The organism is Streptomyces sp. NPDC046866 (assembly GCF_040704625.1).
Classification (GTDB): domain Bacteria; phylum Actinomycetota; class Actinomycetes; order Streptomycetales; family Streptomycetaceae; genus Streptomyces.
The window spans coordinates 57,672-114,982 of the sequence record NZ_JBEYXN010000023.1 but is presented as its reverse complement, the minus strand read 5'-3'; the positions used below and the strand labels follow the sequence as shown (position 1 = coordinate 114,982).

The 57,311-nt window shown below is 69.7% G+C and carries 46 protein-coding genes, 5 pseudogenes and 3 CRISPR repeat arrays (1 of these 54 only partly in view); of the genes and pseudogenes, 25 read left to right on the top strand and 26 right to left on the bottom strand.

Features of this window, described 5'->3' with window-relative positions; translation table 11 throughout:
• Nucleotides 1-145 carry the 5' portion of a hypothetical protein gene (locus tag AB0953_RS28025; RefSeq protein ID WP_366862348.1) on the bottom strand. Its footprint begins 68 nt before the window's first position, so the window shows 145 of its 213 coding nt (coding positions 1-145); it begins with the start codon at nt 143-145; the stop codon falls past the left edge of the window.
• A 131-nt stretch (nt 146-276) separates the two neighbouring features.
• Between AB0953_RS28025 and AB0953_RS28020 the strand changes: the two genes are divergently transcribed.
• Nucleotides 277-735: an NUDIX domain-containing protein gene (locus tag AB0953_RS28020; RefSeq protein WP_366862347.1), complete on the top strand. Its 459-nt coding sequence runs from the start codon at nt 277-279 to the stop codon at nt 733-735.
• Between the two features lie 6 nt (nt 736-741).
• Here AB0953_RS28020 and AB0953_RS28015 read toward each other — a convergent pair whose 3' ends face one another.
• On the bottom strand, nt 742-1,710 hold the full coding sequence (locus AB0953_RS28015; protein ID WP_366862346.1) for an inositol monophosphatase family protein: 969 nt from the start codon (nt 1,708-1,710) through the stop codon (nt 742-744).
• A 352-nt stretch (nt 1,711-2,062) separates the two neighbouring features.
• Between AB0953_RS28015 and AB0953_RS28010 the strand changes: the two genes are divergently transcribed.
• Nucleotides 2,063-2,608 (top strand): hypothetical protein, encoded by a 546-nt coding sequence (locus AB0953_RS28010; RefSeq protein ID WP_366862345.1) that lies wholly within the window; start codon nt 2,063-2,065, stop codon nt 2,606-2,608.
• Nucleotides 2,609-2,786: 178 nt separating this feature from the next.
• Here the strand turns inward: AB0953_RS28010 and AB0953_RS28005 are convergent, their stop codons facing one another.
• A complete protein-coding gene (locus AB0953_RS28005) occupies nt 2,787-3,368 on the bottom strand; it encodes a hypothetical protein (protein ID WP_366862344.1) in 582 nt (193 codons plus the stop codon).
• 265 nt (nt 3,369-3,633) lie between these two features.
• Nucleotides 3,634-4,517: direct repeats of the CRISPR family, unit length 29 nt; unit sequence GGGGTCATCCCCGCGGGTGCGGGGAGCAG.
• A 257-nt stretch (nt 4,518-4,774) separates the two neighbouring features.
• Between AB0953_RS28005 and AB0953_RS28000 the strand changes: the two genes are divergently transcribed.
• The 11 genes and pseudogenes from AB0953_RS28000 to AB0953_RS27950 all read left to right on the top strand — a co-directional run bounded on the left by AB0953_RS28000 (nt 4,775) and on the right by AB0953_RS27950 (nt 18,762).
• Nucleotides 4,775-8,104, top strand: coding sequence for a DEAD/DEAH box helicase (locus AB0953_RS28000; protein ID WP_366862343.1), 3,330 nt, complete (start codon nt 4,775-4,777; stop codon nt 8,102-8,104).
• Nucleotides 8,105-8,672: 568 nt separating this feature from the next.
• Nucleotides 8,673-9,908 (top strand): helix-turn-helix transcriptional regulator, encoded by a 1,236-nt coding sequence (locus tag AB0953_RS27995; RefSeq protein ID WP_366862342.1) that lies wholly within the window; start codon nt 8,673-8,675, stop codon nt 9,906-9,908.
• Between the two features lie 58 nt (nt 9,909-9,966).
• On the top strand, nt 9,967-10,374 hold the full coding sequence (locus AB0953_RS27990; RefSeq protein ID WP_366862341.1) for a hypothetical protein: 408 nt from the start codon (nt 9,967-9,969) through the stop codon (nt 10,372-10,374).
• Nucleotides 10,371-10,580 carry a hypothetical protein gene (locus tag AB0953_RS27985; RefSeq protein WP_366862340.1) on the top strand — a complete coding sequence of 70 codons (210 nt, stop codon included), beginning with the start codon at nt 10,371-10,373 and terminating at the stop codon, nt 10,578-10,580. Before AB0953_RS27990 ends, AB0953_RS27985 begins: the two co-directional genes overlap by 4 nt.
• An 86-nt stretch (nt 10,581-10,666) precedes the next feature.
• Nucleotides 10,667-11,785: a cyclophane-forming radical SAM peptide maturase AmcB gene (amcB, locus tag AB0953_RS27980; protein ID WP_366862339.1), complete on the top strand. Its 1,119-nt coding sequence runs from the start codon at nt 10,667-10,669 to the stop codon at nt 11,783-11,785.
• On the top strand, nt 11,763-12,020 hold the full coding sequence (gene amcA, locus AB0953_RS27975) for a multiple cyclophane-containing RiPP AmcA (protein ID WP_366862338.1): 258 nt from the start codon (nt 11,763-11,765) through the stop codon (nt 12,018-12,020). The genes amcB and amcA overlap by 23 nt, the downstream gene beginning before the upstream one ends.
• 65 nt (nt 12,021-12,085) lie before the next feature.
• Nucleotides 12,086-12,760, top strand: coding sequence for a pentapeptide repeat-containing protein (locus AB0953_RS27970; RefSeq protein ID WP_366862337.1), 675 nt, complete (start codon nt 12,086-12,088; stop codon nt 12,758-12,760).
• Nucleotides 12,761-12,773: 13 nt separating this feature from the next.
• A complete protein-coding gene (locus AB0953_RS27965; RefSeq protein ID WP_366862336.1) occupies nt 12,774-13,493 on the top strand; it encodes a hypothetical protein in 720 nt (239 codons plus the stop codon).
• Nucleotides 13,494-14,036: 543 nt separating this feature from the next.
• Nucleotides 14,037-14,458: pseudogene (locus tag AB0953_RS27960) on the top strand (glycosyltransferase); the annotation flags it as partial.
• An 86-nt stretch (nt 14,459-14,544) separates the two neighbouring features.
• Nucleotides 14,545-15,609, top strand: a complete 1,065-nt coding sequence (locus AB0953_RS27955) for a serine hydrolase domain-containing protein (RefSeq protein ID WP_366862335.1) — start codon at nt 14,545-14,547, stop codon at nt 15,607-15,609.
• Between the two features lie 108 nt (nt 15,610-15,717).
• Entirely contained in the window at nt 15,718-18,762 is a 3,045-nt protein-coding gene (locus AB0953_RS27950; RefSeq protein WP_366862334.1) for a Tn3 family transposase, read from the top strand.
• A 32-nt stretch (nt 18,763-18,794) separates the two neighbouring features.
• Here AB0953_RS27950 and AB0953_RS27945 read toward each other — a convergent pair whose 3' ends face one another.
• From AB0953_RS27945 to AB0953_RS27930, 4 genes are all read right to left on the bottom strand, one after another.
• Nucleotides 18,795-19,811 carry a zinc-dependent alcohol dehydrogenase family protein gene (locus AB0953_RS27945; protein ID WP_366862333.1) on the bottom strand — a complete coding sequence of 339 codons (1,017 nt, stop codon included), beginning with the start codon at nt 19,809-19,811 and terminating at the stop codon, nt 18,795-18,797.
• Nucleotides 19,812-19,847: 36 nt separating this feature from the next.
• Nucleotides 19,848-20,246: a cupin domain-containing protein gene (locus AB0953_RS27940; protein ID WP_366862332.1), complete on the bottom strand. Its 399-nt coding sequence runs from the start codon at nt 20,244-20,246 to the stop codon at nt 19,848-19,850.
• A 32-nt stretch (nt 20,247-20,278) separates the two neighbouring features.
• A complete protein-coding gene (locus tag AB0953_RS27935; RefSeq protein WP_366862331.1) occupies nt 20,279-20,599 on the bottom strand; it encodes a carboxymuconolactone decarboxylase family protein in 321 nt (106 codons plus the stop codon).
• A 78-nt stretch (nt 20,600-20,677) separates the two neighbouring features.
• Complete coding sequence (locus tag AB0953_RS27930) at nt 20,678-22,072, bottom strand: MFS transporter (protein WP_366862330.1); 1,395 nt, start codon at nt 22,070-22,072, stop codon at nt 20,678-20,680.
• A 151-nt stretch (nt 22,073-22,223) separates the two neighbouring features.
• Here AB0953_RS27930 and AB0953_RS27925 point away from each other — a divergent pair, with 151 nt between their 5' ends.
• On the top strand, nt 22,224-23,075 hold the full coding sequence (locus AB0953_RS27925) for a helix-turn-helix transcriptional regulator (protein WP_366862329.1): 852 nt from the start codon (nt 22,224-22,226) through the stop codon (nt 23,073-23,075).
• A gap of 145 nt (nt 23,076-23,220) precedes the next feature.
• Complete coding sequence (locus AB0953_RS27920; protein WP_366862328.1) at nt 23,221-23,886, top strand: recombinase family protein; 666 nt, start codon at nt 23,221-23,223, stop codon at nt 23,884-23,886.
• Nucleotides 23,887-24,604: 718 nt separating this feature from the next.
• On the opposite strand, the pseudogene AB0953_RS27915 reads toward AB0953_RS27920, so the two are convergent.
• A pseudogene (locus tag AB0953_RS27915) lies at nt 24,605-25,085 on the bottom strand (IS5 family transposase); the annotation flags it as partial.
• Nucleotides 25,086-25,304: 219 nt separating this feature from the next.
• Between AB0953_RS27915 and AB0953_RS27910 the strand changes: the two are divergent.
• The 4 genes and pseudogenes from AB0953_RS27910 to AB0953_RS27895 form a co-directional block, all read left to right on the top strand.
• Nucleotides 25,305-26,197: pseudogene (locus tag AB0953_RS27910) on the top strand (IS110 family transposase); the annotation flags it as partial.
• A 116-nt stretch (nt 26,198-26,313) separates the two neighbouring features.
• A complete protein-coding gene (locus tag AB0953_RS27905; protein ID WP_366862327.1) occupies nt 26,314-27,237 on the top strand; it encodes a hypothetical protein in 924 nt (307 codons plus the stop codon).
• A 745-nt stretch (nt 27,238-27,982) separates the two neighbouring features.
• Complete coding sequence (locus tag AB0953_RS27900) at nt 27,983-28,312, top strand: hypothetical protein (protein WP_366862326.1); 330 nt, start codon at nt 27,983-27,985, stop codon at nt 28,310-28,312.
• 90 nt (nt 28,313-28,402) lie between these two features.
• Nucleotides 28,403-28,702 (top strand): hypothetical protein, encoded by a 300-nt coding sequence (locus AB0953_RS27895; protein ID WP_366862325.1) that lies wholly within the window; start codon nt 28,403-28,405, stop codon nt 28,700-28,702.
• Between the two features lie 1,127 nt (nt 28,703-29,829).
• On the opposite strand, the gene AB0953_RS27890 is transcribed toward AB0953_RS27895, so the two are convergent.
• The gene (locus AB0953_RS27890) at nt 29,830-30,336 is read right to left on the bottom strand and encodes a hypothetical protein (RefSeq protein ID WP_366862324.1); all 507 of its coding nucleotides are present in this window, start codon (nt 30,334-30,336) and stop codon (nt 29,830-29,832) included.
• A 443-nt stretch (nt 30,337-30,779) separates the two neighbouring features.
• Complete coding sequence (locus AB0953_RS27885) at nt 30,780-31,334, bottom strand: hypothetical protein (protein ID WP_366862323.1); 555 nt, start codon at nt 31,332-31,334, stop codon at nt 30,780-30,782.
• Nucleotides 31,335-31,754: 420 nt separating this feature from the next.
• On the opposite strand from AB0953_RS27885, the gene AB0953_RS27880 reads away from it, so the two are divergent.
• Together AB0953_RS27880 and AB0953_RS27875 are read left to right on the top strand one after the other, a co-directional pair.
• Entirely contained in the window at nt 31,755-32,120 is a 366-nt protein-coding gene (locus AB0953_RS27880; RefSeq protein WP_366862322.1) for a hypothetical protein, read from the top strand.
• Between the two features lie 321 nt (nt 32,121-32,441).
• The gene (locus AB0953_RS27875) at nt 32,442-33,872 is read left to right on the top strand and encodes a hypothetical protein (RefSeq protein ID WP_366862321.1); all 1,431 of its coding nucleotides are present in this window, start codon (nt 32,442-32,444) and stop codon (nt 33,870-33,872) included.
• 112 nt (nt 33,873-33,984) lie between these two features.
• Here the strand turns inward: AB0953_RS27875 and AB0953_RS27870 are convergent.
• Both AB0953_RS27870 and AB0953_RS27865 read right to left on the bottom strand, forming a co-directional pair.
• A pseudogene (locus AB0953_RS27870) lies at nt 33,985-34,200 on the bottom strand (Tn3 family transposase); the annotation flags it as partial.
• A gap of 1,017 nt (nt 34,201-35,217) precedes the next feature.
• A complete protein-coding gene (locus AB0953_RS27865) occupies nt 35,218-35,607 on the bottom strand; it encodes a hypothetical protein (protein ID WP_366862320.1) in 390 nt (129 codons plus the stop codon).
• Nucleotides 35,608-35,763: 156 nt separating this feature from the next.
• Here AB0953_RS27865 and AB0953_RS27860 point away from each other — a divergent pair.
• Nucleotides 35,764-36,114: pseudogene (locus tag AB0953_RS27860) on the top strand (glycosyltransferase family 2 protein); the annotation flags it as partial.
• Between the two features lie 226 nt (nt 36,115-36,340).
• Here the strand turns inward: AB0953_RS27860 and AB0953_RS27855 are convergent.
• Genes AB0953_RS27855 through AB0953_RS27820 form a run of 8 tightly spaced genes read right to left on the bottom strand, consistent with a single transcriptional unit; the run spans nt 36,341 to nt 44,782 of the window.
• A complete protein-coding gene (locus AB0953_RS27855) occupies nt 36,341-36,916 on the bottom strand; it encodes a DUF4913 domain-containing protein (protein WP_366862319.1) in 576 nt (191 codons plus the stop codon).
• Entirely contained in the window at nt 36,909-38,648 is a 1,740-nt protein-coding gene (locus tag AB0953_RS27850) for a TraM recognition domain-containing protein (protein ID WP_366862318.1), read from the bottom strand. The genes AB0953_RS27855 and AB0953_RS27850 overlap by 8 nt, the downstream gene beginning before the upstream one ends.
• Nucleotides 38,648-40,249, bottom strand: a complete 1,602-nt coding sequence (locus AB0953_RS27845) for an ATP-binding protein (RefSeq protein WP_366862317.1) — start codon at nt 40,247-40,249, stop codon at nt 38,648-38,650. Before AB0953_RS27845 ends, AB0953_RS27850 begins: the two co-directional genes overlap by 1 nt.
• Before the next feature lie 5 nt (nt 40,250-40,254).
• Nucleotides 40,255-41,706 (bottom strand): SCO6880 family protein, encoded by a 1,452-nt coding sequence (locus AB0953_RS27840; protein WP_366862316.1) that lies wholly within the window; start codon nt 41,704-41,706, stop codon nt 40,255-40,257.
• On the bottom strand, nt 41,703-43,235 hold the full coding sequence (locus tag AB0953_RS27835; protein ID WP_366862315.1) for a hypothetical protein: 1,533 nt from the start codon (nt 43,233-43,235) through the stop codon (nt 41,703-41,705). The genes AB0953_RS27840 and AB0953_RS27835 overlap by 4 nt, the downstream gene beginning before the upstream one ends.
• Nucleotides 43,232-44,029, bottom strand: a complete 798-nt coding sequence (locus AB0953_RS27830; protein WP_366862314.1) for a hypothetical protein — start codon at nt 44,027-44,029, stop codon at nt 43,232-43,234. Before AB0953_RS27830 ends, AB0953_RS27835 begins: the two co-directional genes overlap by 4 nt.
• 1 nt (nt 44,030) lies before the next feature.
• Nucleotides 44,031-44,324, bottom strand: a complete 294-nt coding sequence (locus AB0953_RS27825; protein WP_366862313.1) for a hypothetical protein — start codon at nt 44,322-44,324, stop codon at nt 44,031-44,033.
• Complete coding sequence (locus AB0953_RS27820; RefSeq protein ID WP_366862312.1) at nt 44,321-44,782, bottom strand: hypothetical protein; 462 nt, start codon at nt 44,780-44,782, stop codon at nt 44,321-44,323. Before AB0953_RS27820 ends, AB0953_RS27825 begins: the two co-directional genes overlap by 4 nt.
• A 403-nt stretch (nt 44,783-45,185) precedes the next feature.
• Between AB0953_RS27820 and AB0953_RS27815 the strand changes: the two genes are divergently transcribed.
• On the top strand, nt 45,186-46,241 hold the full coding sequence (locus AB0953_RS27815; protein ID WP_366862311.1) for a bifunctional lytic transglycosylase/C40 family peptidase: 1,056 nt from the start codon (nt 45,186-45,188) through the stop codon (nt 46,239-46,241).
• Nucleotides 46,242-46,320: 79 nt separating this feature from the next.
• Here AB0953_RS27815 and AB0953_RS27810 read toward each other — a convergent pair whose 3' ends face one another.
• From AB0953_RS27810 to AB0953_RS27800, 3 genes are read right to left on the bottom strand one after another with little or no spacing between them, the layout of a single operon-like run.
• Nucleotides 46,321-47,460, bottom strand: a complete 1,140-nt coding sequence (locus AB0953_RS27810) for a hypothetical protein (RefSeq protein ID WP_366862310.1) — start codon at nt 47,458-47,460, stop codon at nt 46,321-46,323.
• 15 nt (nt 47,461-47,475) lie between these two features.
• Nucleotides 47,476-49,236, bottom strand: coding sequence for a mobilization protein (locus AB0953_RS27805; protein WP_366862309.1), 1,761 nt, complete (start codon nt 49,234-49,236; stop codon nt 47,476-47,478).
• Nucleotides 49,233-49,574, bottom strand: coding sequence for a hypothetical protein (locus AB0953_RS27800; protein WP_366862308.1), 342 nt, complete (start codon nt 49,572-49,574; stop codon nt 49,233-49,235). The genes AB0953_RS27805 and AB0953_RS27800 overlap by 4 nt, the downstream gene beginning before the upstream one ends.
• Before the next feature lie 334 nt (nt 49,575-49,908).
• Here AB0953_RS27800 and AB0953_RS27795 point away from each other — a divergent pair, with 334 nt between their 5' ends.
• Entirely contained in the window at nt 49,909-50,286 is a 378-nt protein-coding gene (locus AB0953_RS27795; protein ID WP_366862307.1) for a hypothetical protein, read from the top strand.
• Between the two features lie 251 nt (nt 50,287-50,537).
• A CRISPR array of direct repeats spans nt 50,538-51,726; the repeat unit is 29 nt; unit sequence GGGGTCATCCCCGCGGGTGCGGGGAGCAG.
• 67 nt (nt 51,727-51,793) lie between these two features.
• Here AB0953_RS27795 and AB0953_RS27790 read toward each other — a convergent pair.
• Nucleotides 51,794-52,417, bottom strand: a complete 624-nt coding sequence (locus AB0953_RS27790) for a hypothetical protein (protein WP_366862306.1) — start codon at nt 52,415-52,417, stop codon at nt 51,794-51,796.
• A 654-nt stretch (nt 52,418-53,071) separates the two neighbouring features.
• Between AB0953_RS27790 and AB0953_RS27785 the strand changes: the two genes are divergently transcribed.
• On the top strand, nt 53,072-53,245 hold the full coding sequence (locus AB0953_RS27785) for a hypothetical protein (RefSeq protein WP_366862305.1): 174 nt from the start codon (nt 53,072-53,074) through the stop codon (nt 53,243-53,245).
• 299 nt (nt 53,246-53,544) lie between these two features.
• A CRISPR array of direct repeats spans nt 53,545-54,682; the repeat unit is 29 nt; unit sequence GGGGTCATCCCCGCGGGTGCGGGGAGCAG.
• An 883-nt stretch (nt 54,683-55,565) separates the two neighbouring features.
• On the opposite strand, the gene AB0953_RS27780 is transcribed toward AB0953_RS27785, so the two are convergent.
• Together AB0953_RS27780 and AB0953_RS27775 are read right to left on the bottom strand one after the other, a co-directional pair.
• On the bottom strand, nt 55,566-55,970 hold the full coding sequence (locus tag AB0953_RS27780) for a hypothetical protein (protein ID WP_366862304.1): 405 nt from the start codon (nt 55,968-55,970) through the stop codon (nt 55,566-55,568).
• Between the two features lie 69 nt (nt 55,971-56,039).
• Entirely contained in the window at nt 56,040-56,621 is a 582-nt protein-coding gene (locus AB0953_RS27775; RefSeq protein ID WP_366862303.1) for a hypothetical protein, read from the bottom strand.
• Between the last annotated feature and the right edge of the window lie 690 nt (nt 56,622-57,311).

Genomic DNA, 57,311 nt, shown 5'->3' with positions numbered 1-57,311 from the left:
AGTCGGCGTCCCGCGGGTCGAGCGTGTTCAGCAGGGCAGCCCAGCGGTCGCGCTTCTCGGCCCATTCCCGGTCGGCGTCCACCTCACCGGCGCCCACCTGGCCGGCGGCGTGACCGATTAGCTGCAGGAGAACGTCACGTGCCACTTCGTAAGCCGCGCCGCCTTGCAGGGGAAGCTGCCCCGCGATTCTTTCCGTCATCGTTTCCGTACCTTTCTATACCCTTGCCCGAGAGTGGCTATAATCCATAAGTCAATTGACAAGGAGGCGGGTTCTTTATGTCGAACTATATCGGTTGGATTCGGTCCCGTGTCGGGAATTCTTTGATTCAGCTCAACTTCGCCGCTGCATGTGTGGTTACCGACGAAGGGGTCTTGTTGCAGCGCCGCGGAGACGACGGTGCATGGGGTTTCCCGGGCGGGGCGATCGAGCTCGGCGAGTCGGCTGCCGAGGCCGCGGTACGGGAGACTGCGGAGGAGACCGGACTGCACGTGTGCGTGGACACGTTGCTGGGTGTGTACACCAAATACCGGCACACCTATCCCAACGGCGATACGGTCCAACCGATCACCACATTCTTCTGCTGCTCGGTTGTCGGCGGACAGTTGGGTGGCCAAGACGGGGAGACTCTGGAGCTTCGGTACTTCCCCCTGTCGCAGGTGCCACCGCTGACGAACGCTCAGCACCACGATGCACTGTCCGACCTGCGGCTGGGCCGACACGGCGTCTTCCGCTGAGGTCCACTATCGGCGAGGTCCCTTACGGGGCGGCTCGACGCTGGGCTGCGCATGAGCGCCGGGGGCCGCGGTGGGGGGTGCCTCGCTGCGGCCGCCGGCGACCGTGGTGGAACGGGAGGTCGCTGCCTTTGTGCCCACCACGGGATGGACCGCCCCCCGTAGCCGTGTCCGGTTCTGGGTGGCCGTGAATACGGCGGCGTGCTCCTCGACGAGAGCGGCAGCGCGTTCGGCGACGGCGGGCGTGCCCAGAACATAGGCGGTCTGTCCGTCCGCCACAGGAAACTGCAGGCACCGCCCGCCGGCAGCCTGGACGGCCGCCCAACCCGCAGCTACGTCCCACGGCTTCGTGCCGATCCCGACATAGGCGTCCAGCGCCCCGGTTGCGATGTCGAAGAGGTCGCAGGAGGTGGATCCCGTGCGTCGGAAGTCCTGTACCTCGGGGATTAACCGGATGAGGGTCGAAAGCGTCAAGGGGCGGCGTTCCTCGCTGATGGACACACTCACCGATACCAGGGCGGCGCTCAGTTCGTCGGTGGCAGACACTGCTGGTGTGCCGTTTCCGGACACGATCGTCCCGGTCTCGTCGCAGGCGATCCATCGGCCGGTTGCGGGCCGGATGATCGAGCTGGCCGCGGGTACGCCATTCACCTCGGCAGCAACGGCCACGGCGAAGTCGCTGCGTCCATGAGCAAAGTTGGCGGTGCCGTCAATGGGATCGATGATCCATCGGACGTTCCCGCTGCCTTCCTGCTGGCCGCCCTCCTCGCCGAGGATGGCATCGTGCGGCCGGTGCTGTCGCAGAAAGTCCGTCACCGCTCGCTCCGCCGCGGTGTCCACGTCAGTCACCAAGTCGCGGTGCGAAGACTTGGTGCGGACAGCGAAACCGCCCTCACTCTGCGCGGCTGCAATGACATCACGGCCGCGCTGGGCCGCCTCAAAGGCCAGCTGCCCGAGTTCCGATAATTCCTTGCCCACGGCGCTCCCCCTGCTTCTTCAACGGTATCCGTCATTCTGCCGCCATGCCCGGGCGTCAGCCAACTGTGATCATTCTCGCCGTTCCTGACTCGGCCTCGGACCGATGGGCTCCATGTCGTGGGGTAACGTATGCGCGCGGCCGAATGCCCCCACGGGGATCACGCTGAGGGGTCGGCACGAGCTCAGCAGGCTTCGATCACCGCTCCACTCTCTGCACGAGGGGACCGCTGGAGCCCTCGGCCCGTCTCCACACTCCCCCGCCGAGCCAATACAAGCAGTGAACCGAGCCAAGATGCATCACGGCTTGGAGACTCGCCGCTCAGCTCGTTCGATCGGCACGTAGGGTTCGGAGATGGACATAGTCAGCGGTGTCGTGGGTGTCGCATACTCGCACTTCTGCATTGCCGAGCACGTCGAGGAGAAAGTCGAGGGTGTCGACGAAGTACCGGGCTTTCACACCCACGAGCCCGTGATCGTCACACCCGGCAAGCTCACCATCGTCAGTTGCCTCCAGGAACACGATGCTTGGGTGACTCTCATGGTCGCCGAGGCCGAGCCGGTGCAGCAGACGGAGCAATGGCAATCGCTTGGTTCCTGGCTGTACCGGCCCGTCTCCACAGGCCGAATGGGAATCTCCGGCCCCACCACCGGCCCTGCCGTGCCTGCGATGGGCTGGCTTCCAGGTAGCCAGGGGTACGCCCCAACCCTCACGCTTCAACCGTCGACGGTCTACACGGTTCATGTCTACGCCAAGGGCCGAGAGGACTCCCGAGCCCGGTACGAGGCAGCGATGGGCCGCGAGGAATGGGGTATCCACGAGGGATTCGAGGACTACGTAGCCGTCTTCGTCCCCGTCGGAGAGCATTCCTCCCGGACGGCAAGTCAAACGGCCAGCTGAGCGACAGGCGCGGGCGTCCTCGGGCTCTCCCGGCCGTCACGGCCATTGCTGTGTGGCGATCGGGGGCCCTCGCAGACCCAAGGACCCTGAAGCAGCGCGACACTGGTGGGCCTTGATGGCCCTATTGCTGGACCTCAAGGCCTGAGCCGACCGGCCAACGCCAAGGCGCGGCCCTCGGCTACTGGGCCGTACTTCGGCTCTGCTCTGAGCTCTGCGGCGGGCTGTACCGGTCGATGCCGGCAAGGACCTTCCGGTCCAGCTCCAGCGCGGCGTCGATGTCCTTGCGCGTGAACCGTGACGGATCCTTCGCGTACATCTCCCGCCCCCGTTCGGAGGTGAAGCGGTCCTCCGGAATCCGGTCGGCGCCCTCCGGCAGGAACTTGGCGACCTCCTCGAGCGCGGCGGTCCCGTACGCGGCTGCCGAACGGATCTCGCGGTGTTCGGCGGCCGGGGTGCTCAGCAGCCTCAGCCCCGACTCGGTCGACATTCGGTCACTGACCCACAGGAACTCGCCGGGGTCGATGATCTGCGAAGGCTCGGGACCGCCGAACGCCGGGGGCGCCGGAGGCCGGTCGTCGGAGATCGTGAACGCGTAGGAGCGTGTACGACCGCACTGGGGGCAGACACCCTCGTACATGCTGACAAGGACCCCCTCGCGGTCCTCCAACCGGTGCTCCCGGTCGAACTGCGTGGCGCCGCACACACAGACGTGAAGATCTATGTAGAGGTGCGCTTCCTGCGCCGAACGAGCGATCAACATGTCATGATCCTACTGGAATCGGCATGTCGAACGGGGAAATGGCAGTGGATCTGCGCACCGGCGAAGGACGGCTGTTCGCCGCCCACAGCCGGGGACCCGTCATGACGCTCAGTCCGGCCAGATAACCCGCCGGTCTGCGGCCCCTCAAGCGCAATGCGGACGTCGTAGTTCGACTCCGCCGGAATGCAGCAGGGGAGCGACTGCCTAAAAACTCACCTCTTACAACGGCTAACGCAATGAGGTGGATCGCTTCTGGTTGCCGTGAGGGGTCATCCCCGCGGGTGCGGGGAGCAGGAGCTGCTGGCCCGAGAGGCGGCCGGAACCGCCGGGGTCATCCCCGCGGGTGCGGGGAGCAGACCGCTGCTGACGTGCGTGCCATCAGCGACCTGGGGTCATCCCCGCGGGTGCGGGGAGCAGGAGCGACGTCCCCTTCGGGTGGGTCAGGGCGTGGGGTCATCCCCGCGGGTGCGGGGAGCAGCGGGAACGCCCCGCGCGAGTCCTCATCAGTTCGGGGTCATCCCCGCGGGTGCGGGGAGCAGTGTTCTTCCAGGGCCCCGTAAACCTTGTGGCAGGGGTCATCCCCGCGGGTGCGGGGAGCAGCGGTCGGAAGCGTGATCGTGAACGCCCCGGACGGGGTCATCCCCGCGGGTGCGGGGAGCAGGGCGATGGGCTCCAGCGTCACGCGAACCTCGTGGGGTCATCCCCGCGGGTGCGGGGAGCAGCACCTCGGGCGCCGGACGAAGCAGGAGACCAAGGGGTCATCCCCGCGGGTGCGGGGAGCAGTCCTACGGGGTGGGCGGGGTCGAGGCCCCGCGGGGGTCATCCCCGCGGGTGCGGGGAGCAGGCGACGAGACCCTCGATTTTCCGGATCAGGTAGGGGTCATCCCCGCGGGTGCGGGGAGCAGCACCTGCTCGCCAGGTCGCGGCAGGTCGTTCCGGGGTCATCCCCGCGGGTGCGGGGAGCAGTCGACCTCGGCGCACGCGGCGGACGACGTCCAGGGGTCATCCCCGCGGGTGCGGGGAGCAGCGATGCGGCCGCCGCCAGGGACGTTGATGCGAGGGGTCATCCCCGCGGGTGCGGGGAGCAGTACTCGTCGTGGTAGCGCTTCTTGGCGAGCCAGGGGTCATCCCCGCGGGTGCGGGGAGCAGGCTTCTTGACCTGGGACTCTAAGCGGGGAGCGCGCCATTTTCGAGCACTTTCGCTGGATCCGGCAAACAGGTTATAGGACCCACAAACAGGCGAACCCTCACGTCCGGGATACGCACGCCCAGGCGGGCTCGGCAGGATCCATCCCTCCCGGTCGGCATGTCGGCGCCCAGGCCGATGCCCGGGCGGTATGGCGAGGGCATCGAATCGCCTGACCCGCAGTCATCACCCGCCGTAAGGTGCACGGTAGTGATCACCGATGACGGGGGCGGGCGTGATGGAGGCCGAGCGTCGGCGGCGTAGCGGCGTCGTCGGGTACTGGCGGGCGGTCGAGCTGTTCAGTCCGCAGAAGATCCCCGCGCTGTCGGCCCGGGAGCGGGTGTATCGGGTCGAGCCGGGCAGGCCCGTGCCCTGGGAGGCCGGGCATCCGCTGCGGTCGATCCCCCTCGAGCCCGGCTACGGCTGGCAGCACGTCGTCTACGGCGGGGCGTACGCCCTCAGCGCCGTACGCGACACCCTGCTCGACGTCTTCGGGGAGAGCGGCGAGGACCATGACGGCCGGATGGACGGTGACACCGCCCTGTTCGCGCTGACCGTCACCGACGAGGGCCGGCTGCTGCTGGACTCCCCCGTCTTCTCCTCCTGCGCCTGGGCCACCGGCCGCGCTGTCTCCCCCGGCCCGGGCAGCCGCGGCTGGCTCGACGGGTTCGAGGAGGAGGTCGACACCTGGAGCAGCCGGGCCGCCGACCTCGGCGAACCCGTCAAGGCCGCCAATCCTGCCGAGACCGGGGAGTCCGTCGGAGCGAGCTCCGCCGAAGACGAGGAGGACCAGGACGAGGAGGAGTCCGCCGTCGGCGCCGGCGTCGTCACGGCCGCGCACCTGCTGCAGTTCACGGGCGAGTTGGCCCGTGCCTGGGGTGTCACCGTCGCGCTGCGGCCCGAAGAGGTGCGCGTCCGCAGCGTGGCCGTACGCCTCGACCACGCCGCAGCGAACAGCGCCGACCAGCAGGACTTCCTCAACAGCTTCATCGCCGCCGACCTCGACCAGGTCGCCCGCGCCCTCTCCCGGCAGGACCCCGGCGCGGGCCTCGCTGCCTATCTCACCCCCGAGGCCGCCTTCGACGCCTGTCGCCGCATCGACCTGCGGGCCCACCCCGAAGCCGCGCTCGCCGGTGCGGCTCCCCACCGGACGCCGGTCGGGCGGTGGCCGGCCGATGCCGAGCACCCGCTCGCGCTGAGCCAGCAGTTCGCCGTCAACGCCGTGCACGCCGAGCTGGCCCCCGCCGCCGGAGTCTTCGCCGTCAACGGCCCGCCGGGCACCGGCAAGACCACCATGCTGCGCGACTGCTTCGCCGCCGCCGTCGTCGAACGCGCCCGGCGCCTGGCCGCGCTGCGCCTGCCGTCCGAAGCCTTCGCGCAGCAGGCCCCGTACGTATGGAAGAGCGGCGACTACACCCGTACGGTCACCCCGCTGCGACCGGAGTTCACCGGCTTCGAGATGGTCGTCGCCTCCGCCAACAACGGGGCGGTCGAGAACATCTCCACCGAGATCCCCGCCCGCGAGGCGCTCGCCGAGCCGTGGCGGGAGGAGGCCGACTATTTCGCCGAGCAGGCCACCCGCCTGCTCAAGGGCGAGGACGCCTGGGGCGCGGTCGCCGCGCGCCTGGGCAGCAAGAAGAACCGGCTGGAGTTCGTCAACCGCTTCTGGCACGGCAAGTACCGCCAGACCGACGCAGGCGCCCCTCCCCCGCCCCCCGTCCCGGCGCAGCAAGCGGGCGGCAGCCGTCGGCGCCCCCGCAACGCCTGGATCGACAGCGGCGCCGGCCTGGCCCACCTGCTGCGCCAGTGGCGCGACACCCCGCAGAGCGGAGTGTGGCGTGAGGCCAAGCAGCGGTTCGTGGCCGCCCTCGCGGAAGCGGAGCGGCTGCGCGACGAGCGGGCCCTCGCCGCGGAGGCGTACGCCGGCCGCGGGGCGGCGTACGAGTCCCTGCGCCGGACGGAGCTCGCCGTGGCGCAGGATGCGGCGGAGCTCGCCCGCGTGCGGGAGCTGCTGCCGCCCGCCGAGGCCTCGCTGGCCCGCGCCGAGCAGGCCCTGGCGGAGGCGGAGCGTACACATCAGGCGCATCTCGCGCGTCGACCCGGTTTCACGGTCAGCCTGTTCACGCTGGGGCGTGCCGCGCGCGACTGGCACGCGGACGAGGCCGACGCGGCCGGCCTGGTCGCTGCCGCCCGCGCGGCGCGCGATACGGCGCAGGCCGGACGGGACGGCGTCCGGGGAGCCGTCGGCGCAGCGGCAGCCCGCCTACGGGATCGGCAGGAGGCTCAGCGCGCGGCGCACGCCCACGCGGAGCGGACCGAGCAGGCCCTCGCGGCGGCGCGGAGCCGCTGGGAGGGCTTCGTGCCGGAGGACTCCTGGCTCACCGACGACTCGGCGCGCGAGCTCGCCGCGCCCTGGTCGGACCCGGAGATCACGAGGGCGCGCACCGAGGTGTTCCTCGCCGCTCTCGAACTCCACCGGGCCTTCCTGCGGTGCACGGCCCGCACGATGTACGCCAACCTGATGGCAGCCATGGACGCGGTTGCCGGGGCGGTTCCGAAGACCGTGCCCGAGGCGCATCTGCGGGCGGCCTGGCAGAGCCTGTTCGTCGTCGTCCCGGTCATGTCGACCACCTTCGCCTCACTCGATCGGGTCTTCGGGCGGCTGGGGCCGGAGGCGCTGGGCTGGCTGTTCGTCGACGAGGCCGGGCAGGCGACGCCGCAGATGGCGGTGGGCGGCATGTGGCGGGCCCGCCGTACGGTCGTCGTCGGCGACCCGCTGCAGCTGGAACCTGTGGTGGTGCTGCCGTGGACGGCGCAACGGGCGCTGCGCGACGACTTCGGCGTCGCGGAGGAGTGGGCGCCGGGACGTACGTCGGTACAGCAGCTCGCCGACCGCGCCAACCGCTACGGAACGCTCCTGCCCGCGGAACTCCCCGACGGGCGCCACGAGGTGTGGGTCGGCTCGCCGCTGCGGGTGCACCGGCGGTGCGACGAACCGATGTTCTCCATCAGCAATGCGGTGGCGTACGACGGCTTGATGGTCCAGGGGACGAAGCGGCGCGATCCGTACGTCTACCGGCCGACGAGCAGCTGGGTGAACGTGACCGGGGCGGAGGCCGACGGCCACTGGATCCCGGAGGAGGGCCGCGCGCTGCGGCGCATCCTGGAACGGCTGGGCAAGGAAGGCGTGGACCTCGCGCGGGACGTGTTCGTGATCAGCCCGTTCCGGCAGGTGGTGGCAGGCGCGCGGCGGGCTGCCCGGGACCTGGTGCCGGCGGAGCGGGTGGGTACGGTGCACACGACGCAGGGCAAGGAGGCCGACGTGGTCATCCTGGTCCTGGGCACGGACCCGCGCCGCCCGGGCGCCCGCGCGTGGGCGGCTTCCCGTCCGAACCTGCTCAACGTGGCAGTAAGCCGTGCCAAGCGCCGCCTGTTCGTGATCGGCAACCTCGAGTCGTGGCGCGACCAGCGCTTCTTCAACACCCTGGCGGAGGCCCTGCCGTCCCACACCTGGCACCCGTCACAGCAGGAGGACCACCACCGCCTATAGAGACCTGGGGCGGGACCACCTGTCCGGAGACCGCCGCAGGGCCTGGCTCGTATGGACTCGGGCAACAGCATCAACGACCCCGACCACATGATGCTGCACGGTCCCGGAGCAGCGGGGGCCGCGACCTGCCCGGCAGCGCCGATAGGTCACCTCGCCTGGCGTGGGGGCCCCCGCGGAACATCCCCGGCGCAGCCCCGGATCATCCCCACGCATGTGGGGAGCAGACAGCGGCGGAGACGCGGGCTTCCTTGTCGCGCTCATCCCCGCGGGTGCGGGGAGTAGAAGTCGTTGTGGCGGTTCTTCACCAGCTTCTCGGGGTCATCCCCGCGGGTGCGGGGGAGCAGGCTTACTGAGCTGCCACTTCAGGTGAGCCGGAAGGCGTGCTCGAGCGGAAGCCTGACCCGACGCCGTCCAGAAGGGCCAGCACACCGACCCCGCCTCGAACCTCGACCCGGCCCAGCGAAGGCTCCCCTGTTCCTGCATTCGAGATCCTTGGCCAAAGGCCGCCGCTCCCTACGCCCCGGCGGTACCGTCCCGTCAGAAGCGGTCGCAGATCGGGGTGGTGGATGTGAGCGGGTACATCGAGGAGCAGGAGCGGATCGGTCAGCGGGTCAAGCGTCAGCGGCTCTCCGTCGGCATGACTCAAGCCGACCTCGCGGCCGCGCTGGGCCGTACTCAGAGCTGGGTGTCCAAGCTGGAGAAGGGGCAGATCGAGCTGGATCGGGCAGGGCTGATCAACGTCGTGGCCGCCGCCCTGCACTGCCACCCGAACATCCTGATCGAGCGCCCATACACCGGCACTCCTGCCGAGACGAAGTGGCAGGTGTCCGCCGCCTCCATCCTGCGGGAGCTGCGCCGCTACGACCTGGCCCCCGTCTTCGACGGCACCCCGCGCCCGTCCGAGGTGCTATGGCATGACATGAAGCGCCTGGTCCGCCTGAGGGACGCCGCGGCCAACGCCTCCGTGCTCTCCGAGCTGCCGGACATGCTCCGCGAGGCCCGCGCCCTCGCCGAGGTCTCCACCGGCCACGAACGCGAAGAGGCGTTCTCCATCTACGCCGTCTGCTGCAAGTTCGCCCACACCGCCGCCCACGCCCTCGGGCACCCCGAACTCGTCGCCATGGCCTGCGAGCGGGCCTCCTGGTCGGCGCAGCTCTCCGGCGACCCGATGATGCCCGCGATGGCCCTTTGGATGCGGATGTGGGACACCTGGGCCTCCGCAGACTGGGACGACGCCCTCGCCCTCGGGAACAAGGCCCTCGCCAGCATCGAAGCCGAGTACGAGGCCGGTGACCCGCTCGCCCTGCGGATGTGGGGCGCCCTGCACCTGCGGTCTGCGATCTCCTGCGCCCGCGGTGGCAACGCTGCCGGTTCGGACGAGCGCCTCGCCCTCGCTCGCACGGCCGGCGAGCGCGTCAACGCCTACGTGGGCCCCGAGATCCATGACCGGCACTCGGTCACCTTCTCTCTCGGCAACGTCATCATCCACAGCGTCAGCGCGGCCCTGGAGATGAGTGACCAAACCAAGGCACTGCGCCTCAACCGCGGCGCAGACCCGTCCCACATCGCGGTCCTGCCGAAGTCTCGCCTCGGGCACCACCACATGGACCTCGCCCGCGCGTGGCTGTGGGACGGCAACCGGGACCGAGCCCTGACGGAGCTGGAAACGGCCGAGCGCATCGCCCCGCAGCTCGTCCGCAATCACCCCGTCGCCCGCGCCACCCTGCGGAAGATCGTCTATGCCGAGCGCGTCGCTACCCGGCAGCGCCTGCGCGGCATGACCGGACGATTTTCGCTCGACTGACCAGGGGACATTCCGCGGATTCATATTGGCCTGTAGCGGGGCGCATACGTTCCGCTACATGACTTCGACGCGTCGCACTGACCCGGCCCGCGTACGACAGCAGCCGGACGACCCCGATCCGCGCTGGCCCCTGCGCGGCGATCTCGCGTACGACACCGCCACCTCCCGCACGGGCGTGGTCATAGGCGTCCCCGAGGACACCGGGATCGCGTTCTACCGCCTTGTCCCCGAAGGCGGCGGTGAAGAGGGCTGGAACGCCTCCCTCGACACCCTAGCGCCCCCGGAGGACGCCCCCGCCCCGCTTCCCCAGCGGATGCCGGGCGCCACGGTTCAGCATGAGCCCGAGTACCCCCCATGGGCTGACCCGTTCGGTGACAGCCCCGACCCCAGCCCTTCTCTGAAGGTGCGAGCCGAGCGCGGCATGGCGCGTTTCCTGAAGTCGGCCGTCCCGGACGGTGTGGCATGAGCAAGCGCCCCTCCTGGCTGCACGAAGGTGCCCGCGTCCTGGACCCCCGCGAGGACCGCGAGGGAATCGTGCAGTTCGTCGGCGAGTGGGTGGACCCCCAGACCTGCCGCGTCATTCCCGAAGCCATCTTCCTGCGGCCCGAGGGCGGCGGACGCGAGTGGGTGGTGGCCGACCACCAGGCGCTCCGCCAGGCCGACGCCCGCTGACTTCAGGGCTTCCCGCCCCGGCACCTCCTACAGCACCATCGCCCCGGGGCGGGATGCACCACTCGAACCCGATCGAGAGGAGCACGATGCACAGCGCCTTACGGCTCGCGACCAGGCCCGGCTCGGTCATCATGCAGCCGACAACCCAGTGCCTTCCCATGGACTGCACGTACTGCTACCTGCCGTTCCGCAAGATCAAGAACCTCATGACCGTGGACATCGCGGAGGCGGTGGCCAAGCCCGTCAACGTCTGGGCCGCCGACAACCCGCGGTTCGAGGTCGTGTGGCACGGCGGGGAGCCGCTGGCCACCGGCCGCGAGCACCTGGGCGCCCTGATGGCCCCGTTCGAGGGCGTCACGCACAGCGTGCAGACGAACGCCGCCCTGATCGACGACGCGTGGTGCGGCTTCTTCCAGGAGCACGAGATGCATGTGGGCGTCAGCATCGACGGCCCCGAGGACATGAACACCCATCGCGTCACCCTCGCCGGCCACCCCGGCTTCCGCGTCACCATGCGCGGCATCGAGCGCCTGCAACGGCACGGCATTCCCTTCTCCGCCATCGCGGTCGTCTCCGACCCGAACCCGGCCGACGCCGCCCGCTTCTACGAGTTCTTCGCCGAGCTCGGTGTGACCACCCTCGGCGTCAACGTCGAAGAGGAAGAGGGCGTGAACGTCGGTGCCAAAGAAGCGGACGCCGTACGGGCTGCGGAGTTCTGGACCGCCCTCGCCGACGCCTGGCGGGCCAACCCCGTCACCCGCCTGCGCGAGGTACAGCGCGTCCTCAACTTCGCCGGGGCCGTCCTCGGGGGCCACAACACAGCCCCCACCCCGACCTCCGCCCCCTGGGATCCGATGCCCACCATCGCCTACGACGGCGGCGTGATCATGCTGTCCCCCGAGCTGGCCGGGTTCACCGACGCCCGGTTCGGCGACTTCACCACCGGCAACGTGCTCAAGGACGGGCTGGACGTCCTCGTCGCCGAGGCCGAGAAGCGCACCCCCTGGATCCCCGAGTTCTGGACGGGCGTGGACACGTGCCGCGCCACCTGCCCCGCCTTCGCGTTCTGCGGGGGCGCCCACGCCGCGAACCGGTACTTCGAGCACAACGGCCGACTCGACGGCACCCGTACCCGGTACTGCACCACCGCCAAGATCGCCCTACTCGAAGGAGTGACCCAACATGCTCGCGCACACCCCCACTGACGCCACCACGCTCGTGATGGACTCGGCGCGGGGCTTCGAGTCCCTCCTGGAGGCCGCCGGCACCGCCCCCGTCGCTCACTGGGAGAACTTCCCCACCTTCGACAACACCGAGTTCGACAACAAGCCCACCTACAGCGCGCAGCCGCTCGCCGCGTTCGACAACCGCCCCACGTGGGACAACCCCACCTCCAAGTTCGACAACCGGCCCACTTGGGACAACTGGAAGAACAAGTAGCCGCGGCATCTCTCGGGGCGGTCCGTCACAGGGGGCCGCCCCCCGCCCCGACGACAAGGAGCACCATGGCCACCCGCACGTTCGGACGCATCTCCGTCACCCTGCCCGAGCTCGACGAGCCGGGCCTTTACCTGGGGAACGTCGACACGCTCGACAGCCCGCGCGGCACCGTCCGGGACTTCGCCTACGGGGATGCCGACCTCCGCGCCCTCGATCTCGCGGACACCCAGCTCGTCACCGGCCGCATCACCGGCCTGCGCGCGAAGCGGACCGAATTCGAAAGCCTGAACCTGCACGGCGTGGAGATCACGGGAAGCGACCTCGGCTCGGCCCGCTGGAGCGACAGCAAGCTGACCCGGGTCCACGTCCGGGACACCAAGCTGATGGGTGCTGCCCTCGACGGCCTGGTGCTCGATGACGTCCTGTTCGAGGGCTGCAAGTTCGACTACGCCACCTTCGAGAAGGTCCGCGCCACCGGCCCCGTCGCTTTCATCGGCTGCGTGCTGTCCGAGGCCACCTTCGCCGACTGCGACCTGTCCGACGTCGTATTCACCGACTGCCAGTTCCGGCTCACCGCATTCGGCGCCGGCCGCTACCGGGACACCGACCTGCGCGAGAACGACCTCTCCCAGATCCGCGGCGTCGCCAACCTCACCAAGGTCCGCATCGACCACGCCCAGCAGGACCAGCTCGCCGAGGCCCTCGTCAACGAACTCGACATCACCTTCGGAGACGACTGAACCAGGAGACCACGTGCCCCTCCACATCGCCTACGCCGACCAGGCCGCCCTTCGCGCCCGCTGCGAGGTCGCCACCGTCCGCACCAGCCGCCCCGAGGAGAACGCCTACGAGCCCGGCTCCGTCGTCCCCGCCGGACATTGGCGTCCCATGACCGAAGCAGACGTCAAGGCGGTCACCGCGCCGCGCAGGCCCCTGGACAGCACGCTCGTGGAGATCGTCCGGCCCCCCTTCCAGGACGGTCTCCTGCTCGACGACCTCGCCCGGGCCCTGGGCGACCCGGACGCCATCTACCTCGGTCAGGCCCTTGCCAAGCCCGGCATGACCACCACGACCGACAACTACGAAGACCGCCTGCTGATCGGGCTGCACCTCGACAACTGGGACAAGCTCGCGTACGCCGACAAGCACACTGGGCGCCGCAGACTCTGCCTCAACCTCGGCCCCGGCACCCGGTACATCATCCTCGGCGCCATCGACGCCCAAGCGGTCTGCCGGGCCATACACCCAGACGACCACGCCCAGCGATACCCCCACACCCAGGACTACCGCGCCTACGTGGCCGGTGGCCGCCCCATCCGCATCGTCCGAATACGCCTCTCGCCCGGCGACGGCTACGTCGCACCCACCGAGTACCTGCTGCACGACGGCTCCACCGAGGGTGAGGACGAGCCTTCGGCCGCCGCGTTCTGGCTCGGCCGCTGGCCCCGCGGCATCCTGCCCTCGCTGGTCTGACCGCCCACTACACCGCGCCCCGCCTCCAGCAGCACCGGACAGCAGGGCGTGGTCGCGCGTGCCTACTCGTCCCACTGCGGAGCCTCGACCATGTCGATCTCCGGTGGCTTCACCCTCCAGACCGGGCGGGGGCATCCAGCTCCCGTTCTTCGCCCGCACCATATTCATCCTGTGGTCGTCATCGACCCATGAGCGGCTCGTGCAAGGTCGATCGAGGATCCCAGCCTCTCGTCGCTGCTGCACCGTCCAAACCTGGGAGGGGTGGTTCAGCTTCTCCAGCGGGGTGCGCGGTCCCTTCGGCCGGTATCCCGCTCACATGCGATCACGACGCCGGCTCCCGGGCGGGCGCGGACGGCGGCACGGCGGTGCGAAGGTGTGAGCCGCAGAGGGTGACCGCGTACGCCTGATCGGCCGTGAGGAGCTCGTACGTGCGAGCGAAGGCGGGGAACGCCTCGCGCACGTTTTGAAGGACCAGAAAGCCGCATGGCCCCGCTCATCAGCCCCTGCTGGGGTTCACGCTCCTCGAAGTGCTGGCAGGGGCTTCTTCACGCTCCAGGTCAGTTCCAGGACCTCGTACCGGTCATCCGCCAGCACGGCGTCCACGTCCGCTGCCTCGGCTGGTTCCGCCGACAGCAGCTGTGGAAGGCCTTCGCCGACCACGACGTCCTGGCCGTGCCCTGCCCTCCACCACCCTGGAGGCCATGGGCCTCGTCGCCCCCGAAGCCCAGGCCTGCGGCCTCCCCGTCCTCTACCAACCCGTCCCCGGCCTCACCGAGGCCCTCGCCGGCACCGGCATGGCCACCGACTTCACCACCCCGGCCACCGCGGCCCACGACCTCAACCGCCTCCGCACCACACCGGGCCTGCGCGAACTGCTCCGCGGGGCCGGCCGCACCAACGCCGCCCGCTTTCCCCTCAGCGCCACCGCCTCGGCCATCACCGAACTCGGCCGACGGCTCACCTGACACCCCCGTGGCGCAGTCAGTCCGGCCCCGGCACGTCACTAGGCTGGCCAGCGGACCACCCGCGGCTGTACGACGATCGGGAGACCATGACCACGCCCTCCACCGCCCATGTCGAAGACCTTCTCAAGACCGGCGTGCGCGAGGAGGTCTACCCCGGCGCGGTGTGGGCGGTCGGGGACGCCGACGGCACCCGCGCGAGCGGAGCCGTCGGCCTCCTCGACCCCGACCGGCCCGACGAGCCCATGCGGCTGGACACCGTCTTCGACGTGGCCAGCCTCACCAAGATCCTCGCCGTGTGGTCCACGGTCGGCACGCTCGTCGAAGAGGGCAAACTCGACCTCCGCGCCCCACTGGGCGCGTTCTGGGACGAGGTCGCCGGCCACCCCCTGGCCGGGGCTACGGCCCACCACCTCCTGACCCACACCGCGGGCCTACCCCTGCGCGCCAACCTGAAGAACCTCTACGGCACCGACCCCCAGGACATCCGCGACGGCGTCCTCCACGAAGCCCTCCACCGCCCGCCGGGCGAGGCCGTCGAGTACACAGACCGGGCCGCCCTGATCCTCGGCTACCTCGCCGAACACCTTTCGGGCCAGCCTCTGGAGCAGCTCGCCACCGACCGTGTCTGGCATCCCCTGGGCATGACCCACACCCGCTTCGGTCCCCTCCCCACCATCGAGGCGGCCCGCTGCGCCCCCACCGAGTACGACGAGACCACCGGCACCCACCTCAAGGGCACCGCCCACGACTTCTCCGCCCGCCTCCTCGGCGGCGTCTGCGGCATCGCCGGCGTCTTCTCCGTCCTCGACGACCTCTCCCTCTTCCTCCGCCACATGCTCGCCCCAACCCGGGCCGCCTTCGGCCACGCCTGGACCGCGGACTCCCTCCGCATCCAGACCGGCACCCTCACCCCCGCCCGCGGCCTCTTCTGGCACCCCGCCCCCCGCACCGACCCCGCCGAGGACGTCTGGGTCCACTACGGGTTCACCGGCACGGGAATGTGGATCAGCCCAGCCCAGGACCGCTGGGCCGTCCTCCTCACCAACAAGCTCCGGTTCAACCGCGACCGCGAACCCCTGACGGAGATCCGCGACGCCTTCCGTGCCACCGCGCTCACCACGCCGCTTCACATGAATGCATGCGGCATGTAACGGCCTCCGGGGAGGATCGGTCCGGGTTTTGGCGGTAGACCGGTGATCTCGGTACCGGTTCGGTGACTCAGGCCGTTTGGGCTGATCAGCGGCCCTACGTTCCGGCTCATGCCAGTTGATTTCCTCTCCGATGACCAGGTCTCCCGCTACGGCCGGTTCGCCGCCGAGCCCACCCCGGGCGAGCTGGAGCAGTTCTTCCGTCTGGACGCCCGGGCCCGGGAGCTCGCGGCCGGCAAGCGGCGTGATGGGACCAGGTTGGGCTGGGCGGTGCAGTGGGGGACGGTGCGGATGCTCGGCACGTTCCTGCTGGACGACCCGGCCGGGGTACCCGCCGCGGTCGTGGCCTTCGTCGCCGAGCAGCTCGGGGTGGCGCCGGAGGTGTTGGCGGAGTACGGGGGCCGGCCGAAGACGGCGTACGAGCACAGCTGGGAGATCCGCGAGGAGTACGGCTACCGGGAGTTCTCCGCCGCCGAGCTGGAGGTGCGGGCGTTCGTGGCGGCGCGGGTGTGGGCGTCGGTGGAGGGTCCGCGGGCGCTGTTCGACCGGGCGGTGGTGTGGCTGGTGGAGAACCGGGTGCTGCTGCCGGGGATCACGACGCTGACCCGACTGGTGGCCGAGACCCGTGCGAAGGAGATGACCGAGCTGTACCGGACGCTGGACGAGGCGGTGCCAGAGGAGCTGCGGCAGGCGATGCGCGAGCTGCTGAAGGTCCCGGACGGGAAGCGGGTCTCGGAGCTGGAGCGGCTGCGGACCGGGCCGGTGCGTGTGTCGGGCACGGCGATGCGCGAGGCGCTGGACCGGGCGCGGGAGGTGCGCGCGCTCGGGGCGGGCCTGGTGGACACCGGCGGGGTGCCGGCGGCGCGGATGGCGGCGCTGGCCCGGTACGGGATGGGCTCGAAGGCACCGACCTTGCGGGACCTGGAGGAGACGCGGAAGACCGCGACGGTGCTGGCCACGGTGCGGCATCTGGAGACCGCGTCGGTGGACGACGCCTTGGACCTGCTCGACGTGCTGATGGGCAGCCGGCTGCTGGGGCGGGCGGAGCGGATCGGCCGGGAGGAGAAGCTCAAGTCCCTGCCGAAGCTGAAGAAGGCGGCCGGGCGGGTGGCCAAGGCGGTGGAGGTGCTGCTGGACACCGCCCCGGCGACGGTGGACGGCGAGGCGGTGTCGGTGCTGGACGCCTGGGAGGCGATCGAGAAGGTGGTGCCGCGTGCCAAGCTCGCCGAGGCGCTGGCCACGATCGCGGAGTGCGTGCCTGACGGCGACGGGGACGAGGACGCCGAGTGGCGGGCCGCGCTCGCCTCCCGGTACAGCACGGTGCGCGGCTTCATCCGGCTGCTGGTGGACACCGTGGACTTCGGCGCGGTGGCAGCCGGGGCGCCGGTGGTGAAGGCGCTCAAGCAGTTGCCGCACCTGGTCGGCCGGCGCAAGGTCGCCGCGTCCGAGGTGGACCAGCAGCTGGTGACTGGCTCGTGGCGGCGCCTGGTGTTCGCCAACCCGGACACCGAGCCGGGGTGCGTGGAGAAGGCGGCGTACTCGTTCTGCGTGCTGGAGCACCTGCACCGCGCGCTGCGGCGCCGGGACGTGTTCGCCCGGGACGGGGACCGGTGGGGCGACCCGCGCGCCAAGCTGCTGGCCGGCGACCGCTGGGAGAGCGCCGAGGCGACCGTGCTGACCGCGCTCGGGCTGGAGGCGGAACCGGCCGCGCACCTCGCAGAGCTCGCCTCCGCCCTGCACGGCGCCTACCACCAGGTCGTCGCCGGGCTGCCGACCAACAGCGCGGTGAGCGTGAAGGACGGCAAGCTGCAGCTGGACCGCCTCGGCCCCGCGCCGGAACCGAACCTGATGCCAGCCTTCCGCCAGCTGGCCAACAGCATGCTGCCGAAGGTCGACTTCCCCGAGCTGCTGCTGGAGGTCGCCGAGCTGACCGGCATGACGACCGCGTTCACCCACATCTCCGGCGCCGACCCGCACATGGACGACTTCGAGGTCAGCGTCTGCGCACTGCTGCTCGCGGAGGCCTGCAACGTCGGCCTGGTCCCCGTCGCCAAGCCCAACGTGCCCGCGCTCACCCGCGCCCGCCTGGTCCAGGTCGACCAGGGGTACGTGCGGGCCGAGACGATCAGTGCCGCGAACGGGATGCTGATCGAAGCGCAGGCGAAGGTGGACATCGTCCGGGCCTGGGGCGGCGGGCTGGTCGCCTCCGCCGACGGGGTGCGCTTCACCGTGCCCGTCCAGACCCTGCACGCGGGCTACAGCCCGCTGTACTTCGGGCTGCGCAAGAAGGGCGCAACCTGGTTGAACGTGGTCAACGACCAGGTCATGGGCCTAGGCGGGGTGGTGGTGCCCGGCACGCTGCGCGACTCGCTGTTCATCCTGGACGCGCTGCTGGGCCGCGACGGCGGGCCGAAGCCGGAGACTGTGGTCACCGACACCGCCTCCTACAGCGACATCGTGTTCGGGCTGTTCGCGATCTGCGGCTACCAGTTCTCCCCGCGGATCGCCGACATCTCCGATGCCCGTCTGTGGCGCACACACGCCAGCGCCGACTACGGGCCGCTGCAAGACGCCTCCCGCCACACCGTGCGCCTGGACCGCATCCGCGCCCACTGGGGCGACATGCTCCGCGTGGCCGGCTCCCTGACCCTCGGGGAGGTCCGCGGCTACGACCTGATCCGTATGCTCTCCCGCGACGGCCGCCCCACCGGCCTGGGCGACGCCTTCGCCCACTACGGCCGGATCTTCAAGACCCTGCACCTGCTGCAGTTCATCTCCGACGACGGCTACCGCCGCATGATCGGCAAGCAGCTCAACATCACCGAGGCCCGCCACCGCCTCGCCCGGCGGATCTTCTTCGGCCAGCGCGGCGAACTGCGCCAGCACTACCGCGAAGGGATGGAGGATCAGCTCGGTGCCCTTGGCCTGGCGCTGAACGCCGTGGTGCTGTGGAACAGCCTCTATCTCGACCGGGCCGCCAAGCAGCTCGCCGCGGACGGCTTCCCCGTCACCGACGACCTGCTGGCCCGCCTGTCTCCGCTCCAGTTCGACCACATCAACTTCCTCGGCCGCTACGCCTTCTTCCGTCCGGCCGAAGCCGGGCGGCGCCCGCTGCGCGAACCGTCGGTCGAAGACGCGGAGACCGGCGGGCGCTAGCCGAGAAGGACGACTCTTGGCTGTGAGGTCGGTCAGGGGCGGAGGAGGGCCTTGATGGCGCGCCGTTCGTCCATGGCCTGGTAGCCCTCGGCGGCCTGGTCGAGGGGCAGGGTGAGGTCGAAGACGCGGCCGGGGTTGATGCGGTCGGTCATGACGCGGTCGACCAGGTCGGGCAGGAAGCGGCGCACAGGGGCGGGGCCGCCCTGGACGGCGACGTGGGAGTAGAACAGGGCGGTGCCGTCGATCTGGACGCCGTGGGGGACGCCGGCGATGCCGACGCCGCCGCCGGGCCGGGTGGAGTTCAGGGCCTGCCGGGTGGACTCGTCGGTGCCGACGCATTCCAGGACGCGGTCGGCGCCGACGCCGCCGGTGAGGTCCTTGATGCGGGCCACGCCCTCGTCACCGCGTTCGGCGACGACGTCGGTTGCGCCGAACTCGGCGGCGAGCTTCTGGCGTGCCTCGTGGCGGGACATGGCGATGATGCGTTCGGCGCCGAGTTCGCGGGCGGCCAGGACGGCGGACAGGCCGACGGCGCCGTCGCCGACGACGGCGACGGTGTCACCTCGCTGTACGCCGGCGGCGACGGCGGCCCACCAGCCGGTGCCCATGACGTCGGAGCAGGCCAGCAGGTCGGGCACTTGGGCGTCGGTGGGCAGGTCGGGGGTGGCGACCAGGGTGCCGTCGGCCCAGGGGATGCGGATGTACTCGGCCTGGCAGCCGCCGACGAACTCGCGGTTCAGGCAGTTGCTGGGGTAGCCGTTTCGGCAGTTGGCGCAAGTGCCGTCGCTGGCGAAGAAGGAGCCGACGACGAACTGGCCCGGCCGCACGGTGGTGACGTCGTCGCCGGTCTCTTCGACGATGCCGACGTACTCGTGGCCGATGGGGCCGGGGTCCTTGGCGGGGTTGATGCCGCGGTAGTCCCACAGGTCGGAGCCGCACACGCAGGTGGCGAACGTGCGGATGACCGCGTCGGTGGGCTTGAGGATCTGAGGGGTGTCGCGTTCCTCGACGCGGACGTCCCTGGGGCCGTACAGGACGGTGGCACGCATGGCGGGGTGCTCCTGGTGGTCGGTGCGGAGGGGAGGTCAGAGTTCGCGGGTGCGGGGGCCGGTGTATTCGGCGTCGGTGACGTGGTCGAGCCAGTCGACGTCGTCGCCCTCCCACAGCGCGATGTGGGTCATGAAGTGGTTAGGGGCGGCGCCGTGCCAGTGCTCCTCGCCCGGCGGGGTCCAGATCACCTGGCCCGGGTGGGCTTCGAGGATCTGGCCGCCGCGAGACTGGATCAGGGCAATGCCCTCGACGATGTAGAGGGTCTGGCCGATGCCGTGGGAGTGCCAGGCGGTGCGGGCGCCCGGTGCGAAGTGCACCGCATTGGCCCGCATCCTGGACGGCTCCTCACCGCGGTGGATGACGTCGGCCCAGGCGTCGCCGGTGAACATCTTCTCCGGCAGCTTGGCGGTGGCGGGACGCGTGCGCAGTTCCATCAGGTGACTCCTTGAACGAGATAGAGGGCGTGTCAGCTGGCGAAGAGGTCCTTGGCGACGGCCATGGCGGACATGGCGCGCGGCCAGCCGGTGTAGAAGGCGAGGTGGGTGATGGCCTCGATCAGCTGGGCCTCGGTGACGCCGTTGTCCTTGGCACGGCCTAGGTGGTGGCGCAGCTGCTCGGTGCTGCCGCCGGTGACCAGGCTGGCGACGGTGATCAGCGAGCGGTCGCGGGGAGTGAGGCCGGGGCGCTGCCAGACCTCGCCGAACAGGACGTCGTCGGTGAAGTGCACCAGTTGCGGGGCGAAGTCGCCGAACATCTTCGCCGCGCCCGAGGGCTCAGTGCTGGGCATGAGGGTTTCCTTTCGTCGGGCCCCGCAGCGGCGGGGCGGTGGTGGTGCCTGACGGTGCCGTTGCCTGTGTGGGCGGGCTCAGTTGCCGCGCCGGGCGGCGGCCATGCGGGTGGCGGCCAGCGCCGCGCCCAGAGCGACGGCGGCGGCCAGGGCGAGGCTGAGGCGCAGGCCGTGCTGGAAGCCGGCCGTGCCGGAGATCAGGGCGCCGAAGACCGCGACGGCCAGTGCCCCGCCGATCTGGCGGCTGGTGTTGAACACCCCGCTGGCGGTGCCGGTCTGCTCGGCCGGGACGTGCTCTAGCAGCAGTGCGGTGGCCGGTGGCATCACCAGAGGGCCGGCCAGCCCGACGGGGACCAGTAGCAGGGCGCTCACCCACACCGGTGCCGACCCGGGCACGAGGGCCAGGGCGACGGATCCGGCCGCGATCAGTGCCAGCCCGGCGATGACCGGCAGGCGGGGGCCGGTGCGCTCCACGATGCGTGCAGAGAACGGGGTCAGGCAGGCGCTGAGCAGCATCATCGGCAGGAACGCGATCCCGGCCCCGAGCGCGGACAGGCCGTGCTGCTGCTGGAAGTCGAGGCTGAAGACGAACGGCAGCCCGTAGAAGCCGACCATGAACGCGAAGCCGATCCCGGTGACGATCACCACCGTCTTGGACCGGAACAGGGACAGCGGCACCATCGGGTGCGCCCCCTTGGCCTGCGCCAGCACGAACGCGGCCAGGGCCACGACGGCGACGGCGAGCGAGAGCAGTACCTTCGGGGCGGTGAACCCGGCTTCGCCGGCCTCGATCGCGCCGAACGTCAGACCGCCCATCGCGAGGATGCCGGTGACCTGCCCGATCCAGTCGAACGGCGCCGGACGGGTCGGCGACTTCGGGCTACGGGCGAGCAGTGCCAGGGTGAGCAGGCCGACCGGCAGGTTGATGAAGAAGATCATCCGCCAGGAGGCCAGGCTCAGCACACCGCCGAGCACCGGGCCCGCTGCGGCGGCTATGGCGCCGCCCATCGCCCACACCCCCACCGCGCGGGCCCGGCGGGCCGGGTCGGGGAAGGCGTGCCGGACCAGCGCCATCGAGGTCGGCATGGTCACGGCTGCGCCGATGCCCTGCACCACGCGGGCGGCGACGAGGGCCGGCAGCGACGGGGCCAGCCCGCACGCCAAAGAGGCGACCACGAACAGGACCAGGCCGCCGGCGAACGCCTTGCGCGCGCCGATCCGGTCCGACAGGGCGCCGGCGGAGAGCAGCAGGGCGGCGAACATCAGCGTGTAGCCGTCGACCACCCATTGCAGGCCGGTGATCCCGCCGCCGAGCGCACTGCGGATCGAGGGCAGGGCGACGTTCACGATCGTCGCGTCCAGGGTGATCACGAAGAAGCCCAGGACGGCGGCGGCCAGCGTCGCCGCGGCGTGCCGGTCGGTGCCGGCCGTGGCCACCGGCGCCGAGCTGGGCGAGGAAGCGGTGACGGTCATGGCGGGCGGGATCCTTCCCTTGGAGGTTCGGGCCGACCTGCTGGCCCGCTCACCCCTCCACGGAACCACGCACCGCCTCTGACCTGGGAGTCCTTGCTGGGAGGGGTACTGGCAGGGACCCCCGCCCGCAGCACCGGCCTACGCTGGAGCGGTGCCAGCCGACACCGTCCGCGAAGACATCCGCACCTTCCTCACCAGCCGCCGCGCCCGCCTCACCCCCCAGGAAGCCGGCCTGCCCGACTTCGGCGGCCGACGGCAGGTTTCCGGGCTACGGCGCTCGGAGGTCGCCCAGCTCGCCGCCATCAGCGTCGAGTACTACACCCGCATCGAGCGCGGCAACGTCGGCGGCGTCTCCGAAGACATCCTCGACGCCCTCGCCCGCGCCCTGCGCCTGGACGACGTCGAGCGTGCCCACCTGGCCGCCCTCGTCCGCGCCGCCAACAACCCCCACCGCGTCCCCGACCGCGACGGCGGCACCAGCCACGTCCGGCCCAGCCTCCAGCAGATCCTCGACGCCATGACCGGGGCCGCCGCCTTCGTCCGCAACGCCCACCTGGACGTCCTGGCCACCAACGCCCTCGCCCGCGCCCTGTACGCGGAGGCCCTCGACAGCAACGAGCAGCCCCCCAACCTGGCCCGCTTCGTCTTCCGCGACCCCCGCGCACGACGGTTCTACCGCGACTGGGAGCGCATCGCCCACGACGCCGTCGGCAGCCTGCGCACCGAAGCCGCCCGCACCCCCGCCGACACCGACCTCGCCGACCTCATCGACGAACTCACCACCCACAGCGAAGAATTCGCCCAGCGCTGGGACGACCACGACGTCGAGTACTACCGCAGCGGCCAGCAGCGCTTCCACCACCCCGACGTCGGCGACCTCGACCTCGACTACGACGCCCTCGAAATCCCCGCCGACCCCGGCCTCACCATCGTCACCTACACCCTCGCCGCCACCGCGCCCCACGCCACCGCGTTCCAGCGCCTTTCCCACCCACGCCTCTAGGCTTCCCCAGATCTTCAGAAAACCATCGTTTGTTGAAGCCCAGCGGCCGGACAGCCCAACGACCCCTCAGGGCCTTCAAAAACTCCTTCAAAAACCAGGGCTGTTCAAGAACTCCGGGGCACCGTTTTCTGACAGAATCCCGGGCGTGAGCACCCCCTCCGAGCCCGACGCGCTCGACCTCCTGGTCGCCGAACCCGTCCACCGCACCGAGATCCTCATCGGCTACGCCCGGGTCTCCACCGGCGGGCAGAAGCTCGACCGCCAGATCGACGCCCTCACCGCCGCCGGGTGCCGCCGCATCTTCGCCGACAAGAGGTCCGGCAAGGACGACCTGCGACCCGAGCTCAAGGCCTGCCACGCCTTCCTCGCCGCCGGCGACACCCTGGTCGTCCCCGCGCTCGACCGCTACGGACGATCCCTCAAGGACTTGGTGAACATGGTCGGCGAGCTCCGGCGCCGGGAGATCGGCTTCTGCTCGCTGCACGAGCGCCTGGACACCACCACCCCTGGCGGCCGCCTGGTCTTCCACGTCTTCGCCGCGCTCGCGGAGTTCATTCGCGAGTTGATCGTCTCCGGCACCCGCGAGGGTCTGGACGCCGCCCGCGCCCGCGGCCGGGTCGGCGGGCGACCCAGCGTCGCCACCCCCGAGATCATTCGGGCGGCCCGCGACATGCTCCCCAACCCGGAGAACTCGATCACCTCGATCGCCAAAATCCTCGGCGTCAGCCCCGGCACCCTCTACAACCACATCCCCGACCTGCAGGAACTCCGCGCCTCCGGCCGCATCCCGAACCAGCTCAGCGCCAGCTGACCACTACCGCCAAAAATCGGACCGATCCTCCCCACGGGCCGTAACCCTGCCCCTTAAAACCATGCCGCCAGCTGACCGGTACCGACGCCTGAGGCCTGCCCTACGGACTGGCGTCACGGCCTCATCTGGCGCGGTTACACCGGCGCTCCGGACCAGCGTTCCTGCTGGGTGCCGCTGGCCGATGGCTACTCGCACCCTCGGCTGGCTCTCCTTGCCTTGGCGAATGCGCGGGTAGTTGTGCTGCGTGCCCTGGCAGCATAAGCGTCAACTCGCGTGGGATGGACGGCTGAGGCGCTCTGCGCCGGTGCCAGCACCGGGCAAAAAGGCGTTCCGGCGCGTCCACCCCGATGAGCGCCTCCAGTCCGCCGGGCGCAAAGCCGTTCTTCCAAGCGGACCAGCCCGGCCCCAAGCTGAAGTGGCTGCGCGCAAGAGTCATCCCCGCGAGTGCGTGGAGCAGTCCAGGCTGCCGGTCGTCCTGCGGCTGCGGGAGGGGTCAAGTCCGGTGATGGCTTCCGCAAGTCCGGGCCGAGGTGTGACGCCCGTGTCGAGCACGACTTCGTTCCGCCAGGACCAGATGTCCCAGAGCTGTTACGCAGAAGCCGTTTGGTTCAAGAAGACCTTGAAGTCCGCGCCTGCCTTCAACTCGGCCAGAGCTGCGCGTGCAGAGATGCAGCCATCCTGGGACAGTGCGGATTGCAGGGCGTCTCGGTTCATGCGATCAGTTTGCCGGGCCGGCCAAGGACAGCACCTGGCGGTGGGTGATCAGGCAGCACGCGCGCTTGAGGAAGGCTTCGTGGATGTCGGCTCGGCGTTCCCAGCGGACGCGGAGTCGTCTGAAACCGTGGAGCCAGGCGAAGGTGCGCTCGACCACCCACCGGTAGGTGCCCAAGCCGCTGCCATGGGCTGTGCCGCGCCGGGCAATGACGGGGAGGATCCGACGGGCCCGGACCTGGTCGCGGTAGATGTCGTGGTCGTAGCCGTGGTCGGCGAAGACCGACTGAGGCTTGCGGCGAGACCGCCCGGGCCTGCCTCGGACGGGCGGGACGGCATCAAGCAGGGGCACGAGCTGGGTGACGTCGTTGCGGTTGCCGCCCGTGAGATGACCCGAGCGGGGTGCCGTGTCCGTCGGTGATCAGGCGGTGCTTGCAGCCGGCCCGCCCCCGGTCGACTGGCGACGGGCCTGGCTGGGCCCCGTTACCGTTTTCGTGGCCTCGCAATGGGGCTCCCGGCCTTCGGCCCCGGTATGACTTGAGCCCCCAGTCGAGATGATCGAAAAGGTGGTGTCGCCGGTGCCGGAGGCATTGGCAAACCGCTGATTAGAGGCACGAGCGCCTTCGGGCAGTCTCTTCGTAACGTGGATGCTGGCACGCTGATGCCGCAGGTGGGCCGGGAACAGGCGAGGGGCGGGAGCGAAGGGCATGTCGGACGAGACAGGCATTGACGTCTATCTGGGCCTGGACGTCGGCAAGGGTGACCACCACGCCACCGCCGTGAACCGGGCGGGGAAGAAGGTGTTCGACAAGCCGCTGCCCAACAGCGAGCCGAGACTGCGGGAGGTGTTCGACAAGCTCCAGGCCCAAGCACGGAACGGTACTGGAGGTCGTTGACCAGCCGGCTTCCATCGGGGCCCTGCCGCTGGCGGTCGCCCGGGACGCGGGCTGCCAGGTCGCCTACCTCCCCGGACTCACGATGCGGCGGATCGCCGACCTCTACCCCGGCGAGGCGAAAACCGACGCCCGCGACGCGTTCGTCATCGCGGACGCCGCCAGAGCGATGCCCCACACCCTGCGGACGATCAATCCCGCGGACGAGACGGTCGCCGAGCTCGCGATGATCGCCGGGTTCGACGACGACCTCGCGGGCGAGTCCACTCGCATCGCCAACCGTCTCCGCGGTCTCCTCACCCAGATCCACCCGTCCCTCGAGCGGGTCCTGGGTCCGCGCATTCAGCACCCGGCCGTGCGCAAACTGCTCGACCAGTTCGGATCCCCTGCACAGATCCGCAAAGCCGGACGCCGTCGCCTGGCGACCTTGATACGTCCCAAAGCACCGCGGATGGCCGAGCGGCTGGTCGAGGACATCTTCACCGCACTCGACGAACAGACCGTCGTAGTTCCCGGAACCGATGCTGCCGCGCTGATCGTTCCCAGCCTCGCCAGCTCGCTCCAGGCCGTGCTTGACCAGCGCAAAGCCCTTGCCGCCCGGATCGAGGAACTCTTGGAGGCCCACCCTCTTTCCCAGGTCCTGACCTCGATGCCCGGCATCGGGTCAGACCGCGGCCCGCATCCTCATCGACGTCGGCGACGGAGCCGGGTGCCGTACTCCCGCCGTCGCGCATGGCGGGCGCGTGACCTGGCCAGGACCACAGCGCACAACGTCATCACGGCCGGTGGGAGCCCACCGACCCTGCCGGATTACGTTGATCCCATGGATCATGACGTCGTCACGCTGGTCGAGGAGTGGCTGGCGGGCCCGAACTCCGAGGCCAACGGCTTCTTCGGCTACCAAGCCGTCGAGCACTATCGCCCGGCCGTCCTGCACTGGCTGACCGTCGGCTGCGGCACCGCCGGCCACCCAGACCCGGACCTGTACCTGCACCCCACGCCCACGGCGCTCCAGAACTGGGCGATCGACTACGCGGCCGCGGCTCGCTCCCGCGACGCCGCCTGCGGAGCCGTCCGCAGCTTCTACCGCTGGGCCGAAACCGCCGCGGCCTCCGGCGGGCCCGAGCTCGTGCCCGCCGGCACCGCCCGCTCGCTCCAGTTCCAGCGCGGCGGGCGCTTCTCCTCGGGCCTGCCCGGACGCGACCGCCTCACCCACGAGCAGTGCCGCTGGCTCGCCCAGACCGCCGACCGCTACCCCGGCACCCGCCGCGAAGGACCCCACCGCGCCCGCGCCCTGGTCTACCTCTGCCTCAACCACTACCTCTGGGCCCGCGGTCACGAGGAGTACATCCTCCGTCCCGGCCAGATCACAGCCATGCGTCTGAACGGCCGCCACCAGGAGCAGCACCGCACCACCTGGGACGTCCCCCAGAAGAACGCCGCGTCGGACGCCACACGCCTCCAGCCCGTACACCGCGATGCCGTCCGCGCCGTCGACGAGTACCTCGCCACCGACTCCTCCGGGCGGTCCCGCCGGGCCACCGCCCTGCCCGACAACGGCTTTCTCTTCACCACCGTCAACGGGAGCCCGCTCGACGTCATGAGCGTGCTGCGCATCCTGCGTGCCGTCGCACTCACTCACCCCGACCTGGAAGAGCTGGCCCCTACGCTCTCCGCCGACGCCGTCTCTCACTCGCCTGTTCCTGAAGGCGTGCACCAGCCTGCAAAATCACCTCGAAAGATGTGAGTTTGCGCTCGCGCTGACCTCCACCAGAGGGGCCGACACCAGTAACCGGGGCCGACCTGCGGTTTCACAAAGGCACAAACCAGGACACAAGAAGTGCTACAGGACGGGACACGGGAACACAGCGACACCGCCGGCGCGGAAGCACAGGGTGAGGCAACAGAAAGGTAGCGCTCTTTGAAGCCGAGTTGCTGCTCAATCGTCCAGATGGCGACGCTGAGGGAACCAAGACCGCCGTGCCTCGGCCTCACCTGACGACCTCGGTGGGGGAGGCCGGCGGCCTGGTGGGCGACTGCGATGGCGGCCATGGATGCTGGCCGGCTTGTACGGGCGGCCCGTGCGCGGCCGCGGTGTGGCGGTGCACCAGGTGACGTACTCCGTCAGTGTCTCGGCGCTCGCGGGCAGCGAACAGGAGTCAGCGCCCAAGGCCCACTCCTCGAAGCGCTGCCAGTCTCCGGCGTATCCGCGGGCGGTGGCGGCCGGGACACACTTGGCCATCACGGCGCGGGCAGCCCCATAGCCAATCGCCAGGGAAAAACCGACGATGACTGGATTGGGGTTCTATACGGCCGGAACCCTGTGGTTCGCCAACGTTGTGCGCCCCGTTGCACTCCGTGCGCCCCAACGCGCCCTAATTGCATAGAAGTTGGGTGCACCGGCGGTGTCAGTGGCCGGGGCTACCGTCGTGAGTGCGCCCCGATCGGGCCTGCTCTCTCCGCTCTTCCCCGACTGCCCTGAGGAATCGCTGATGGCAAACGTCCGTGGCCACTACCGGAAGAACGGGTCCTATGTCCGGCCGCACACGCGCAGGACCAAGCCCGGCTCCGGCTCCCGCCGTCCCGCCGTACCCCAGCCCCGGCCCGCCGGTGCGACCACGAACGTTCGCGGCCACTACCGCAACGGCTCCTACGTCCGGCCGCATCAGCGCCGGTTAGGCGCGCCGGTCGTGGTCGCGGCCGGCGGGGGCGGCCTGCTGCTCCTGATCATCGTCCTGGTCGCACTCTTCGGCGGCGGTGGCGAGGCACCCGCGGGGACCTCCCCCTCCCCGGCGGTCAGCGCTACCGGGGCGCCCCGGTAGCGCAGAGCGCAGAGCAGACCCCGGGCGGCTCCCGTCCGGGGCCTGCTTGTTTCGGCTGAGGGATGGTCACTATCGGTCGGTGGCCTTGGGGTGGCCAGTGGAGGCCTCCAGCCCCAGCACCGCCAGCTCATCCTGGACGCCCTGCACCGCCCCGACGGCGGCCACGGCGGCATCCTGCAGCTGCTCGGCGACCTCATCACCGACACCAGCCGCGACCTCCCCGAGGGCGACGCCGCCGAACAGCTCGACGAGGCCGCCGGGTACGCCTCCGACTACCCCGCCGAGCACATCGACCGGGCCGGGCCGCCCTCGCGGCCCCCATCGGGCTGTGACCGCCAGCGCCAGGCCCGGCACCTGCTCTTCGACCCCGCTCGCCTGGCGGGCAGGTAGGGCGCCCTGTCGCACGAAGAAGGCCCCCGTTTCGCGGCGACGGGGGCCTTCGTCGTCCCCGGTCAGTGGCGACTGCATGAGGGCGACGAGGCGCGGCGCGAATCCAACGAAGATCGGCGCGGCAGCACGGTGCAGCGCCGACACATCAAGCTCTTGCGGGCTCTCAGGGCCGCCCGGCGGAATGAGGATCCGACCAGGGCAAGGAGCACAGTCGCCACGACGTTTCCGAGGACTTCGTGGAGCAGGAAGCTCAGGGTGTTCTCCGCGATGAGGTTCATACGGGACATCGTCGAGCGCGAGCCGGGAGGGTTCTCAGCCGTGAGCAGTTCTGCGAAACGTGCAATCAGGCAGCGGCGGCCTTGGGATGATCTGGGGCAGTTGTCGACGGTAGTGGAAAGTTCTGAGAGGTGGTCGCCGTGGCACGTGGGCGGGCGGGGGACCTGAAGATGCCGGACCTCCCCGCAGGTGCAGTCCGCACGTTCAAGGAGCACCTGCACACGCTTCTCCTACGAGCCGGTTCGCCCTCGATCGCAACCATTCGCAGGGAGATCCAGCCCATCCACAGGTGCGGCCGGAGCACTATCTGGAACATGTTCAGCAGCCCCCATGTAGGCGGTCGCGACCCCGTCATGGCAGTAGCCGACGTGCTAGTGGTCCGGCTCCGTGGCGCGGACGAAGCGGCCGAACTGGATTGCGTTGCCGAGCTGTGGCAGGCGGGCTGGCTGGAGAGTGCAGGGTTCGCGTACCGCCGGCGGCGCAGCCGACATACACCGATGTCTGGGCACGGCTGGGAACCTTCGGACCCGTTCTCCCCGTAGAGCCGGAAGTGTCCGTCATCCAGGAGTACGCCTCGGCAGAGGTGTGCGCCGCATGCACGGCTCCCCTCATCGTGCCGGGCTGGGTGGCGCGAACTCTTCCGCTCTACTGCTCCACAAGCTGCGCTAACGCAGCCGCGCGGCGCGCCAGCGCCAACACGCACGAGGGCACCGACCCCGAAGAGATCGGTTCGACCCTACCTCCCCTGCTGGGCAGGTAGGACCCGGCAGCACGACGAGGCCCCCGTTCCCCCGGATGACTCCGGTGGAACGGGGGCCTTTTTCGTTCCCGGCACCGCGGCCGGCGCATGCTCAGGTCCGTGGCGGCGCGGCGAAGGCGGTGGCCCATGCCGTCATCGCGCGGTCGAACATGTCGAGCGCGTGAGGCTGGCCCGTGATCAGCATGATGACGCCGACGATGAAGAAGGAGAGGCCCAGCATCATCAGAGCGGGTCGGCGGTACATGGCGACGCGGTCCCCCGCCCGTCGGAGGGCCTGACGCCGCAGGGCGCGACGGTGGCGCTTCACGCTCCGCTGCAGCAGCGCGATCTCGGCCTCGATCTCGTCGAGCATCTCCGCGTAGGTGGTGTTCATCGCGTCGAGGGCGCCGGAGACGGCCAGCGGCGCGGGCGCGGCCTCGAGCTGGTTGAGCATCTCCGCGTACACCTCGTCGATCTCGGAGCTACCGTCGTTGTTGGAGCTGTTTGACGGCAAGCTGTTCATCAGCGTGTCCTTGATGCCGAAGGGCTCGCCCGCTCGTGGTTGATCGCCATGGTCGAGCAGACGAGGCTGGCTGTTTGAACCGGCATCAAGAAACACCTGGGCCGGGGTTCTTGCAGTGAGGAAGAACCCCGGCCCGCTCTACATGGTGTTGCTCACACCCGCTTACATCAGGGCCGTGGCGAGACTTCGGTCAGGCCAGCCGAAGAGCGGGGCTGCAGTTGCCGAACGGGCAGGCCGGTGTCCTCCCGAGCAGGAGACAGCGGCAGCGACATAAGGACGCGATCGAGCAGCCGACGGCCGAGGCTGACGATCAGCGCAATGACAGAGACGGTCCACAGACCTGCAGCGGTCCGTGGGGGGCGAGACGATTCAAACAACACGGTCACTCCTGTTCCTGAGAGGGCACTTGGGCCAGTCCCGACCGGCCTTTGCGGATGGAGGCGCTGACTGCTCGCCCGCGGCAACGGGCTGGGCAGTCCCTCCCTTAGGCGCTCGGGCCGGCCGACGGCGGTGGCCGGCCCGAGCACCGTGGGCAGGGACTACTCGGGAGCGAGCGTCCACTCGCGCAGCTTGCGCTGCAGTTCGGGATCGGCGAGCTTGGCGCGCGCCCGCCTGACCGTCTGGCGGACTGCGCCCGGCGTGCCACCGCGGATCGCCGCGATCCGGGCGGAGTCCAGGTCGTACATCTCGACCAGGAGCCAGACGGTCAGCTCGTGGGAGGAGAAGTGCTCCTTCAGCTCCTTGACTGCGCGGGAGACCTGGTCCGAGAACTCGACGGAGGTCATGCCATCCGCACCGACGACCCGGATCCGCTGGGTGACATCCTCCAACGATGACGTGTCGTCCATGACGAACTGCTCGGCCAGCTTGGCGATCTCGTTCATGTGGTCCCGCGCCGCGTTGGTGCAGATCGTGCTGAAGTACGACCGCACGTTGCCCACCGGTCCGTGGCGCTGCAGGTGGCGGTGGAGCTTGGTCTGGGCCTTCGACAAGACGTCGTCGACGTGGTTCGGGCCGACGATGGACTGGACGGCCCGGTGGAAGCTGGGCATGCGCCGGTCGGCCTCAAGCCACTGGCTCAGCGCTTCCGGCATGAGGTCGGAGGGTGGGTCCCCGAGGACCCGCTGGTATGAGCCGCGATTGCGCACTTTCTGACCTTCTTCAAGTGTCGACACCAGCAGCCAGGGTTCTCCTCGAAGGGGGAACGCCAAGGCCTTCTGTATGGACCACTCCTGGCGGTGTCTCTGGCGTGAGCAAGCATCAGGGTGACATGCGTCACAGAAGATTTCGGTGTCGGTCGGGTGCGGCGTGAGCGGTCGGCGCCGTGTCCTCAGCCGCCGCTGCCACCAGCTGACGGGCAAGGACGATCCCGTCAGCTGGAACGGGGTCCAAGATCGTTGCCCGCCAGGCGGGAGCGGACGAAGTTCCTCACGCCCGAGCCGCCCGGGATGGCGTAGGCCGGGAAAGGCTGCGTGATCACGCGCAGCCGACCCCGCGCGGAAGGAATCGCCCCGATGTCAGATCTCTACAGCCATCACGACCTCGACTTCGCCGTCGCCACCCTCGGGCGGGCGCTGCGGGAGTTGCTCGGCACGTTCACCTCGGCGGCCCCCGAGCGCGACGCCGACGGCGACGAACACGTCTCCTGGTGGCTCATGCTCCGGCCCGCGGTGGACGACCAGGAAGACGCCCCCGCCCCCGCCGCGGCGCCCACCGTGACCGTCTGCGTCGACGCGGACTCCACCCGCATCGAGGTGACCCACCCGGTCGGCGAGGAGGCGTACCGGCTCGACGACCGCTCCGCCAGCGCCGTCGAGAGGAGACCGTATTACACGGTGCCGATGCCCGCTGGCAGCACCGGGATACTCACCCGCTGGTGATGGACCTCTGGCACCAGGAGGAGCAGTCCGCCCACCCCCGAGGCCGGTGTCAGCTGTGCGGCAAGGGCCGCGCCCTGTCGGTCTGGCGGCCACGCTGAACGCCCGCCCGGCCCTCACCGTGCGGCACGCCCACCGCGTGTGTCGGGCGACATGAGAATGTCAGTGGTCGGCGGCATGGCATGTGTCAGTGTTACGCCTCTTCTGGATCTTCGCGCTCCGATGTGGTCGCTGGCCCGCGCCGCTGGCGAGGTCGAGTTGAGGGGTCGGCCGACTGGAGCATCCAGGGATGCACGACACGGTCCTGGCGAAGAGCCTGGCCTCATGAGCCAGCAGAAGCGGGCGGTGGTCGATCCTCCGGACAGCCGTGGCCTGCGTGAGGTCCGGGTGGACGGGGTGACCGTCGGTCGGGCCTGGTCGCTGCGGGAGCTCCGCCGACTGCTGACCCGGTCTGGGTTCCCCAAAAAGATGGATCCGGCCGTCAACCCGGCAGTGTTCTGGTATGGCGGAGGCCCTGGCACCTGGCCCGACCGGTCTCTTCGGCGGCGTGCAACGTTGGTGCTGCTGGTGGCAGGTCTGCTCGGATCCGCGGCCCTGCTGGTCGACGTCGGCCGCCCGGACCTCTTCGGGGCACTGACCTTCGCCGGCCGGGTCATGGGGTGGATTTTTGTCGTGGGCGGCTTCCTCCAGGCCGTGGCGGCGGCGGCGGCCTTCGACTACTGGAGCAAGCGGTTCTTCAAGCCTTCCGGCGCTGTCGCCTTGGCCGGGGTGATCATCTCTCTGGTCGTGTGCACCCTGCTACTGGGCCTCTGGATGCAGGAGAGGGAGTACTTTCCGTACTGCCTCAGCTACCTCTCGTTGTGGGTCTGGTCCTTGTGGGCCACCTGGCGGGTGTGCAGGGAGAAGCCGTGGCGGGGAATCGCCCATCCTCGCAGCTTTGCACTGGGAGCCATCGCGTCGGGCCTTGTGGCGGCGGTGAATCTGGCGTACTCGGGGCTCTACCAGCCCACCACCGCCATTGCACAAGCGCGCTATCAGGTGGCTTTCGGCACCCCGTACGCCTCTCCCGAAGCGCACAAGCCGATCATGTACGTGCCGGTGACCGTCACCCTGGAGAACACCGGGACCGTGCCGTTCTGGCTGCTCGCCAGCGTGATCAAGGTGACCGGCGCGTCGTCGAAATCCAGACCGAAGGAAACATTGATCCGGAACTGGCGCGAGGGCTGGGGCGAGAGCCAACTCTACGCAGGCCCACCCACCTACAACCTCGTCTACTACGGGTACCTGGAGGATCCCGGCGGCTGGCTCGACCCGGGGGACACAATGAGGAAGCAGAGGGTGATCCAGCTACCACGCAACGCGCCCTTCGACTCCCTCGAAGCATCCAGCACCGTGACCACCATGCGGAAGGACCACGGCTCCATCGACGGCGAGTTCCACACGAATCACTGGTCGTGGAAACCGGACGAGGTGACTAAGCGGGTGGAGTGCGCCGACTGCGGGGACAGCGGGTTCAACCTCGGTCGGTTGCGTTACGACAGCAACCTCATGAATGTGACACGCAAGCCGCGTTACGTGCTGTCGATCCGCTACGTGTCCGACAGGCTCGAGGACTACACAGTCCTCGTCTCGCCCATGAACAAGGCGGGCAAGATCTCATGGAATGACGAGCCGGAGAGCCGCCTCGCCCTCGTGGACGACGGGGCCACCCCCTCGACCGTCTCGTTCGCCCAGTTGCTGAAGCAGCTGCGCTGAGCTGAGCTGGGCCTCTGGCGGGTCCCTGCGCGTCGGCGGCGCATGGTGGGTCCAGCCAAGGTAAGCCCAAAAAGCCGCCATGGGGTGATCTTGGCGGGACCGAACAGGACTTGAGCTGGGAGTAGATGCAGACGTTCTTCTTCTCGACGTGCCAGTAAATCATCACGCCGTTGCCGCCGTAGCGGGCGTGGTACTCGGTCATGAAGTTCGAGGACCAGGACCCGAATGGTCCAGCGTGCTTCCCGAGGCACGCAACACGCGTACCCCGGGTCCCCCTGGATTGCCCAAAGGCGCCGACGCAGAAGGCGTGCCTGCTGTCGCCTCTCATGCGCACCCGTGGAGCGAGGGTGCACGTTCCGCGGACCTGGGCGTCCCGGCGCTCGGTCCGTACCCCCGCCTGCCCACTCCGGACCGGCGCCAGCTGCCTGCACTTTCGTCACCCGGGGGGCCGTGCCCCGACGCCGACGCGCATCCCTACTTGTCCGGGCCGATGACGAGCCACACTGCGGAGTGCGGGCGCCTTCCGAGTACCCGGTCCGAGGGGCGGCACTGAAGGAGACGTCGGGAGGTCAGTTCCGCCGTTGAGGACCTCGTCGAGGTTCACCAAAACAGCGAGAACAAGACGTTTCCAGGAACCAGGGTGCCGCGGTCCCACGAGACGTTTCAGCCGACTGATTTGGATCTTACCGCCGATTTACGGCTTCAATTCAGGCTGCTGGAGACTCTTTTGGTTGCAAAACCCTCGCACGTAGGGGTTCTGTTGAGCGTGGCGCGCACTTTCCCTCGGGAGGGTGTTTTGACGTACGGACGTGGTGTGCACTTTCTTCAGCTGACAAGGGCTTTGGAATGGTCTCGCTCAGCGTTCCGGGTCCACCCGGGGGTGGCTCCCCCGAGGGACCCCATGCTCATGGAGCATCGTTCCGGCGGCCCGCGCCCCTCAGGGGTGCGGGCCGCCGTTCGCGTGTCTCGGGCCTAACGAGCTGCACAGCCACTTTGGTTGAACAGCGAACATCACCTTGGGATAAGTGTTTTGTGTAGCAATTCCCTCCGCGCGGAGTGAAGTTGTGGGCACGTCACCCGAGTGCCGTAACCTATCCCCAGCGCCGGATCGACTCCTCGCCAGGGTTCGAGATTTACCGGCCAGTAACGCCAGCAAGGGACCATTCCAAGATTGCGGTCGAGCTGCGTCTCCCCTCGGGGCTGTGCAGCTCGGCCGCCGTACCCCTAGGGGTTTCCTTTGTCAGAAGGCATCCTCGCTGCGGTGTCCACCGACTCCTACCGCCTCGCCACCACCCGAGCGCGCGCCGAGCATCAGCCCGTCAGCTGAACCCTGACGGATCAGCTCTCACTGAACGCTTCCAAGGGACCCGAAGACTCGCACCACCCACTGATCCATCCGGGCCGCGAAGTCACACGCTGAGGCGATGTTCGAAGCCGGCAGAGGTCCGAAATCGTCAAGGCCGTCGAAGAAGTCCACGTCAGCCCAGCCACCGCGAAACAGAACCACCTGCAGTTCTGCCTCGGCCGAACCCGAGATCACCACCCCGAGGGAATCGGGATCGTTGACCCGAGCTCTGTCGGTCTCCAGAGGCTGGGGCCACTTCGCCTCCCAATCCCTCCAGGTCATCTCTCCGACCTCAAGGCCAGCCGATCTCCAGCTCTCGACTCGCTCGCGCAGCAGCGCGGCCGCTTCGTCAAGATCAACAACTCTGTCCATGAAGGGATCATCCCTCATGGGCAGAGCTCAGCAGCCCGAAGCATGCAGCCGACGGGTCACGCGACACAACAGCCCGATGTTCCTACTTCTCGCCAACATCTCCAGGGCCACACGAGCTGGGGTGTTCCCCGGATCCGCCAACAACCGTTCCTGCTTCTGACCTATGCAGCCACCTGGCGGGCGCTGGATGCCGGATGGGAGATCGACTACCGGGCGGACATGGTGCTGCAACACCCCCGCACGCCGCGTCCCGGCACAAGGTGTACTACTGCAATACCGGCCGTAACCGGGTCTGGCTGGCCAAACGACACCTGCCCGCCGTCCTGGTCCCGATCTACCTCGCGACCTGGGCCGCGTACACGCTGGGCCGCGTACACGCTGGCCCAGCGGCCCCCGCTGTCCGGCTTGGCTGCCTGGTGGGCCGGCTTCTTCGAAGGGGTACGGGTGCCGTGCCCGCCGAGGCAACCCATGCGCAGGCGGACGGCATGGCGGATGACCCGACTGGGCCGCCCCCCGGTGATCTGACACCCCAGCCGCCGAAGCCGTCCCTACCGCGCAGCGAGCCGACAGCCGCGGCCGGATCCGCCAGCGTGGGGCCGCGGTCCCGTCGGCCCGCCCAGAACAGCGCGAAACCCAGTCGGCTGGCCCGGCCTTGCCTCCGTCCCATCCGTGGAACTGATGAGACCCCCCGCTGCGGCGCCCCTGCGTACTCGAAGCCGCTCGGGCATGGCGGGAATTCGCCCGCAGCCGGTCAGTCCTCCGCACGGCTCCAGGCGCTGGGCACGATGCCCGGCATCCGGTGGTCGATCTGGTGCTCGCCCTTGGTGCAGCCCGCGAACGGGCCTGTGGAAGCCCTCAGCTCGCGTATGCACGGATCGAGGTGGTCTCGGTGCCACACCGAGGGGCCGGTGTAACCGCAGGTGGCCGGGTCGGTGAGCTCCTGCCAGGCCAGCCACAGTGCGTGCAGTCGCGCGATGGCGACGGGGTGCTCGAACCACAAGTGGCACCAGCGGGCATCAGCGGACGGCTCCGCCAAGTACCCGGGTACGAGAACCCCCTCGACCCACTCGATCAAGGCGCGCAGCTCGTCGTCGTACTGCGGCGGGTCGAGGAGCAGGATGAAGGGCGGGAACTGCCACTGGTCGTCGCCTCCCTCCTCGGGCTCGCCGCCAGCGTCCTCTTCATCGTCCGCCGAGGCCTCGCCCAGTTCGCTGTTGGCGCCCTCGGTCAGTGCTTTGACCAGGGCGTTCAGGGCGGCTATCTGGGCCTTGAGGTCCTCGATATCTTGGAAGACCCCCACGGGCACTTCGAATTCCGGGTCAGGCATGGCGGGCCGCCTTGCGGGCCTCGTGCTCGGCGACGGCACGCTTGGTGATAGAGAGCTCTTCTGCAGCCATCTGCGGGCCGAGGTGGGCCATGGCCTCCTCCTCGTACCAGGGGCGCAGAGCGATCTGTGCAACGGGCATGCCCGTGGACATCAAAAGGGCCGTGCCCTTGCGCATGGCTCGGATCTCCGCCGGGTCGAGGACCTGCTCGCGCTGTTCGGAGTAGCTGCGGCTGACGCCTTCCTTGCCCTTGGAGTACGAGCCGCGCTCTACGTAGTGGGCGCCGGTGAGGGTGCTGACGTCCTGGGCGAACCGGGCGTCGTCGATGCCGACGCCGATGATCTTCTTGGTGGCGGCCGACCACATGGAGTCCATGCCGACCTCTCCCCACGCCTTCACGCCCTGGCGGTAGCTCTGCAGGATGACGAAGGGGGTGATCCCACGGCTGCCCAGGTGGCTGTAGAGGTCGGGCAGGTCGGCGATCTTGCAGATGTTGGCGGCTTCGTCCAGGACGGCGCGCATCGGCTCGGGCAGGCGGCCGCCGTGGCGCTCGCCCGCTTCGGCGCCGGCGGTGAAGACGGCGTCTGCGAGTGCGGCGATGACCGCCGAGGAGGGGCCTCCCTTCTTGCTCAGCAGGTACAGGGTGTCCTTGCTGGTGGCGAAGTCCTCGGGGTCGAAGCGGGGCCTGTGCTTGTCGGGGGTCACCCATGCGAGGACCTGCTCGTCGCGGAGCGCTGACATGGCAGTCCTGGCGTTCTGGTAGATGCCCGACTGGGTTTCCTCGGCGATCGAGATCGAGGAGTCGACCTGCTCGGCGAGCACGGGCTCGTGCTGATAGAGCACCCGCAGGGGCGCTTTCTCGCGCGGGTCGGACAGCCACTTCATCACGTCGCGGACGGTGCCGCCATCGTGGTAGGCAGCCCGAAAGAGGCCTACCAGCAGGTCGCCTGCAGCCTGGCTCCAGAACGGGTCGGCCTGCTCGCTGGTGATCTGATTGACGAAGTGGGACGCGAGCCGCTCGGCGCCTTCCAGGGTCTCGGCCTGGGCGATCATGTCCCACCACATCTCGCGCTCGGCGCGGGCCACCCCCTGGGTGTCCATGGTCCAGGTCTCGCCGAGCCGGCGGCGGGAGGTCCGGGTGGCAGCGAAGACGTCGGCCTTGTTGGAGGTCATCAGCAGGGCCGCGGGGGCCTCCTCCGCCACAGGGATGGCCAGCGCGGTGGACTTGCCCGCGCGGGGCGCCATGATCGCCACGTAGGTGTCCTCGTCCGAGCCTCTCAGCTCGACCCCGGACGGCATGTGGTCGCCCAGCAGGACCCCGCGGTCTCGGGCCTCGACCTCCTTGGGCTTGCGGTCCCTCAAAGAGAGGCGCAGCCGGGTGGCGGTACGCGCTGCGTGGTGGGGGGTGAGCTCGCGGACCTGGTGGAGGGTGGCCAGGCTGGACGGGTTGCGGAACCAGCGGAACGCCAGCCGCAGCCCCCAGATCACCAGGACCACCGCGGCGACGTCGAGGAGGCCGGCGCCGATGGCGGAGGCGGTCTGGGAGTGCGGCCACACCGACGCCCAGTCGGTGGCCATCTGGTAGGCGGCGACCAGGGAGAGGGGGAAGGGCGCCACGTCCTCCCCGGTCAGCACCGCGCCTGCCGCGGCTCCGACCCAGGTCGAGACCGACAGGGTCACCGCGCCACCGACCAGAATGCCGCCGGCCGCCCACGCGCGGTCGTTCTCCGTCATCATCGACTGCCGCCCCCCGTGGTCGTCGCCCGCCGCGTGTTGGTGTCCGTGCGGTAGAGGCGCTTCTCGGTACCGGTCAGCTCCAGGGCCGCCGCGATTCCGGGCCGGGCGCCCACCTTGATCAGATACTTTCCGCGGCCCGGGTGGCGGGCGCCTTCCTCCTCGGCGAGCGGCGGCCGGGCCTCGTCCTCGTCGGTGAGGACGGTGGGGTCGATGTCCAGGCCGGTGGAGGTCGCCGACGACCATGAGCTGATCAGCATGCGCTCCTGCTCGGTCAGCGTGCGCTTGCCCGTCACGCGCCCCAGCTCTTCTTCGGAGGAGGCGCCGATGACCCACGTGTCGCAGCGGTCCATCAGTCCGCGTGCCTTGGCACGGTCCTGCTCGGTCGGCAGGGCCTCGACGTCGAGCAGGGAGTGCGTCACGTAGACGGTGACGTCGTCGGTGGTCCGGTTGAGTCGGCTGATCGCGTCCATGGCGTCGACCAGGCCCGGGCCGCTCCTCAGCGCCCGCCACATCTCGTCCATGGGCAGGACCAGTTTGCGGTCCATCAGACCGATGGAGCGCGCCGAGTCGATGCTCGAGTAGGTGTAGGCCCACGTGGCGATCATTCCCGCGCTGACCACGTCGTTTCCGCGGGCCCGCAGCGCGCTGATGTCGACCGACACGGCTGGCGCGTTGATGTCGAGGGGGGTCGTGGTCTGCCCGTCGAACAGGCCGCGCAGAGGTCCGCCGATCAGGTTGTCCAGCCCGGCGATGACCGAGCGGGTCAGGTCGTGGTAGCGGTCGTCCTGCGCGGCGAGTTTGCTCCGCAGCTCCTGCGGAGCGGCGCGCAGAACCCGGACCACGTCGGCCACGACCGGGTCGCTGCCCGACTCCTGGGCGTCGGAGGCGAGGTGGACGGCGGTGTCGAGCGCGCTGCGCTCGATCTCGTCCGGGGTGCGGCCGAGCCCGTGCTTGGTGGACAGCAGCGCGACCAGCGTCTCCAGCCGCCGGCCGTTGAGGACGTCGAGCAGCGCCTGGCGGCGCTCGGCCGGCAGGGCGGCCACGCGGCCCTTGAGCGGGCCGGAGTCCAGGGGGTTGATGCGGCCGATGCCGTCGCCGATCCGGACGACGGATCCGCCGAGCTCTCCGATCAGCCCGCTGTACTCGCCCTTGACGTCACCGGGTACGCACACCATGTGCCCGTACGCCGAGTAGACCAGGCACACCCTTTTGACCAGCGCACTCTTGCCTGCGCCCGGCTGGCTCATCACCCACACGCCCGGGTTGGTGGTCAGCTTGCCGGTCCAACCCGAGGGATCGATGCATACGAGCTCGCCGGTGAGCACGTCCCGGCCGACCGGCACGCCGCGCGGCGGCAGCCCGGAGCCGAGGAGGAACGGGTAGATCCCGCCCACCTGCGTGGAGGGGCCGGTGTAGACGGTGCCCGCATCCTCGACCGGGGCGCGGCCGCCGAAGCGGCCGCCCCAGCCGAGCCGCGGCGCGAACCGGGCCCTCAACTTCTTCTGGGCCTGCCGCTCCTCGCGGGTGGGGCCCTCCTGGACCGTACGGGTCACGCGCTTGGGCGTGGTCACGGCCGGCGGCTTCGGCTTGCGTGCCATCGTCGTCAGTCCTTCACCAGCGGGTTGTAGCCAAGGGGTAGCCCGGCCGCAAACACCGCGGACTGGGCTCCGAAGGCGGGACGCATCCGGATGCCGCGCGTCGCCTTCATCGCGCGTTCCAGCTCCTGGCGGGCGGCGGGAAGGTCGGCAGCGTTGCGGGCGGTGACGGTGACCATCAGCGTCCAGTCGACGACCTGCGCGCCGCCGGCGACCTGGGCCGCTGCCTGCTCCGCCCTGCGGGAGTCCGCCCGCTGGGACCACTTCGCCCGGCCCTTGACCTCGGCCGTGGCCTGCTCGCGCTGGTAGGCGTGGCTGATCTCCCGCTCCAGCACGGCCTCACCCTCGTGCGGATCGAGCACCCGGTAGGCAAGGGTGATCCTCCGCTGGTAGCGGCCGGGGGCCAGCAGCGGCAGCAGCACGCTGTACGGCAGGGGGCGGCGCGGCATCTCACGCAGCACCCACGAGACGGAAACGCCCCCGTCGTGCGCGTACTCCTCCCACCCGTCGTCCGCGGCCACGGGACCGCACTCCGACCAGGACAGCTCCTCGAACTCCGCGTCCCGCGCGTTGAAGACCGACGGGTCGTACGCGCTGCGCACCAGCCGGCGCAGGTCGATGTCGGTGGCCCTGCGCTCGATGTCGGTCCCGGTGCCGGACAGGTCCAGCGAGTCGACGACCTTCAGGGCCTCGGCCACCTGCTCCGCCAAATCGGTGGGCGGGTTCGCGGAAGCGGTGGGATCCACCGTCACCGACATCCACGGCGCCACCGACGCGGTGGCGTGCGGGGTGGTCCGCACGAGCTCGTCGACGATCTGCTTCGCCAGGCGGGGAGCGTTCGGGTCCTGGCGGGCCTTCACATCGTCACCCAGAGCCTCGCCGGCCCCCGGCGTGATCTGAATGGTGACGCTGGCGCCCTTGACCTGCTCGTCCGTGCTCATCGCCTCCAGCACGGACGACCAGGTCCGCAGGCTGCTCTGCACCGCCCCGGTCGGGGCCATCAAGCTGCCGCCGGGCGCGAGCAGCGTGGTGATGGTCATGCGGTCCGTTGCCCGGTCGTGCACGACGCCGACGTTCCGACCCGTGGTCGGGTCGTGCGCCTTGATCAGCGTGGAAGAGGCACCCACCCCGGGCAGGTCCAGCGCGTACGGGTGCGGCAGCAGCAGCCGCCGGTAGGAGGTGGCCTCGACCCGCGAAGCCCGCCGCCACGACGCCTTCGCCCAGTAATACGCCAGCGCGGACATCCCGTGCCGGCGGGCAGCCGCCAGCCCCAGAACGACGAGGGTCACCGGCAGGGTGAGCAGCAGCGTGACGGGCGCCTGGGTGGCGATCAGACCGTCCGCCAGCAGCACCATGGCAGCAACGATCGTCGCCCCCTTGGACAGCCCGCCGAGACCAAAGCTCCGGCGCACACGGAAGCCCTCGACCATCAGAGTGCGGGGCACCTCATGAGCACTCACTGCTGGTTACCTCCCCCTATTTCTCCAGCCGCGCCCTGGACGGTGTCGTTGACCCCGTCGAAGACCCGGATGCCGGCCTCGATCGCCAGACCCGCAGGCCCGCCCGCCACGCCTGCACCAGTGGTGGTCGCCGTACCGGTGGTCGTTGCGGTCCCGGTCCCCACACCCGCCATACCTTCAGGGCCCCCGCCCTGGTTCGGCACGCTCGGTACCCCCTCGTGGCGTCCCGACCGGTCCGGCTGACCGCTGTCCCGATCTCCGCCGCCTTGCCTGCCCCTCTCCTGCTCGACGTACTGGGCGTGCTGCACGGCCGTGTGCGGCCCCTCAGGATCGGGGTCGGGGTCTCGGTCGGGGCCCTTGCCGCCACCGCGACCGCCACCGCCGGATCCGCCACCGCCGCCGCTACCGCCGTCACCCCCGCCGAACTTGCCGGCGAAGAAGGACGTGGCGGCACCCAGAGCACCCCCCATACCCCCGGCAGCCATCCCACCGCCGACCGCGGCACCAAACGGCGCAAAGACCTTGCTCAGCGGGCCGGGCGCGAGAATCGCAAGAATGAGCGTGGCGCAACCGCGCAGCCACTCCGCCAGCGTCTGGGACTCGCCGAACTCCTTGAATCCGATGCACATGATGAGGGCCAGGATCGGCTTGTAGGCCACGATGACCAGCCCACTCGTGATCAGCTTGGGCGCCCACTGCCGGGTCACGTCCCCGCCGGCCCTTCCCCCGCCGGCCACCGGCAGCAGCAGGCAGATGATGGGAATGGCGCTCTGCCGCAGGAACACGATGATCAGCTGCACGAACCCGACGATCACCATCAGCTGGACTACGCCCAGGACGATGATCGGGTTGCCTATGCCCTTGGGGATCATCACCTCCAGGATCCGCTCCAAGGCCAGGTTTTGATCCTTGAACGCCTCGTTGACTAGGCCGGTGCTGATGGCGTCTCCGGCTTCCAGCAGGAGCACAAACAGCGACACGCCGATGGTGGACAGAACGATGTTCTCCACCCAGCCCAGCATGGCTCTGCCCGCGTGCTTTGCCTGGCCTGTGAGAGCCACTTTCCCGAGCTGCCACATCATCCCTGCTGCGGCGATTACCAACCCCAGCCACACGAGCATGCCAGCCAGCTTGGCCTTCCCGCCCCACAGGCCGGTGCTCTCCAGGTCAACCGACGGGCCCATCAACGCGACGGTGAGGACCTTCTTGAGAATCCAACCTGCCGCATCCTCAATGGCGACAATGATGTCACCGAGGGCGCCTTCCTTGATCTTCTTCCACTCGGCCTTGACCTCCTTCGAGGCCTCCTTGCCCACCTTGTCGCACAACGCCTCGCTACCAGCACCGCCGACAATCGCGCCGATGGGTCCCATGATCGCGCCTGCTGCTGTACCGACGCTGCCTTGGCACAGCAGCTTGACGCCCTTGCCTATCGGGTCGGGGGCAGCCGCTGCGGGCTGCGGTGCAGACACCGACACCGCGAAGACGGCGACCAGGGCGAGGAGCAGTGCTGCCAGCCTGCGTCTCACGACGCCGCCCGGATCGCAGTCCAGCCGCCCGTGTTGAACTCAGCGTCACCCGGAGCCACCATCGGCGGCCGGGCCTGGCCATCGGTGTCCTTCAAGGCCCGCCTTGTGGCCTCCGTCGTCAGCTTCCAGTCCCCCTCCTGCCACTGTGCGGCAAGGAGAGTACGGGTGAAGGAACCCTGCTCCTTTGCGGTCTCCCCGTTCTTCTTGACCTCGTTACTCAGCAGCCACACGCTGACCTCGTCGTCAGTCTTCTTGATGATCTTGTAACCGACCACATGACTGCGCACGTAAGCACCCGGCGGCAGTGACTGCCCGACGCTCACGCCCATCTCCTGGGCGAGGTCTTTGTCGGTCTCCGCGGCTGCCAGCTCAACCTTCTTGGCGTTCTCCGGGGACTGGTCCCCCTTGCCGAAGTACGAGTAGTACATCCGCAGCTGCTCATCGGCGGTGGACTGCTCGCCCTCAATGCGGGTGGAGTTGGCGGCCGCCAGCATGGCCACAGCGCCCTCCGCCGTGTGCGGGAAGCCGACCTGGTTGTGACGCTCGTCCGTGCGCTGCCCTCGCGGCAGCGCCGCCCACCGCTCCGGCTCTGTCCAGTCGGCCGGCGTCGTGTACACAGGCGCAGGGCTCGCCGAGCTGGACACGCTCGGGCTCGGCCCGCCCTTGGCCGACGCGCCCTCACCGCCGTCATCTCCGGCGAACGCTGCGTACGCCGTCAGGACGAGGACGGCGGCCAGCGCCAGACCTGCAATCCACGTTCCCTTGGTGTTCCACGTCCCCCTCGTCCGCGACACGTCAGCTCCCCGCGATGCCGTTGAGAATCGTGATCAGGGAGCCGGCCAAGAGGATCGTGGCCACTCCGGCGCCCATCCACTTGAACGGTTCCGAGCCGCCGCCGCTGCGGGACTTGTCGGAGACCGCGAGCTTGTAGACCCCGAACCCGGTCCCACCGACCCCCGCGAGGATCAGCAGCCACAGGCCGTAGCCGAAGATCTTCGATACGGGACCGTCCAGTTCAGGGATCTTGGTGGGCTCCGCCTTCGGGATAAGGCCGTCGGCCAGCGTGAAGAACTCCATGGTCATGCTCATCGCGTCGTTCCCTCCATCGTGCGCCGCAGCTTCTCGGCTGCGGCTAGAACGTCCTTGTGCTCCATCGCCTCGTCAGGTCCTTTGACGGACCGCAGGACGGGCAGGTACGGCACCCTCGCCACTCCCGCGAGGCGTCCTTCCAGCGCGCGCACCAGGTACCGTGCGTCAGCCGCCGGCCGGACCGGGGCGTCGGAGACCAGCACCAGCCACGGCTTCGGCAGGGGCCCCCAGCGCCTGAGCAGCTCCTCCACGTGCATCGCGCCGTACACGGTGGTCTCAGCCAGAAGGACCGGCTCGGTGCCGTACGGCACCGACTCCCCCGGCGCCAGAAGGCGGGCGCGCTCACCTCCGGAATCGCCGTCGAGCATCGCGGCGACCGTGGCGACGGCAATCCCGAAACAGTGGACGGGAATGAGCGCGTACTTCAGCGCCGCACCCTCCCGGGCGGCCATCTTCAAATGGCTGGTCACTCCTCAACCCCCCTGAACTCGCAGCCACACAGGCGCTCTGGGCCTGTGGGACTACAGAGGCTAGCGTGAACAACCGACAGCCTGACGTGCGATTATGCACCGGCCCGACGCCGAAAGTACTGGCTCGGTGCCCGCCGACTCCCGTTCACGGAAAGAGGAATACCGAATGAATTCAGCCACGCTCCCGCATTTCCCAAGGGCCCCTTGGGCAACACCGCGGCAACCGTGGCCGAAAATCGCACTCCGGCATTCGCAAGCTCCACAGCACGGCACTGCCAACCGGCAGCCGCCGCACCACAATCGGAGCGCACTCGGCCCGCACACGTGATCTAGTACGGCAGACAGCAAGCCCAACGAGGCAAGGGACACACAACCGGGGGGACAAGTGAAAATGCTGATCGGAGCCGTCGCCGTGGTGTTAGGGCTACCCCTCATCGCGGTCACCGGCCTGACGGCCGTCGTGTTCTTGGACAGCTCCGCGAAAGCTGTCGCCTCCGACGGGGGCGCCGGCCTCCAAGGCGTGCCCCAGGAGTTCCGCGAGTGGATCCTCAAGGCAGATGCCGCCTGCCCGGAGCCCGAGATGACCCCGGCCCTGCTGGCCTCTCAGCTCTGGGCCGAGAGCCAGTTCAAGACCTCCCGGGCCGAGGCCACCAGCTACGCGGGCGCGCTGGGGCCCGCCCAGTTCATGCCGGAGACGTGGGCCACCTGGGGCCGAGACGCCGACGGCAACGGCGTGAACTCACCCTGGGACATCGGCGATGCCGTCACAGCCCAGGGCAGGATGATGTGCTCCCTGCTCGGCCAGGCCAAGCGCTCCGGATACGCCGGAGACCCCCGCGCACTCGCCCTTGCCGGGTACAACGCCGGCTGGGGGGCCGTCGAGCGGTACGGCGGCGTGCCGCCGCGCTCCTTCGCCGGCGGCCAGACCTACGACTACGTGCACAGCATCCTCGCCGAGATGCCCCGCTTCGAGGGCCCCGGCACCCTGCAAGTCTCCGGATCCGGAGCCGGCCCCGACGCACTGCGCCGGGCAGCCACCCGCCTGGGCACCCCCTACTCCTGGGGAGGCGGGGAACCGGACGGCCCCAGCACCGGTTTCTGCGACGGCGTCAACGGCTACCTGAACGGATCCTGCTCCGCGAGCCACACCGTCGGATTCGACTGCAGCTCACTCGTCCAGTACAGCTACTGGCCCACCACCAAGCTGCCCCGCACGGCCGCCGAGCAGTACGGCGCCACCTCCGACCGCGCCGTCTCCAGGAACGACCTCCAGCCGGGCGACCTCCTCTTCTGGTCCCACGGCTCCTCGAGCTCCATCTACCACGTCGCGATGTACGCCGGAGACGGCAAAGTCCTCCACGCCCCCCGTACCGGCAAGAACGTGGAAATCGTCCCCCTCGCCACTGCCATGCCAGAGCGGGACTACCACGGCGCCACCCGCCCCTGACCACCACGGCCGACGGCAAAGGCCGCGTGCCGCGGACCCGCAACAGAGTCCGCGGCACGCGCGCGTACCAGGCCGCCGGCTACCGGCCCTTGCCCCGCGACGGAGGGCGCAGCCCCGGGCGATCCGTGGCAATGGCGGACTCGGCAGGCGCCGACTGCTTGGCCGCCTGCGCCCTGGTAGGACCCACGGTCGACGACTGCGCCCGGGCGGCCGCCCTGCTGACCATCGGCCCTGCGCCGGTCATGGCCGCGCCGGGCGGCCGCCGCAGGACATCAGTGGTCGCCTGCACCAGCCGTGAGCCGAGCTGCGAACCCGGTCCCTGCTGCCAGGACGTGTCCTGCATCAGCCCGGCGAGACGGTCCTCCACCGACCGCCCCTCACTCTCCATCTTCGCCATCCGAGCGGCAACCAAGGGCCACTGCCTCGCGGCGAACATCAGGTCGGCCTCGCGCTCCCGCCCGGGCATGGCCTCGCGCACCATCCGCATGTATCGCGCGTTCTCCTGGGGCCAGATCGCCAGCTGCCGCAGCGCCTTCTCCCGGTCGGACAGGTCGAGATCCCTGGGGATGTCGAGCCCGGTCGTCATCGGCCCGTACGACAACAGCACGAACCGACTGGTCGTCGGGGCCTCACCGGCGGCGAGGACCTTCCCGACCGCCTGGTCGACGCCGAGGCCCTCATCGTGCGCGGAGGTGAGGATCTGCCGTACGTCAACGCCGCACTCATCCAGCTGCGCCATCGTCGCCGCGATGTCGGGCCACGCCGGGGAAGACAGGATCGCCTCCCGCACCGGGCCCGCCGGCAGCGTCTCGCGCAGCATCCTCTCCCACTCCCCCGTACCCTCACGGGCCACCCGCTCCAGGTTCGCGGCAACCGCATCCCGCACGGTCACGGCAATCTCGCCAACGCGCGGCAGCAACTGCTCCAGATCGACGCCTGCGTGCTTGAGCGCCATCAGCTGCTGCGCCAGCTGTGGCCAATCCGCGCCCTCCATCAGCGCCGCGGAAATGTCCGGCGGCAGAAAATCCTTCAGCTCCGACTGCGCGTCGGTTTCCGCCTGCTTGGCGGGCGGCAGCTCCTCCTCCGCCCCCTGCGTGCGCCGCTGCTGATGCCGGCGCACGGCGTCCGCAATGGCAAGGACCAGACGCACCGCTAAAACGGCGCTCTCCACCGCCTCACCCGCGGCCTCGGCGAACGGTTCCCCCTCTGGTGTTGCCATGCTGCACTCCCCTCGCTAGCGGGCCCGCCTCCGGCCCTTGTGCTGATCCTCGCCGGGCGGCCTACGCCTCGACGCGGCCGCCCCCGTCCCGCGGGCCGGTGCGGCGCTACGCCCCGTACCACCCGCGGCTCTCGGCAACGGACTCTTGCCGGACACATCCGACGACGTGCCGCGATACTTCCGCCATCCGTCCAGTCGCCATGTAAGCACCTCGGCGATGGACTGGGCTGAGAACAACTCCCTTCGAGCCGCCACCGCTGCCAGCACATCTGCGGGGTCTTCTCCCGCCCGCTCAATTTCCGCCAGACGCAACCGCAGCGCGGGCCAGGCCGCGTCCGAAAGAACACCTCGCGCATGCTCGGGAAGCGCCGCCCGGACCACACCCGCCATCGACCGCTCGCCCCGCCCGGCAGCCATCCGCTCACCCTGTGCCGTGACGCGCGCGGGCCGGGGCCGGTACTCGCGCGCCACATGCGCGCCAGCGGTGACCTCGACCGCCTCGAGCAGCAAGCGCCCGGCTCGTCCGGAAGCCTGCGCCTGGGCTCGGTACTCCTGCGCTGCATGCCAGCGCCGGGCAGCTTCCACGGCCTGCACCAAAGCCAGCAGGAATCCCAGCGCAGCCGCCGTGTCAGCGCGGCCCACCGCAGACACCGACTGCGACAGCACCTGTGCCGACTCGCGGAACAGGGCCCGTGCCTGGCCCTGCAGAGCTCGGGCGCCGGGCGCCCGAGACGCTCGCTCAAACTCGTGGGCAGCCTGCCTCAACTGGTCGCGCACCAAGCGCGGCGAGGAGGCAGCGGCGACCACGATCAGGTCACCGAGTGCGGCCACATCTCCCGCTCCCTGGTGCAGGCCATCGGCACCAAGCCGGTCGGCCGCGGCACGTACCTTCTCCTCGGCAACCCGCCACATCTCCGCCGGCGAAACACGCGCCTCCGGAACCGGTGTGCCATAACGCTCACGCACCCGGGGCAGCGACAAGTCTGGTGCCAGCCGGGTGCCGGCGTACCAGATAGGGCTCTGTTCCCGATTGCGGTCACCCGGCAACGCGACCGAGTAGCCGGCGAGCGTGCCGTCCGGTGCGATCCTCTGCTTCACCCGGAGTCCGGACGCGGTCAACTTCGCAAAGAAGTCGCCGTCGCTGATCGACGCCGCTGCTGCCTCGCGCACGGTTCGTTGCAGGGTCGCGCGAGGCGCTTCGCTCAGGCCACGGCGCTCCGCCTTCTCCTGCTCGCCGGACGTCTGCCAGCACGCTGCGGTCTTGTCGCCATGCTCGAGGCGGCGTAGTCCGAAATTCTCCTCGAAGGAGCGAGCGGCGGCCTGCATCCGCACGATGTCCTGGCGCAGGTTCGGCTGACGACCGTCCTCGCGTACCTTGGTGGCAACGATGTGGATGTGGTCGTCGGCATGCCGGACGGCAGCCCAGCGGCATGCCTCATCATCACCGTGTTCGGCGATGCCCGCGGCGTGCATCATCCCGCGTGCCACCTCGGCCCATTCCCCGTCGCTGAGGATGCGGTCCTCGGGAGCATTGCGCACGGCCACGTGGTACACGTGCAGCCTCGGCTTCGTCCCGCGCATCGCGAAGACCGGCGCATCGAGAATCAGCGCGAGATCCGAGATCGACATGCCCGGCGAGCGGGCCGGGTCGTCTACGTACGCATCCCAGGCAGCCACCATGTGCGGATCCACATGCTCATCACGCCGCCCCGGCCCGTAGAGGTAATGCAGAAGCCCGTAGGTGTCGTTCCCCTCGTCGAGCTTCTCCGGAATCACCCCCGCTCCTTCCTCTCCCGCATCAGCTGGAGCGTGGCCTCGTCCATACGCCGGATGGCGGCCAGAAGAGCTTGATGGACCGCGAGCATCTGCGGGTCGGCCACAACGCCGTCGCCGTTCACCACCTCCGCGATCCGGCTATAGCTGACCCCGACCCTCTTGAGCTCCCTCCGCGCCTCGATCACCTCCCTGACCACCGCCTTGGCACCGATCGGCGTGGGCACGACCCGCTCCACGGCGACATCCAGCGCGACACGTCCGACCCAGGACGCCATCGCCTGACCTTCACGCTCAGCAGCCGCCTTGACGATCGCATGCTCATCATCGTTGTACGACACCTTGATGCGGGTATCGCGGCTGCCGCCGGCCTCCCGTTCACGCCTCCGCACAGTGGGGCGTCGCCGCCTCTCATCCGCTAGTGGCTCTGGCACGACAGCCCCCTCCGGTCTCCTCTGGTCTGCGCTCGAACCCTTGATCACCGCCCTCCCCATCTAATGGAGGAGCAGCCGAGAACGCCGCTTACTGGGCCCAGTAAGCACTACCTTGCTACGACGGTCAAGAAGAGCACTCCCCATCAAGTCAGCATCTGAATAAAAGTCAAACCTGCTGCGATGAGCGCTAATTACTACTTCCCAACGGTCCCAACGCGCCCCCGCCAAGTACCATGCGCCCATGTCTGCACACGAGATCCTGCGACGGATGGAAGAGATCCAGGCAGCCCGCGCTGCGGCCATCGAGCCGCTGGCCGAGATCCAGGGGAAGCGTGCCGATCTGCTGCAACAGCTCGCCGACCTGGACGAGCCGTACGGCAAGGCCTACGCCGACGCCGAAGCGGCGGGCTGGAGCACGGACGAGCTGACAGCAATCGGCGCCGAAGAGCCGGCGAAGCGCCCGAAGGGAAGGCCGCGCACTCGGCGCGCAGCAGTGAGGAAGGCTACTGCAGAGGCGGCGCCTTCGACGCTGGAGACCCCTTCGCCGACGGCGACAGTTCCAGCTCAGGGCGCCTCAGGGAGCCCGGCCCCCGTGGCCACCGGAAGCCAGTCCCGCTGATGATCCCGATGGCACTCATCCAGCTGTACGCCGTGTACTCAGTGGCCGGCTCCGGGGTCATCCTCGGCGACTGCGGATAGCGGCCCGGCAGCGTACCCACCACGTCCAACGGCACTCGAATGGGTACTGATGAACACTCCTCTCTCCCCACCCTCGCTCTGCACCACCGCGCAGAAGTGCCGCTGGCTCACACCCGGTACGGCGATCGGGGCGGGGAGCAGGGCCAAGCCGCCGGGGCTCGCCAGCTCCGAGAGGTCATCCCCGCCGGTGCCGGGAGCAGGAGATGCCCCAGTGGGGAGTCTCACCTGACGGGGTCATCCCCGCGGGTGCGGGGAGCAGATCGCCGTGCCGGGCCTGCCCGCGCGGCGCCCGGGGTCATCCCCGCGGGTGCGGGGAGCAGTATGCGGCGGCCACCGACGCCGCGAACAGCTCGGGGTCATCCCCGCGGGTGCGGGGAGCAGCGCCCCGCTGGGCCGAGCTGAAACTCCGGGCGGGGGTCATCCCCGCGGGTGCGGGGAGCAGCCCCGCGGTCATACGGTCTGGGCGTTCCTCCGGGGGTCATCCCCGCGGGTGCGGGGAGCAGCGCCGACTCGTCCTGGTGACCTTCCCCTTCAAGGGGTCATCCCCGCGGGTGCGGGGAGCAGCCCCGCGGTCATACGGTCTGGGCGTTCCTCCGGGGGTCATCCCCGCGGGTGTGGGGAGCAGCGCCGACTCGTCCTGGTGACCTTCCCCTTCAAGGGGTCATCCCCGCGGGTGCGGGGAGCAGCGCGACGAGCCCGACCCGGCGGATCACCGACCGGGGGTCATCCCCGCGGGTGCGGGGAGCAGTTCATGGCGGTGCCGAGGACGAAGCGCTCGGCGGGGTCATCCCCGCGGGTGCGGGGAGCAGCGACCCCGCCGGCGCTCTGCTCACCTCCACCAGGGGTCATCCCCGCGGGTGCGGGGAGCAGCACAGGCTTCATGATGATCAGCGAGATCAGGGCGGGGTCATCCCCGCGGGTGCGGGGAGCAGCAGGCGGTTCCGCCGGTGATCCGCTCGCGGCCGGGGTCATCCCCGCGGGTGCGGGGAGCAGTCGGCCTTCTTGTCGTGGCCCTGCCTGAAGTAGGGGTCATCCCCGCGGGTGCGGGGAGCAGTCCCTGCTTGATTCCCGGCAGCTCAAGGAAGCTGGGGTCATCCCCGCGGGTGCGGGGAGCAGACGTCGCGCACTCCCATGGAGGCGACCATGTAGGGGTCATCCCCGCGGGTGCGGGGAGCAGCAGCAGGCCCTTCCCCGGCAGGGTGTCCGGTCGGGGTCATCCCCGCGGGTGCGGGGAGCAGGTCAAGACGTCGTTGATGTACACGTCGAGCGCGGGGTCATCCCCGCGGGTGCGGGGAGCAGCCCGTCCAGTCGGCGGTGGTGATGTCGCCGATGGGGTCATCCCCGCGGGTGCGGGGAGCAGGCTTGCTGGCCTGCCACTTTAGGCAAAGAAGAAGGCGTTCTCGAGCACTTTCATCGAAACCGTCTTTTCAGACGAATCGCTGTGAATCGGGTCCACCGTCGGGGTGCGGGAGGCGGGCCAAGGCATCGGCCAGTTGTCGCACGGAAACGGCGCCAGACTCGGGAAGGCCGGCGGCCGACCATGCCTGCTGTGCGGCAGCCGTGTCGCCTTCGGCGGCTGCGAGGACGTTCTGCTTCGCACTGTTCTCGTGGATCGGGTCGGTGTCGAGGCCGAAGTCGGCGAGGTGCACGACGATGCGCACCTCGAGCTTCGGGTTGGACGCCATCCGCTCGTTGAGGCGATAGACACGGACACGGTGGCCGATCAGGGCACGGGCGCGCTCGATCATCACCCTTCCGGCCTTCGAGTCGCCCCGATCGGTCCGGATCGGCTGCTCCAGCTCCCCGGAAGTGTTGCGCAGAACCAGGACACCGCGGGTGCTGGAGGCCTCCACCCGTACATCCAGCAGCGTGGCTGTGAACTGCTTCGCGGCATCGAGCCGGGCGATGTCCTGCCCCACCGTGTCCCCCAGGACATAGAGGCTGACGGCGCGTTCTCGTACGCTGTCCGTCCATTCGGCTTCTTCACCCGGCGGGCAGGGGCCGACCGCATGGGCGGCTGCAATGACGAGGTCGAGGTCACGGGGGTTCACCGCCCAATCATGAACGACACCGATCCCGACAAGCCAGCGAGCAAGCGATGGCTTACTTCTCTTCGACAGCAGAACGTCGGGCGACTGCCCAGTGCGCCGCGGTGGTTGACCGCACGATGGACTGGCCACTACCCGTGCCATCCAACATCTTCTCGCGGGGTTCGCAACAGGGTCGATCAGCGTCGATCCCATCCAAGAGGCCCCAGCGGTGCCTGCCGCGCCAACGTCGAGATCCCCGGCTACCGCCTGGAGCCGCGCCCTGGAGCGCGCCGGCCTCGCCCGGACGCAGGCGGCCGGGCCGGTACTGGCTGTAGTGGCGGGCGCTGCCGTCGCCCTTGACATCTCGCCCCTGTGTGAAGCCCTCCTCGAGGGCTACGCCGAACGGCAGGATCACCCTGGTCGGCTCCTCGGGCGCCATCCGCACCGAGCCCGAACAGAAGGCAGCGGCATGACCACGGCACCTCGGCCGGACCCGCCTCCCGGCCCCGAATCAGTTCCCCAGCCTGCCGCCACGCCCGAAGACCTGCGGGCCGCCTTCGCCCGCCTCTCGCCCTCCCGCCTGCCCGATTTCGACGCGGAGCGCGCCGAGGCGGTTGCCCAGGCCCGGGCCGAGGTGTCCCCGCCCCGCTCCACCGCCTCGTCTCGCACTGGGCCGTGGAGGTCGCGCACGCCCGCACCCCGGGCGGCTGGCCCGCTCTGCGGGAGCTGGAGCGCCGCGCGCAGAGCGCCGACGACGCAGCCCTCCCAGCCGTCCTTACGCAGTTCCGGCCGATCCTCCTCGAGGTCCACGCCGAAGCCGGGTTCACCCGGCAGGGCGACGGCCGATGAGTGACCTCGACTGGACCTGGGAGTACGAACCCGACGAGGCACACGTCGTCACGGGTCTGCTGGTGTCGGTGATCGCCGAGGCCGAGCAGGTGCTGGCGGACCCGCTTGAGCTCGCCGCCATGGGCGTCGAATCCCACCAACATGGGCCGCGGGCCGCCGACGGCGGTATCCGTCGCATTGACCTGCCGGGCGGCGGATGGATGTACGTCCCTCCCATCCCGCGCCGACGCGCCCTGTACGTCGCCGCCGTGATGCCGCCCTCCGCGAGCCGTGCGTCGGCGGCTCGGCGAACAGGTCACGGGGTCATCCCCGCGGGTGCGGGGAGCAGAGCGCCCGTCAGGTGGCGGGCATGTGATCCAGGGGGTCATCCCCGCGGGTGCAGGGAGCAGCTGGATCCGCTCGTAGTGGTCGAGGGCCTGTCGGGGTCATCCCCGCGGGTGCGGGGAGCAGCAGCGGATGGCCCAATCGGGGCAGTTCGCGCAGGGGTCATCCCCGCGGGTGCGGGGAGCAGCCCAGGCCGGGGTCACCGCTCGACACGGCGTCGGGGTCATCCCCGCGGGTGCGGGGAGCAGATCTGATGACCAGCCGGCCATCCGGCCGACGCAGGGGTCATCCCCGCGGGGTGCGGGGAGCAGGGCCTGGGCCTGCATCAGGTGGTGCTTGAGCTGGGGTCATCCCCGCGGGTGCGGGGAGCAGAGCTCCTCGGGCGAGGTCACCATCGGCGACATGGGGTCACCCCCGCGGGTGCGGGGAGCAGTGCTTGGTCTCGTCCTGTGCCTGCTCGACGGCGAGGTCATCCCCGCGGGTGCGGGGAGCAGCTGAATCCGGTTCTCCGCGATGGTCACCGACCCGGGGTCATCCCCGCGGGTGCGGGGAGCAGAGCTGCAAGAGCACACTTAAAGCATCCGGCCTGGGGTCATCCCCGCGGGTGCGGGGAGCAGTGCAGTCCGGAGAAGGAGATCTCCTTGCCGTTGGGGTCATCCCCGCGGGTGCGGGGAGCAGGGTCGACCGCAAGTTCACGCAGAGGGACATGCAGGGGTCATCCCCGCGGGTGCGGGGAGCAGGTCCGACTGGAAGACCGACCCCCGCGGGCCCGGGGGTCATCCCCGCGGGTGCGGGGAGCAGGCTGGTCAGCGCCTCACGGCGAGCCTGCTGACGGGGTCATCCCCGCGGGTGCGGGGAGCAGCCGACCGTGTCGGGGATGTCGATGGCAGCCGGGGGGTCATCCCCGCGGGTGCGGGGAGCAGCGCAGAGCCTGGGCCATCTCGCGAAGGACCTTAGGGTCATCCCCGCGGGTGCGGGGAGCAGAGCTGCTGCTGAATCAGTCCGCGGACCGCGTCGGGGTCATCCCCGCGGGTGCGGGGAGCAGCACCTCGCCAGCGGTCACCTTCTGGCGCCAGTAGCCCGGGGGGTCATCCCCGCGGGTGCGGGGAGCAGACTTCGTGAGCTGCGACTTTAGCTCGACCGAAGCCAGCTTTTCACCACTTCCACAGAATCCGGCAAAGCGCCTAAAAGAACCAGACCATGCCCAGTAATGCCTACGAAGGCTGGTCTGGAAGAGTCGCCCGACTCGTCGAACCAGCGAACGGCACCCCGCCACAACGTCGGGCGAGGTCCCCGCCGGGGGCCAGCGAGTGCTGTGACCGGGAAGCTTCGCCGGGTTGCTCCTTGTGCTCATCGGGGTGTGGAGTGTTCAACTGGCATAGCGTTACGTGTCAGGGTTCGCGGGCTGTCCGAGGAGGAAGGGTAGAAGCAGGAGAAGTGCGGCGAGTGCTCTCCGACTGACCGTCCTGTGCGGTGCTCCGCGCGGCACTTGCCAGCACGGGGTAGTGCCGTTCCCGGACCCCGTACGTTGCTGCCAGCCAGCAGGTAAGCCCTCCGTCAGCCCAATCCGCACTGGCTTGCGGCAGCTGCCCGCCCGAGGCGCCTCGAGTCGACGTCTGGCAGGCCATCGGCATGCTTCCCGAAGCCGCTGCCGACACCCGCCGCGCGGGACCGCGTCATTGACCTCGCCCGCAACGAACGCCGCCCCACGCAGCGTCGATGCCGGCCTCCTCTATAGCCCGGCCGCCCTGGCACGCGAGCACCCGGCCGAACCGATCGGCATCCCACGAACCCGCCACCGCAGCGACCTGCTCAAGGGGAGGGCCACCCGCCAGCCGCCCTCGTACCTCCGGAGAGAGCGGACACGGTCACACCGCCCAATCCAACTCCCCGACCCGCGGCGTGAGCGATATAGTGGAGACCATCAAGTTACTCAGGCGCGGAAGGCCCTCCACCCATGGTGGAGGGCCTTCTGTCATGTGCGGTCCCGCCGCGGTCAGGCGACCTGCAGCTTCGGCCGCCCCGTCGGGGCCGGCGGCGCCTGGTGGTACGTCGGCAGCTTCAGGTTCGGCAGCTCTCCCGCCTGGATACGCACGAGGGCCGCCCGGAATGCCGCTTCCATGGCCTCCGGGGTCTCGTACTTGGCCGCCAGCGGGTGGAGCCGGTACGAGTTGCCGTTGCGTTCTTCGCTGCGCGGCCGGAGCACGATATTCAGGTCGCACAGCGGCGCCATGAGCCCGCTGACGGCCTGCGGCGTGACCCCGTACTCGGCTGCCATGTCCTTCTGGCGGACGGGCAGCACTCCCCCGAAGTCGCTGCGGGCGACCAGGTACTGGAGGAACTTCACGGCGGACCCCGACAGCGGCAGGGCCCAGATGCGCTCCGCGACGATCGGAGACATGACGTTAGCCAAGGGACAGCCTTCCTCGTGAACGTGGGCGGGCGCCCGCGCAGGGGCCTGGCAGCACTATCACCCGGTACGCCTCCTTCCGCGATACGTCTCTTCCACCTCGAAGCCGAAACCGAGGTCCAGCTCCTCCTGATGGGCGCCTTCCGGCCCTACCGCGTACGGGAACGCCGAGGTGTCGTGGTCGTGCCGGTCGGCGATCTCGGCGAGCACCTCGTGCTGGGCCGTGCTGTTGCCGTGGAACCACAGGCGCACGTTGATCTGGATCCGGCCGTTGCCGGCCTTCTCCACCCAGTTGTAACCGCACAGCGCCTGCACAGCCCGGTTGACCGTGGAGCGGGTGATCATCTTGCCGCCCTTCTGTGCGGCAATCTTGTTCAGCCCGTCGGTGATCTCCTGCTGCGTGTACTGGGTGATGCCGGTCCCCGGCACCTGTCCTCCGGCCACGAACAGGAACACGCACAGCTGGGACTTGGTGATGCTGTTCGCAACGGCCAGCTGTGCGAGGAGCTGCGTGAACCAGTTGCTGGCCAAGCTGTAGCCGGCGCCTCCGGCCATGTCGTGGACGGCCTTGGGGTCGGCTGCGTACTCGAAGTGGACCCCCTTGAGCCGACGACGGCCCCCGGGGTCGGTGGCCTGCGCCACTGTCTCTCCGAGCTGCTGGCCGAGGACGGCCAGGATGTCTCCGTACGCGGCTTCGTCCCCCGCAGCGGTAGGAGCGGGGATAGGCCGGGGCCCGCGCTGTCGACGACGAGCGGGCGGATCAGATGTCACAGGACCTCCTTGTTACTCAGGCGGTCCGAGACTATCCAAAAAATCAACGTGTGCTTGTCTTTTGACGCGGCGGCGCGCCGAAAGGTGCTCAGGAGCCGCGGCCCGTTCGACCGGCGCCTCAAAAGTACACACCACATGAAGTTATCTGGCCGACAGGAGCCGAAAGTACACGGGTGCTTGAGTTCGGTTGTCGTGATGGCGGCACATCTCAAGGGGGTTCAGGACGTCCACCCCGCCTTGGCGCCCGACCTGCCCAACTCGCTGACCTGCGACAACCTGAAGCCGCCTAGCTCGCGAAAAAAGTCAACGCCTGCTTGATTTTTCGGCGAAATGTGCTCTCCAGGTACACATTTCAGAGGCCCAAATGTGTCCTGGGGGACACATCCCCTCTCGCAAACACGCAGGTCGCAGGCCTGTAGCGGCGCCGTCCTCTTATTAAAGAGCAACCTGACCGACGGGAGGAGGCCCAACGCTCCAGCAACGACTCCCGCCGCCTTGCCACCTAGTCGGTGCCCGGATCCCAACCCCCGCCACATCAGCCGACACACCCTCACCACGGTG

Excerpts from the sequence above, each read along its gene's own strand:
- AB0953_RS27875 (WP_366862321.1), top strand. The coding sequence starts at position 32,442 with ATGAGCCAGCAGAAGCGGGCGGTGGTCGATCCTCCGGACAGCCGTGGC.
- AB0953_RS27815 (WP_366862311.1), top strand. The coding sequence starts at position 45,186 with ATGCTGATCGGAGCCGTCGCCGTGGTGTTAGGGCTACCCCTCATCGCG.
- AB0953_RS27865 (WP_366862320.1), bottom strand. The coding sequence starts at position 35,607 with ATGAGGGATGATCCCTTCATGGACAGAGTTGTTGATCTTGACGAAGCG.
- AB0953_RS27970 (WP_366862337.1), top strand. The coding sequence starts at position 12,086 with ATGGCCACCCGCACGTTCGGACGCATCTCCGTCACCCTGCCCGAGCTC.
- AB0953_RS27885 (WP_366862323.1), bottom strand. The coding sequence starts at position 31,334 with ATGCCGGAAGCGCTGAGCCAGTGGCTTGAGGCCGACCGGCGCATGCCC.
- amcA (WP_366862338.1), top strand. The coding sequence starts at position 11,763 with ATGCTCGCGCACACCCCCACTGACGCCACCACGCTCGTGATGGACTCG.
- AB0953_RS27810 (WP_366862310.1), bottom strand. The coding sequence starts at position 47,460 with ATGGCAACACCAGAGGGGGAACCGTTCGCCGAGGCCGCGGGTGAGGCG.
- AB0953_RS27900 (WP_366862326.1), top strand. The coding sequence starts at position 27,983 with ATGGCAAACGTCCGTGGCCACTACCGGAAGAACGGGTCCTATGTCCGG.
- AB0953_RS27930 (WP_366862330.1), bottom strand. The coding sequence starts at position 22,072 with ATGACCGTCACCGCTTCCTCGCCCAGCTCGGCGCCGGTGGCCACGGCC.
- AB0953_RS27990 (WP_366862341.1), top strand. The coding sequence starts at position 9,967 with ATGACTTCGACGCGTCGCACTGACCCGGCCCGCGTACGACAGCAGCCG.
- AB0953_RS28000 (WP_366862343.1), top strand. The coding sequence starts at position 4,775 with ATGACGGGGGCGGGCGTGATGGAGGCCGAGCGTCGGCGGCGTAGCGGC.
- AB0953_RS27985 (WP_366862340.1), top strand. The coding sequence starts at position 10,371 with ATGAGCAAGCGCCCCTCCTGGCTGCACGAAGGTGCCCGCGTCCTGGAC.
- AB0953_RS28005 (WP_366862344.1), bottom strand. The coding sequence starts at position 3,368 with ATGTTGATCGCTCGTTCGGCGCAGGAAGCGCACCTCTACATAGATCTT.
- AB0953_RS27825 (WP_366862313.1), bottom strand. The coding sequence starts at position 44,324 with ATGAGCATGACCATGGAGTTCTTCACGCTGGCCGACGGCCTTATCCCG.
- AB0953_RS27780 (WP_366862304.1), bottom strand. The coding sequence starts at position 55,970 with ATGTCTCCGATCGTCGCGGAGCGCATCTGGGCCCTGCCGCTGTCGGGG.
- AB0953_RS27905 (WP_366862327.1), top strand. The coding sequence starts at position 26,314 with ATGGATCATGACGTCGTCACGCTGGTCGAGGAGTGGCTGGCGGGCCCG.
- AB0953_RS28010 (WP_366862345.1), top strand. The coding sequence starts at position 2,063 with ATGGACATAGTCAGCGGTGTCGTGGGTGTCGCATACTCGCACTTCTGC.
- AB0953_RS27950 (WP_366862334.1), top strand. The coding sequence starts at position 15,718 with ATGCCAGTTGATTTCCTCTCCGATGACCAGGTCTCCCGCTACGGCCGG.
- AB0953_RS27845 (WP_366862317.1), bottom strand. The coding sequence starts at position 40,249 with ATGGCACGCAAGCCGAAGCCGCCGGCCGTGACCACGCCCAAGCGCGTG.
- AB0953_RS27855 (WP_366862319.1), bottom strand. The coding sequence starts at position 36,916 with ATGCCTGACCCGGAATTCGAAGTGCCCGTGGGGGTCTTCCAAGATATC.
- AB0953_RS28020 (WP_366862347.1), top strand. The coding sequence starts at position 277 with ATGTCGAACTATATCGGTTGGATTCGGTCCCGTGTCGGGAATTCTTTG.
- AB0953_RS27945 (WP_366862333.1), bottom strand. The coding sequence starts at position 19,811 with ATGCGTGCCACCGTCCTGTACGGCCCCAGGGACGTCCGCGTCGAGGAA.
- amcB (WP_366862339.1), top strand. The coding sequence starts at position 10,667 with ATGCACAGCGCCTTACGGCTCGCGACCAGGCCCGGCTCGGTCATCATG.
- AB0953_RS27880 (WP_366862322.1), top strand. The coding sequence starts at position 31,755 with ATGTCAGATCTCTACAGCCATCACGACCTCGACTTCGCCGTCGCCACC.
- AB0953_RS27850 (WP_366862318.1), bottom strand. The coding sequence starts at position 38,648 with ATGACGGAGAACGACCGCGCGTGGGCGGCCGGCGGCATTCTGGTCGGT.
- AB0953_RS27940 (WP_366862332.1), bottom strand. The coding sequence starts at position 20,246 with ATGGAACTGCGCACGCGTCCCGCCACCGCCAAGCTGCCGGAGAAGATG.
- AB0953_RS27935 (WP_366862331.1), bottom strand. The coding sequence starts at position 20,599 with ATGCCCAGCACTGAGCCCTCGGGCGCGGCGAAGATGTTCGGCGACTTC.
- AB0953_RS27955 (WP_366862335.1), top strand. The coding sequence starts at position 14,545 with ATGACCACGCCCTCCACCGCCCATGTCGAAGACCTTCTCAAGACCGGC.
- AB0953_RS27795 (WP_366862307.1), top strand. The coding sequence starts at position 49,909 with ATGTCTGCACACGAGATCCTGCGACGGATGGAAGAGATCCAGGCAGCC.